The 55,946-nt window shown below is 63.0% G+C and carries 53 protein-coding genes, 2 tRNA genes and 1 pseudogene (2 of these 56 running past the window's edge); 21 read left to right on the top strand and 35 right to left on the bottom strand.

The genetic code is table 11. From position 1 onward, the window contains the following. Nucleotides 1-67, top strand: the final stretch of a protein-coding gene (gene nudE, locus CAG22_RS11720) for an ADP compounds hydrolase NudE (protein ID WP_015268611.1). Its footprint begins 500 nt before the window's first position; the window shows 67 of its 567 coding nt (coding positions 501-567); its start codon lies off the left edge, out of view; it ends in the stop codon at nt 65-67. Then, complete coding sequence (gene cysQ / locus CAG22_RS11725; protein WP_085705510.1) at nt 64-882, top strand: 3'(2'),5'-bisphosphate nucleotidase CysQ; 819 nt, start codon at nt 64-66, stop codon at nt 880-882. The genes nudE and cysQ overlap by 4 nt, the downstream gene beginning before the upstream one ends. A gap of 189 nt (nt 883-1,071) precedes the next feature. Here the strand turns inward: cysQ and CAG22_RS11730 are convergent, their stop codons facing one another. From CAG22_RS11730 to rfbC, 4 genes are read right to left on the bottom strand one after another with little or no spacing between them, the layout of a single operon-like run. Then, a complete protein-coding gene (locus CAG22_RS11730) occupies nt 1,072-1,527 on the bottom strand; it encodes a YiiD C-terminal domain-containing protein (RefSeq protein WP_025337339.1) in 456 nt (151 codons plus the stop codon). Next, on the bottom strand, nt 1,527-2,933 hold the full coding sequence (locus tag CAG22_RS11735; protein WP_085591848.1) for a sigma-54 dependent transcriptional regulator: 1,407 nt from the start codon (nt 2,931-2,933) through the stop codon (nt 1,527-1,529). The genes CAG22_RS11730 and CAG22_RS11735 overlap by 1 nt, the downstream gene beginning before the upstream one ends. Further along, nucleotides 2,930-4,744 carry an ATP-binding protein gene (locus tag CAG22_RS11740; RefSeq protein WP_025337341.1) on the bottom strand — a complete coding sequence of 605 codons (1,815 nt, stop codon included), beginning with the start codon at nt 4,742-4,744 and terminating at the stop codon, nt 2,930-2,932. Before CAG22_RS11740 ends, CAG22_RS11735 begins: the two co-directional genes overlap by 4 nt. Nucleotides 4,745-4,786: 42 nt before the next feature. Further along, the gene (gene rfbC, locus CAG22_RS11745; RefSeq protein WP_085705511.1) at nt 4,787-5,332 is read right to left on the bottom strand and encodes a dTDP-4-dehydrorhamnose 3,5-epimerase; all 546 of its coding nucleotides are present in this window, start codon (nt 5,330-5,332) and stop codon (nt 4,787-4,789) included. A 278-nt stretch (nt 5,333-5,610) separates the two neighbouring features. Here rfbC and aguA point away from each other — a divergent pair, with 278 nt between their 5' ends. Next, nucleotides 5,611-6,717 (top strand): agmatine deiminase, encoded by a 1,107-nt coding sequence (aguA, locus tag CAG22_RS11750; RefSeq protein WP_025337343.1) that lies wholly within the window; start codon nt 5,611-5,613, stop codon nt 6,715-6,717. A 186-nt stretch (nt 6,718-6,903) separates the two neighbouring features. Next, on the top strand, nt 6,904-7,101 hold the full coding sequence (locus tag CAG22_RS28735) for a hypothetical protein (RefSeq protein WP_075044327.1): 198 nt from the start codon (nt 6,904-6,906) through the stop codon (nt 7,099-7,101). 133 nt (nt 7,102-7,234) lie between these two features. On the opposite strand, the gene CAG22_RS11760 is transcribed toward CAG22_RS28735, so the two are convergent. Further along, on the bottom strand, nt 7,235-9,313 hold the full coding sequence (locus CAG22_RS11760) for a TonB-dependent siderophore receptor (RefSeq protein WP_085705512.1): 2,079 nt from the start codon (nt 9,311-9,313) through the stop codon (nt 7,235-7,237). Nucleotides 9,314-9,817: 504 nt separating this feature from the next. Between CAG22_RS11760 and CAG22_RS11765 the strand changes: the two genes are divergently transcribed. Then, nucleotides 9,818-11,137 (top strand): OprD family porin, encoded by a 1,320-nt coding sequence (locus tag CAG22_RS11765; RefSeq protein ID WP_015268619.1) that lies wholly within the window; start codon nt 9,818-9,820, stop codon nt 11,135-11,137. A gap of 127 nt (nt 11,138-11,264) precedes the next feature. Here the strand turns inward: CAG22_RS11765 and CAG22_RS11770 are convergent, their stop codons facing one another. The 3 genes from CAG22_RS11770 to CAG22_RS11780 form a co-directional block, all read right to left on the bottom strand. Further along, entirely contained in the window at nt 11,265-12,929 is a 1,665-nt protein-coding gene (locus CAG22_RS11770) for an FMN-binding glutamate synthase family protein (RefSeq protein WP_085705513.1), read from the bottom strand. Between the two features lie 240 nt (nt 12,930-13,169). Next, on the bottom strand, nt 13,170-14,537 hold the full coding sequence (locus tag CAG22_RS11775; RefSeq protein ID WP_085705565.1) for an ATP-binding protein: 1,368 nt from the start codon (nt 14,535-14,537) through the stop codon (nt 13,170-13,172). Nucleotide 14,538: 1 nt separating this feature from the next. After that, nucleotides 14,539-15,258 carry a response regulator gene (locus CAG22_RS11780; protein ID WP_054573664.1) on the bottom strand — a complete coding sequence of 240 codons (720 nt, stop codon included), beginning with the start codon at nt 15,256-15,258 and terminating at the stop codon, nt 14,539-14,541. Between the two features lie 140 nt (nt 15,259-15,398). Between CAG22_RS11780 and CAG22_RS11785 the strand changes: the two genes are divergently transcribed. Beyond that, nucleotides 15,399-17,696: a TonB-dependent siderophore receptor gene (locus CAG22_RS11785; RefSeq protein WP_085705514.1), complete on the top strand. Its 2,298-nt coding sequence runs from the start codon at nt 15,399-15,401 to the stop codon at nt 17,694-17,696. A 447-nt stretch (nt 17,697-18,143) separates the two neighbouring features. On the opposite strand, the gene CAG22_RS11790 is transcribed toward CAG22_RS11785, so the two are convergent. From CAG22_RS11790 to CAG22_RS11810, 5 genes and pseudogenes are all read right to left on the bottom strand, one after another. Then, on the bottom strand, nt 18,144-18,350 hold the full coding sequence (locus CAG22_RS11790; RefSeq protein ID WP_085705515.1) for a DUF3079 domain-containing protein: 207 nt from the start codon (nt 18,348-18,350) through the stop codon (nt 18,144-18,146). Between the two features lie 122 nt (nt 18,351-18,472). Continuing rightward, a complete protein-coding gene (locus CAG22_RS11795) occupies nt 18,473-19,105 on the bottom strand; it encodes a hypothetical protein (protein ID WP_256582424.1) in 633 nt (210 codons plus the stop codon). 9 nt (nt 19,106-19,114) lie between these two features. Further along, nucleotides 19,115-19,303, bottom strand: a pseudogene (locus tag CAG22_RS11800) (XRE family transcriptional regulator); the annotation flags it as partial. Nucleotides 19,304-19,567: 264 nt separating this feature from the next. Continuing rightward, a tRNA-Thr gene (locus CAG22_RS11805) sits at nt 19,568-19,643 on the bottom strand. A 98-nt stretch (nt 19,644-19,741) separates the two neighbouring features. Further along, the gene (locus tag CAG22_RS11810) at nt 19,742-19,996 is read right to left on the bottom strand and encodes a hypothetical protein (RefSeq protein WP_085691985.1); all 255 of its coding nucleotides are present in this window, start codon (nt 19,994-19,996) and stop codon (nt 19,742-19,744) included. A 567-nt stretch (nt 19,997-20,563) separates the two neighbouring features. Between CAG22_RS11810 and CAG22_RS11820 the strand changes: the two genes are divergently transcribed. Continuing rightward, the gene (locus CAG22_RS11820) at nt 20,564-20,854 is read left to right on the top strand and encodes a DUF3077 domain-containing protein (protein ID WP_085705516.1); all 291 of its coding nucleotides are present in this window, start codon (nt 20,564-20,566) and stop codon (nt 20,852-20,854) included. Between the two features lie 388 nt (nt 20,855-21,242). On the opposite strand, the gene CAG22_RS11825 is transcribed toward CAG22_RS11820, so the two are convergent. The 5 genes from CAG22_RS11825 to CAG22_RS11845 form a co-directional block, all read right to left on the bottom strand. After that, on the bottom strand, nt 21,243-22,448 hold the full coding sequence (locus CAG22_RS11825; RefSeq protein ID WP_085705517.1) for a methyltransferase: 1,206 nt from the start codon (nt 22,446-22,448) through the stop codon (nt 21,243-21,245). Nucleotides 22,449-22,576: 128 nt separating this feature from the next. Next, nucleotides 22,577-23,266, bottom strand: coding sequence for an ABC transporter permease (locus CAG22_RS11830; protein ID WP_015268628.1), 690 nt, complete (start codon nt 23,264-23,266; stop codon nt 22,577-22,579). Beyond that, nucleotides 23,266-23,958 carry an ABC transporter permease gene (locus CAG22_RS11835; RefSeq protein WP_025337363.1) on the bottom strand — a complete coding sequence of 231 codons (693 nt, stop codon included), beginning with the start codon at nt 23,956-23,958 and terminating at the stop codon, nt 23,266-23,268. Before CAG22_RS11835 ends, CAG22_RS11830 begins: the two co-directional genes overlap by 1 nt. Before the next feature lie 54 nt (nt 23,959-24,012). After that, complete coding sequence (locus CAG22_RS11840) at nt 24,013-24,765, bottom strand: ABC transporter substrate-binding protein (RefSeq protein ID WP_013970486.1); 753 nt, start codon at nt 24,763-24,765, stop codon at nt 24,013-24,015. An 11-nt stretch (nt 24,766-24,776) separates the two neighbouring features. Beyond that, entirely contained in the window at nt 24,777-25,550 is a 774-nt protein-coding gene (locus tag CAG22_RS11845; RefSeq protein ID WP_003257472.1) for an ABC transporter ATP-binding protein, read from the bottom strand. 664 nt (nt 25,551-26,214) lie between these two features. Between CAG22_RS11845 and gabP the strand changes: the two genes are divergently transcribed. Then, nucleotides 26,215-27,600, top strand: a complete 1,386-nt coding sequence (gene gabP, locus CAG22_RS11850; protein ID WP_025337364.1) for a GABA permease — start codon at nt 26,215-26,217, stop codon at nt 27,598-27,600. 181 nt (nt 27,601-27,781) lie between these two features. On the opposite strand, the gene CAG22_RS11855 is transcribed toward gabP, so the two are convergent. Continuing rightward, nucleotides 27,782-28,225: a hypothetical protein gene (locus CAG22_RS11855; RefSeq protein WP_085705518.1), complete on the bottom strand. Its 444-nt coding sequence runs from the start codon at nt 28,223-28,225 to the stop codon at nt 27,782-27,784. Between the two features lie 59 nt (nt 28,226-28,284). Beyond that, entirely contained in the window at nt 28,285-29,157 is an 873-nt protein-coding gene (gene ppk2 / locus CAG22_RS11860) for a polyphosphate kinase 2 (protein WP_170929295.1), read from the bottom strand. A 299-nt stretch (nt 29,158-29,456) separates the two neighbouring features. On the opposite strand from ppk2, the gene CAG22_RS11865 reads away from it, so the two are divergent. Continuing rightward, entirely contained in the window at nt 29,457-29,663 is a 207-nt protein-coding gene (locus tag CAG22_RS11865) for a hypothetical protein (RefSeq protein ID WP_085591894.1), read from the top strand. A gap of 139 nt (nt 29,664-29,802) precedes the next feature. Here CAG22_RS11865 and CAG22_RS11870 read toward each other — a convergent pair. From CAG22_RS11870 to CAG22_RS11885, 4 genes are all read right to left on the bottom strand, one after another. Further along, a tRNA-Phe gene (locus CAG22_RS11870) sits at nt 29,803-29,878 on the bottom strand. Nucleotides 29,879-29,968: 90 nt separating this feature from the next. After that, on the bottom strand, nt 29,969-30,241 hold the full coding sequence (locus tag CAG22_RS11875) for an oxidative damage protection protein (RefSeq protein WP_003257478.1): 273 nt from the start codon (nt 30,239-30,241) through the stop codon (nt 29,969-29,971). Beyond that, nucleotides 30,238-31,305 (bottom strand): A/G-specific adenine glycosylase, encoded by a 1,068-nt coding sequence (mutY, locus tag CAG22_RS11880; protein WP_013970490.1) that lies wholly within the window; start codon nt 31,303-31,305, stop codon nt 30,238-30,240. The genes CAG22_RS11875 and mutY overlap by 4 nt, the downstream gene beginning before the upstream one ends. Continuing rightward, on the bottom strand, nt 31,302-33,548 hold the full coding sequence (locus CAG22_RS11885; RefSeq protein ID WP_085691990.1) for an AsmA family protein: 2,247 nt from the start codon (nt 33,546-33,548) through the stop codon (nt 31,302-31,304). Before CAG22_RS11885 ends, mutY begins: the two co-directional genes overlap by 4 nt. Before the next feature lie 387 nt (nt 33,549-33,935). Here CAG22_RS11885 and CAG22_RS11890 point away from each other — a divergent pair, with 387 nt between their 5' ends. From CAG22_RS11890 to hisF, 6 genes are all read left to right on the top strand, one after another. Further along, nucleotides 33,936-35,597 carry an OFA family MFS transporter gene (locus tag CAG22_RS11890; protein ID WP_015268635.1) on the top strand — a complete coding sequence of 554 codons (1,662 nt, stop codon included), beginning with the start codon at nt 33,936-33,938 and terminating at the stop codon, nt 35,595-35,597. Nucleotides 35,598-35,882: 285 nt separating this feature from the next. After that, the gene (gene hisB / locus CAG22_RS11895) at nt 35,883-36,476 is read left to right on the top strand and encodes an imidazoleglycerol-phosphate dehydratase HisB (RefSeq protein ID WP_003255736.1); all 594 of its coding nucleotides are present in this window, start codon (nt 35,883-35,885) and stop codon (nt 36,474-36,476) included. Then, a complete protein-coding gene (gene hisH, locus CAG22_RS11900; RefSeq protein WP_025337371.1) occupies nt 36,477-37,115 on the top strand; it encodes an imidazole glycerol phosphate synthase subunit HisH in 639 nt (212 codons plus the stop codon). Further along, nucleotides 37,116-37,376, top strand: a complete 261-nt coding sequence (locus tag CAG22_RS11905) for a DUF2164 domain-containing protein (RefSeq protein ID WP_046614499.1) — start codon at nt 37,116-37,118, stop codon at nt 37,374-37,376. It abuts the gene before it with no gap. Nucleotides 37,377-37,403: 27 nt separating this feature from the next. Next, nucleotides 37,404-38,141, top strand: a complete 738-nt coding sequence (gene hisA / locus CAG22_RS11910; protein ID WP_003257484.1) for a 1-(5-phosphoribosyl)-5-[(5-phosphoribosylamino)methylideneamino]imidazole-4-carboxamide isomerase — start codon at nt 37,404-37,406, stop codon at nt 38,139-38,141. 10 nt (nt 38,142-38,151) lie between these two features. Beyond that, entirely contained in the window at nt 38,152-38,922 is a 771-nt protein-coding gene (hisF, locus tag CAG22_RS11915; RefSeq protein WP_025337372.1) for an imidazole glycerol phosphate synthase subunit HisF, read from the top strand. Nucleotides 38,923-39,057: 135 nt separating this feature from the next. Here the strand turns inward: hisF and choV are convergent, their stop codons facing one another. The 3 genes from choV to choX (CAG22_RS11930) form a co-directional block, all read right to left on the bottom strand. Next, entirely contained in the window at nt 39,058-40,236 is a 1,179-nt protein-coding gene (gene choV / locus CAG22_RS11920) for a choline ABC transporter ATP-binding protein (protein WP_075044350.1), read from the bottom strand. Next, entirely contained in the window at nt 40,233-41,081 is an 849-nt protein-coding gene (choW, locus tag CAG22_RS11925) for a choline ABC transporter permease subunit (RefSeq protein WP_169774667.1), read from the bottom strand. Before choW ends, choV begins: the two co-directional genes overlap by 4 nt. Before the next feature lie 81 nt (nt 41,082-41,162). After that, nucleotides 41,163-42,110 carry a choline ABC transporter substrate-binding protein gene (gene choX, locus CAG22_RS11930; RefSeq protein ID WP_025337374.1) on the bottom strand — a complete coding sequence of 316 codons (948 nt, stop codon included), beginning with the start codon at nt 42,108-42,110 and terminating at the stop codon, nt 41,163-41,165. A gap of 452 nt (nt 42,111-42,562) precedes the next feature. Between choX (CAG22_RS11930) and CAG22_RS11935 the strand changes: the two genes are divergently transcribed. Both CAG22_RS11935 and CAG22_RS11940 read left to right on the top strand, forming a co-directional pair. Continuing rightward, entirely contained in the window at nt 42,563-43,939 is a 1,377-nt protein-coding gene (locus tag CAG22_RS11935; protein WP_025337375.1) for an L-serine ammonia-lyase, read from the top strand. Nucleotides 43,940-44,437: 498 nt separating this feature from the next. Beyond that, a complete protein-coding gene (locus tag CAG22_RS11940) occupies nt 44,438-45,544 on the top strand; it encodes a GlxA family transcriptional regulator (protein ID WP_025337376.1) in 1,107 nt (368 codons plus the stop codon). Nucleotides 45,545-45,665: 121 nt separating this feature from the next. Here CAG22_RS11940 and CAG22_RS11945 read toward each other — a convergent pair whose 3' ends face one another. The 5 genes from CAG22_RS11945 to choX (CAG22_RS11965) form a co-directional block, all read right to left on the bottom strand. Next, nucleotides 45,666-45,923 carry a hypothetical protein gene (locus CAG22_RS11945; protein ID WP_003257487.1) on the bottom strand — a complete coding sequence of 86 codons (258 nt, stop codon included), beginning with the start codon at nt 45,921-45,923 and terminating at the stop codon, nt 45,666-45,668. 367 nt (nt 45,924-46,290) lie between these two features. Beyond that, nucleotides 46,291-46,767 carry a thioesterase family protein gene (locus CAG22_RS11950; protein ID WP_085705519.1) on the bottom strand — a complete coding sequence of 159 codons (477 nt, stop codon included), beginning with the start codon at nt 46,765-46,767 and terminating at the stop codon, nt 46,291-46,293. Nucleotides 46,768-46,777: 10 nt separating this feature from the next. Next, on the bottom strand, nt 46,778-47,743 hold the full coding sequence (locus tag CAG22_RS11955; protein WP_085705520.1) for an L-carnitine dehydrogenase: 966 nt from the start codon (nt 47,741-47,743) through the stop codon (nt 46,778-46,780). Nucleotides 47,744-47,761: 18 nt separating this feature from the next. Further along, on the bottom strand, nt 47,762-48,646 hold the full coding sequence (locus CAG22_RS11960; protein ID WP_085705521.1) for a 3-keto-5-aminohexanoate cleavage protein: 885 nt from the start codon (nt 48,644-48,646) through the stop codon (nt 47,762-47,764). A gap of 125 nt (nt 48,647-48,771) precedes the next feature. Beyond that, the gene (choX, locus tag CAG22_RS11965; RefSeq protein ID WP_085705522.1) at nt 48,772-49,716 is read right to left on the bottom strand and encodes a choline ABC transporter substrate-binding protein; all 945 of its coding nucleotides are present in this window, start codon (nt 49,714-49,716) and stop codon (nt 48,772-48,774) included. 147 nt (nt 49,717-49,863) lie between these two features. Between choX (CAG22_RS11965) and CAG22_RS11970 the strand changes: the two genes are divergently transcribed. Further along, on the top strand, nt 49,864-50,826 hold the full coding sequence (locus CAG22_RS11970) for a GlxA family transcriptional regulator (RefSeq protein ID WP_085705523.1): 963 nt from the start codon (nt 49,864-49,866) through the stop codon (nt 50,824-50,826). Here the strand turns inward: CAG22_RS11970 and CAG22_RS11975 are convergent. The 3 genes from CAG22_RS11975 to CAG22_RS11985 all read right to left on the bottom strand — a co-directional run bounded on the left by CAG22_RS11975 (nt 50,817) and on the right by CAG22_RS11985 (nt 52,668). Then, nucleotides 50,817-51,368 carry a hypothetical protein gene (locus CAG22_RS11975; protein WP_085691995.1) on the bottom strand — a complete coding sequence of 184 codons (552 nt, stop codon included), beginning with the start codon at nt 51,366-51,368 and terminating at the stop codon, nt 50,817-50,819. The two genes, CAG22_RS11970 and CAG22_RS11975, sit on opposite strands and share 10 nt — an antisense overlap. Nucleotides 51,369-51,434: 66 nt before the next feature. Next, the gene (locus CAG22_RS11980; protein ID WP_230397048.1) at nt 51,435-52,151 is read right to left on the bottom strand and encodes a hypothetical protein; all 717 of its coding nucleotides are present in this window, start codon (nt 52,149-52,151) and stop codon (nt 51,435-51,437) included. Between the two features lie 115 nt (nt 52,152-52,266). After that, a complete protein-coding gene (locus CAG22_RS11985) occupies nt 52,267-52,668 on the bottom strand; it encodes a lysozyme inhibitor LprI family protein (RefSeq protein ID WP_085705524.1) in 402 nt (133 codons plus the stop codon). 287 nt (nt 52,669-52,955) lie between these two features. Between CAG22_RS11985 and CAG22_RS11990 the strand changes: the two genes are divergently transcribed. From CAG22_RS11990 to dgcA, 3 genes are all read left to right on the top strand, one after another. Then, complete coding sequence (locus CAG22_RS11990; protein WP_003257506.1) at nt 52,956-53,933, top strand: dipeptidase; 978 nt, start codon at nt 52,956-52,958, stop codon at nt 53,931-53,933. A 77-nt stretch (nt 53,934-54,010) separates the two neighbouring features. Then, nucleotides 54,011-54,541, top strand: coding sequence for a DUF5943 domain-containing protein (locus tag CAG22_RS11995; protein ID WP_013970507.1), 531 nt, complete (start codon nt 54,011-54,013; stop codon nt 54,539-54,541). A 15-nt stretch (nt 54,542-54,556) separates the two neighbouring features. Then, nucleotides 54,557-55,946: the 5' portion of a dimethylglycine demethylation protein DgcA gene (gene dgcA, locus CAG22_RS12000; RefSeq protein ID WP_025337383.1), read on the top strand. Its footprint extends 671 nt past the window's final position; only the first 1,390 of its 2,061 coding nucleotides appear in the window; it begins with the start codon at nt 54,557-54,559; its stop codon lies beyond the right edge, outside the window.

Consider the following 55,946-nt stretch of genomic DNA (forward strand, 5'->3'; position numbering starts at 1 on the left):
GCGTGCCCTGGCGGCGCTGTACCTGGCGCGTGACCTGCTGATTCAGCGGGGGCTGCTGGAAGCATGAACGACCTGCAATTGATGCACGAAGTGATCAAGCTGGCCCTGTTGGCGGGCGAAGCGATCTTGCCGTTCTGGCGCGCCGATGTGGCCGTGACCAACAAGGCCGACGATTCGCCGGTCACCGCCGCCGACCTGGCGGCGCACCGGGTGATTGCCGATGGCCTGCTGGCGCTGGCGCCGCAGATCCCGGTGCTGTCCGAAGAGGACTGCAACATTCCGCTGGCCGAGCGTCAGGGTTGGAGCCGCTGGTGGCTGGTCGACCCGCTGGACGGCACCAAGGAATTCATTGCCGGCAGCGAAGAGTTCACGGTCAACATCGCCCTGGTCGAGAACGGCGAGGTGGTGTTTGGCGTGGTTTCCATGCCGACCAACGGGCGCTGCTACTTCGGTGGTCGCGGGTTGGGCGCCTGGCGTGCGGAAGCGGGTGAGGCCGCCCAGGCGATCCAGGTACGTAATGCGCCGCCGGCGGGTGGGCGTTTCACCGTGGTTGCCAGCCGTCGCCATTCCAGCCCGGAACAGGAAGCCTTGTTGGCCGGGTTGGGGGCTGCGGTGGGTGAGCTGGAGCTGGCCAATATCGGCAGTTCGCTGAAGTTCTGCCTGTTGGCCGAGGGTAGCGCCGATTGCTATCCGCGCCTGGCACCGACCTCGCAGTGGGATACCGCAGCGGCGCAGGGCGTGGTGGAAGGGGCTGGTGGGGAGGTAATCGGGCTGGATGGCTTGCCGTTCCGGTACCCGGCGCGGGAGTCGTTGCTCAACCCGCATTTCCTGGCGTTGCCGGCAAATGCTGCGTGGCGCCAAGCCTTCCTGAGCCTGATCTGACGTCAGGACTTGAGCTTCGCCGCCTATATCGCCGGGGCCGCTTTGCGGCCCATCGCCGGCAAGCCAGCTCCCACAAGTACTGCGCGGACCTTCAGCATGGCGCTGCACCTGTGGGAGCTGGCTTGCCGGCGATGGGCTGCGCAGCAGACCCAACAGCACTAACTGACTGGCATCAGTACTTGCCCGCGGTCAGCGGTGCAGCACGTACTGGCCGCTGAAGGTTACAGCAGGCTCGTCACCACCGGCATTGCTCACCGTGGTCTCCAGCGTCAACCGTGCCCTCCCGCGGCGCTGGTACATGGTCAAGAACCGCTCCCAGGTCTTTTCATCCGGCGCCGCACAGCGCGCCACCGCCGCCCCGGTAACCGGCAGCGGATAACTGATCTGCCCTTCCTGGATGACGATATGCCCGTCATCGATCCCCAGCTCGCGCAGGCGCAGGTGCAGCCAGCCCCAACCCACCAGCACCGCGGCGCAGTACAGGCTGCCGCCGAACATGGTGCTCTTGTGGTTGACGTTGGCCGCCAGCGGCAATTGCAGGCGCAGGGTGTGCTGCTGCCAATCGAGCACTTCCAGGCCCATTTCGCGGGTCAGGGGGATGTCGCCGTGCAGGACGGACTGCAAGTACTGGCTATCGGTGTTCATTAACGGTTGTCCTCTTGATCGTCATGCCCGCCGCTACCGCCGTCGAAGCTCAAGCCATGCTTGCGCAGCTTGTCGTGCAGGGTCTTGCGGGGGATACCCAGCGCCTCGGCCAGGCTGCGCATGGAGCTGTGTGGCTGGGCCAGTTCGGCAGCGATCAGCGAGCGTTCGAACTGCTCGACCTGTTCGCTGAGGTTGCCGCTCGGCATCGGTACCGCAGGCATTGCCGCAGGTGGCGCCTGGCCGTCCAGGGCCAGTTCCAGGCCAAGGGCGAAACGCTCGGCGGCGTTCTGCAGCTCGCGTACGTTACCGGGCCAGTCGTGACGCAGCAGCATGGCGCGCTGGGCCGGCTGCAGAGCGTGTGGCGGCAGGCCATGGCGCTGGCTGGCGGCGTCGGCGAAGTGCTGGAACAGCACCAGGATGTCATCGCCGCGTTCGCGCAGCGGTGGAATACGCAGCGGCGCCACGTTCAGGCGGTAATACAGGTCGGCACGGAAGCGCCCCTGGTCGGCTGACTGGCGCAGGTCCTCCTTGGTCGCGGCGATGATGCGGATGTCCAGCGGGATCAGCTGGTTGCCACCCAGGCGCTCGACCACCCGTTCCTGCAGCATGCGCAGCAGTTTCACCTGCACATCCAGGCTCATGCTCTCGATTTCATCGAGGAACAGCGTGCCACCGTTGGCGAACTCGAACTTGCCGATGCGGCGTTTCTGCGCGCCGGTGAACGCCCCGGGTTCATGGCCGAACAGCTCGCTTTCGACCACCGACTCGGCCAGTGCGCCGGCGTTGATCGCCACGAATGGCCCGTCGCGGCGGCTGGACAGGTCGTGCAGGGCGCGGGCCACCACCTCTTTGCCGGCACCGGTCTCACCCAGGATCAGCACATCGGCGCGGGTGCCGGCCAGGGCGCCGATCTGCTCGCGCAGGCGCTGCATGGACGGCGACTGGCCCAACAGGCGGGTAGCCAGTTGCTGGCGGTCGCTCAGGGCCAGGCGCAAGCTGCGGTTGTCCAGCACCAGGCGGCGCAGGGCCAGGGCGCGGCGCACGCTGTCCAGCAGGGCATCGCTGGCAAAGGGCTTTTCCAGAAAGTCGTAGGCGCCGGCGCGCATCGCCTGCACCGCCAGCGGCACATCGCCGTGGCCGGTGATCAGCAGCACCGGCAGCTCGTTGTCACGGCCGTGCAGTTGTTCCAGCAGTTGCAGGCCATCGATGCCCGGCATGCGGATGTCGCTGACCACCACCCCGGGCCAGTCGGCCTCGATGCGTTCGGCCAGGCCCTGGGCATCGGCCAGGGCGACCACCTTGAGCCCGGCCAGGTCCAGGGTCTGGCTCAGGGCCTGGCGCAGGTGCGGGTCATCATCGACCAGGATGACCTGGGCTCGGCTGTCGATCAGTGTCTCGGTGGTCATGCCGAGGGGTCCTCCGAATTGGGCAAAGTAGCGCCAGGCGCGGCCACACGCAGCTGCAGGGTCAGCAGTGCGCCACCCTCCGGGTGGTTGGCCAGCAGCAGTTCACCGCCCAGGGCGCGCATCAGGCTTTCGCAGATGGCCAGGCCCAGGCCCAGGCCCTGGGTGCGGGTCTTGGTGGTGAAGAACGGCTCCTTGGCGTGCTCCAGGGCCTGGCGGCTGAAGCCGGGGCCGTTGTCGCGAATGTACAGGTAGACGCAGTCATCGCGCTGCTCGGCACTTAGCCACAGGCGGCGCGGGTTGGCCTTTTCGGTCAGGGCATCGAGGGCATTGGCCAGCAGGTTGCCGAGCACCTGGCGCAGGCGGGTCTCGCCGGCCTGTACCCACAAGGTGGCTTCCGGCAGGTCGCGGATCAGCTCCACGGCCATCGCCCGGCGGCGCTTGGCCAGCAGCGCCAGGGCATCGTCCAGGGCTGGCTGCAGGGCCACGCTCTCCGGGGCATGGCGGTCACGGCGGGCGAAGGCGCGCAGGTGGGCGATGATCGAGGCCATGCGCCCGGTCAGCTCGCCGATCAGCTTGAGGTTGCCGCGGGCGTCTTCGGTACGCTGGTGGTCGAGCAGGATCTCGGCGTTTTCCGCGTAGCTGCGGATGGCGGCCAGCGGCTGGTTGAGTTCGTGGCTGATGCTGGCCGACATGGTGCCGAGCACCGACAGCTTGCCGGCCTGCACCAGTTCATCCTGGGCGCGCACGGCCTCCTGTTGGGCGTTCTCGCGCTCCAGCACGGCGCTCTTGAGCCGGGTGTTCAGGCCTTCGAGGTCGGCGGTGCGCTCGGCCACGCGTTTTTCCAGTTCCTGGCGGCCACGTGCCTCGAAGTCGATGCGGTCGATGTAGTGACGGCGCCGCTGCATCACCAGGCCGGCCAGCAGCATCAGCACCAGCAGGGTGCCGGCGCCGATGGCCATCACGGTTTGCACCGAACGGTCGACCAGCATGCGCGGGGCGAGGATGCTGACCTGCCAGCCGGTTTCCTTGATGTCGCGGGTCTGGCTGATCCAGGCGTCCTGGTTGAGCACCAGCGGTTGCGGGGCTTGGGTCGGGTAGGGCTGGATGGCGATGATGGCCTGGCGCTCGGCCTCGGTCAGCGCGCGGGTCGCGCGGAAGCGCCAGTCGGGCCGCGAGGTCAGGATGACCACGCCATTGTGGTCGGTCAGCAACAGCTGCTCGGGGGTGCGGCCCCATAGGGTTTCGGTGTGGTCGAGGTCGACCTTGACCACCAGTACGCCAACGATGCGTTCACGGTCTCGCACGGCGGCGGCGAAGAAGTAACCGCGCTTGGCCGACGTGGTGCCCTGGCCGAAGAAGCGCCCCAGGCGGCCGGCCATGGCTTCGTTGAAGTAGGGGCGGAAGGCGAAGTTGCGGCCGACGAAGCTGTCGCGCTTGTCCCAGTTGGAGGCGGCCAGGGTGTTGCCGCTGACGTCCATCAGGTACATCACCTCGGCGCCAGTCTGCTGGACGATGTCCTTGAGCAGGCGGTTGGCATTGGTCACCGCTTCCAGGCGGAACGGGTCGGCCAGCACCCCGCGCAGCGCCGGCAGGTCGCCGAGAATCTGCGGCAAGGTTTCGTAGCGGTGCAGGGTACCGAGCAGGTTGGCGACGTACAGGTCGAGAGTCTGGCGGTTCTGCGAGGCCAGTTCTTCCTGGTAGTAACGTTCGGCCAGGTGATGCAGGGGCCACAGTAACGGGGCCAGGCACAGGGCCAACAGGGCCAGGCTGCGCCAGCGGGGACGGCGTGGGGGCGTGGGTTTTGCAATCATCACGTAAAGGCGCCAGAAAAGTCTGCCGCAATTATGCGCTAGTTAAGGCAGCAGTTCCGCCTCTGCCAGTGGCAGGCCGAGCTTGTCCTTGTCCGACAGCACCGGTGGCTGCTGCAGCCCCCAGTCGATGGCCAGCGTCGGGTCATCCCAGCGGATGCAGCGGTCGGCGCCCGGGTTGTAGTAGTCGGTGGTCTTGTAGAGAAACTCGGCCGACTCGCTTATCACCGCAAAGCCATGGGCGAAGCCGGGCGGAATCCACAACTGGCGATGGTTGTCGGCCGACAGCTGCACCGCGACCCATTGGCCGAAGGTTGGCGAGCTCTTGCGCACGTCCACGGCAATATCACGGATTTCCCCCTGCACCACGCGCACCAGCTTGCCTTGGGTGTTTTCCACCTGGTAGTGCAGGCCACGCAGCACACCCTTGATGGAGCGCGAGTGGTTGTCCTGAACGAACTCGACATTCACGCCGGTTTGCCGGGCGAACTCACGGGCGTTGAACGCCTCGAAGAAAAAACCACGGCTGTCACTAAAAATCTTTGGCTCGATGATCAGTACTTCAGGGATCGCGGTAGGGATGATGTTCATGGCGGTTCGCTGGCCCGTTCTGCTCATGTATTGACCCTAGCCGGTCTGGCCGTTTTTTCCGCCTTGGGCTTCAACGGCATTCACAAGGGCTGTCTATGGTAGAGGTCGTGCCGCTTTGGTTCTCGGCCAAGGTTGGGGATGTATCGATTGTTATCGATTTAATGTCTTGAGCGCTCATGATTTTCCCGATTATCGGGCTTCAAATATCGATATATATCGGTTATAAATTGACAAACGCCCCAGCACAGTCCGGCTCAGGGCCATCACAGAGGTCAACCATGAAAACCCTCAACTCCACTCCCCGTGCCGATGGTTTCCACATGCCCGCCGAGTGGGCCCCGCAAACCCAGGTGTGGATGGTCTGGCCGGAGCGGCCGGACAACTGGCGCCTGGGCGGCAAGCCGGCGCAGGCTGCCCATGTGACCCTGGCCAAGGCCATTGCCCGCTTCGAGCCGGTAACCGTCGCGGTTTCCGCTGGCCAGTACGAAAATGCCCGTCGCCAGCTCGACCAGCCGAACATCCGCGTGGTCGAGATCAGCAACGACGACGCCTGGGTGCGTGACACCGGCCCGACCTTCGTCATCAACGACCAGGGTGAAGTGCGTGGCGTGGACTGGGGCTTCAATGCCTGGGGCGGCTTCGACGGCGGCCTGTACGCACCGTGGAACCGCGACGAGGAGCTGGCAGCCAAGGTCCTGGAAATGGAGCGCTGCCAGCGCTACCACACCGAAGGTTTCGTACTCGAGGGCGGCTCGATCCACGTGGACGGCGAAGGCACCGTGATCACCACCGAAGAGTGCCTGCTCAATCGCAACCGCAACCCGCACCTGAACCGCGAGCAGATCGAAGCGGTGCTGCGCGACCAGCTGGCGGTGGACACCGTGGTCTGGCTGCCAGATGGCCTGTACAACGACGAGACCGACGGCCATGTCGACAACTTCTGCTGTTACGTGCGCCCGGGTGAAGTGTTACTGGCCTGGACCGATGATTCCAACGACCCCAACTATGCACGCTGCCATGCCGCCATGGAGGTGCTGAAGAACACCCGCGATGCCAAGGGCCGTGAATTCATCGTGCACAAGATGCCGATCCCGGGCCCGCTGTTCGCCACCGCCGAAGAGTGTGCCGGTGTCGATCAGGTGGCCGGCAGCCAGGAGCGTGACCCGTCGGTGCGCCTGGCCGGCTCGTACGTGAACTTCCTGATCGTCAACGGCGGCATCATCGCGCCAAGCTTCGACGACCCGGCAGATGCCGAGGCCAGAGCGATTCTGGCGAAGATCTTCCCCGACCACGAGGTGGTGATGATCCCAGGTCGCGAGTTGTTGTTGGGCGGTGGCAACATCCACTGCCTGACCCAGCAGCAGCCGGCACCGGTCAAGCGTTGAGCGCACGGTGAATGAAGGGGCCCGTCAGATGACGGGCCTTTTTTGTTTCCGGGGGCCGTCCGCAGGCCTGTGCTGGCATATGTTTTGTATTGTTTTCAGTCAGATAGCTCGGCCATGCCGCGCTCTCGGATCTGTAACAATCCTTACGTAGATTAGCCGCTCACGGGCCAGGGAGTACGTGTAGAGATGAACGCAGCAAGTGAGTCGGCTTTGCGCCCATCGGCAGTGAATCACCAATCGCTCAGGCTTGTGGCGAAGTGGTTGAAACACCATGGATGCATCAGGGTCAGGACGACCGACCCACAACGTCTGCTTGCCGGACGATATCCCCAGGGGCTGATCAGCGAAGCAGAAATGCAGGCGCTGATGGCGGTTTGGCACTGATCGAATCGGTATTACCTGTACCGGCCTCTTCGCGGGCATGCCCGCTCCCACAGGTACTTCACAGGCTTCGAGGCATGTGGTGCCCCTGTGGGAGCGGGCGAGCCCGCGAAGAGGCCGGCACAGGCGCTAGAGATCAGAAGCTGTAGCTGCCAGTCACCACCAGGCTACGCGGGTCACCCACCTGGATCTGCGCCGCACTGGTCGCCGAGCTGTAGTAGGTCTTGTCGGCAATGTTGCTCAGTGCCGCCCGCACATCCCAGTCCTGCGTGCGGTACCCCGCCAATGCATCCCAGCGGCCATACCCCGGCAGCACCGTGGTGTTCTGGTTGTCCGCATATCGCTCGCCCACCAGCGTCAGGCCGGTTTCGGCGTACCAGCCCAGTTCCGGCTTCCAGGTCACGAACAGGCTGCCGTTGCGCTTGGCCACATCATTGATGCGGTTGCCTTCCTGGCCGTTGTTGTCCTTGACGATGGTCGCGTCCTGCAGGCCGATGCCACCGCGCACGTACCAGTTGCCAACGATGTTGCCGGTGGCGGTCAACTCGATACCGCGCGAACGCTGCATGCCGCTGAGCAAGATGTTTTCCGGGACAAGCGGGTCGCGGGTGCGGCGGTTGTACAGTTCCAGCTCGTAGATGGCCAGGGTGGTGGTCAGGCGCTGGTCGAGCCAGTCGCTTTTCACGCCGATTTCCTTCTGGCGGGTTTCTTCCGGCTTGGCATCGTTACCGTTGCCCTTTGCGCCTGGGGTGATGCCGATCAGACCGCCGCCAACCGGCGAGAAGGTCTTGCTCCACGAGGCGTAGAACGAATGGTCGCGCCACGGTGTGTAGACCACACCCAGGCGTGGGCTGGTGCTGTTGCTGTCCTGTGTTTCGCGCACGCCATCCTTGTTGGTGGTTCCCACTTCAAACTGGTCGAAGCGCACGCCAGCCAGGATTTGCCACTGATCGTTCAAGCGGATCTGGTCTTGCAGATAAAGGCCGCGGCTATCGACCACGGTATGGTTGTCACTAAACACCGTCATCGGGCCATTGAGCTGCTGGTCGCGGCCGGGCTTGCCCAGGCCCTGCAGCTTCTGGTCGACCGCTTTGTACAGCACCGGGTCGCGCTTCTGGTTGCCGAACTCCAGGCCCAGCAACAGCTTGTGCTCCAGGCCCAGAGTGTCGAAGTCGCCTTCGGCCTCCAGGTTGTTGAACAGGTTGCGGGTGTTCAGGTCCTGCTGCCAGCGCTGGCGGGTCAAGGTGTCGGTGCTGGCGTCGTAGCCCGTGACGTAGGTGTTGTCGAACTCACTGTCGAGCTTGAACAGGCCCAAGGTATGGCGCAACTGCCAGGTTTCGTTCAGCTGGTAGTTCAGGCGCGAGCGCAGCGACTGGGCGCGGTCATCGATGTAGTCGCGCTGGGTGTCGCCATAGGTGGTGCTGCGGCTGACATCTGCCGGGCGGCCGTTGATCCCAGGGATGCCACGGTCCGGGGTGCGGTTGTAGCGGCTGTATTCGTATTGCACCAGCCAGTTCAGGTCGGGGGTGACCTGCCAGCTGATCGACGGGGCGAACAGCTGGCGGCTGCCGTCGATGCCGTCGCGGAAGCTGTTGTTGTCCTGGTTGCCCATGTTCAGGCGCAAGCTGACGGTGTCGCTGGGGTCGGCACTGAGGTCGGCATACAGGCTGCGCAGGTCTTCGCTGCCAGCCTGTGCCTCGATGCTCGAACGGCGGCCGTGCTCCGGCGCCTTGCTCACCCGGTTGACGATACCACCCTGGCTGCCACGGCCATACAGCACCGCTGCCGGCCCTTTGAGCACTTCGACCCGCTCGATGTTATGCAGGTCGCGGATGTACTGGCTGTCGTCGCGAATGCCGTCCAGGTAGAAGTCGTTGCTGGCCTCGAAGCCGCGGATGCGCACGCTGTCGAAGCGGGTGTCGGCACCGCTGCTGACGTTGGGGATGCCTTCCAGCGCCTTGCCCAAGGTGTTGCTGCCGTAATCCAGTACGTTGACGGTCTTCACCGTGTCGATGGCCTGCGGCACATAACGTACCGGCGTCGAGGTGCGGGTCGCGGTGCTTACCTCCTTGACCCGCGGGTTGTCCTCTTCGCGCTCACTGTCGGCGGTTACCGACAGTTCCGGCAGGGTGGTGGTGGCGGCACTGGCCAGGCCGGCGCCGAACAGCAGCGACAGGCCAAGCGTCAGGGGTGAAAGACGGCAGGGTACAAGCATGGGCACATCCGGATCGAGCAGGTGAAAAAGAGGTGCGGATGGTAATGCTTGTTATTTGCTCTTGCTTGAGTATTTGTAAAGGGTTGTCATTACATCTGTGTCAGTTTGTTACGGTCGCTGCTGCGCCGCGTTTCCGTGCAGGAGCAACCTTGTGCTGCGAAAGCGCCCTCACCGGAAATTGTCCGTTCGATCAAAAGGCTATTTCCTACACAAGATAAATTGTCCGCTGATCGCGCAAACCTGCATGGAAATGCACCAGACCCACAGGCAATTTTGGTTATATCAACCTGCATTTCACGACTTTTTGACATTTGTAATCGCACACGGCTAGGATTCGGCCAACGCCTGCTGGCCATGATCTTGGCCATGCTGCTGCCAGAGGCCGCCGTGTGATTACCGGCAGGCCTTCCAGTCTGGATCCGCATAGCGTCGAACCTACGAAGGGGCGTTGGTTCCTGGCGTCATATTGCAGAGCGTTTTTGATTAAGAAATAAGGAAAACAACATGTTGAAAACCAGGATCAGCCTGGTCGCCCTGGCGATGATCGCCGCGACCCAGGCACAGGCCAATGATCAGGCCGACAGCAAAGGCTTCATCGAGGACAGCCACGCCAACGTCCTGCTGCGTAACGCCTACATCAATCGTGACAAGAAGCACGGCACCGACGACCAGATCGAATGGGGCCAGGGCGTCATCGCCAACTTCTCCTCCGGCTTCACCCAGGGCACCGTCGGTGTCGGCGTCGATGCATTCGGCCTGTACGCCGTGCGTCTGGACGGCGGCAAGGGCCACAACGGTGGCGCCGGTGTCGACTTCTTCAAGCCTTCGGACTTCAAGGACGAGAACGGCAACGCCAACTCGCCGCACAACCTGGCCCGTGGTGGCGCTGCAGTGAAGTTCCGCATCTCCAACACCGTGCTCAAGTACGGTGACCAGATGCCGGCACTGCCAGTGCTGCAGTACGACGACGCCCGTCTGCTGCCAGAAAGCTTCACCGGTACCCTGATCACCTCCAAAGAGATCCAGGGCCTGGAACTGAACGCCGGCCGCTTCACCCAGGAAGCGCGCAAGAGCGCCGAGCGCCGTGACGGTGGTGGCCTGAAGTCGATCAACGTCCTTGGTGGTAGCTACAAGTTCACCGACAACTTCACCGCTTCGCTGTACACCGCCGACAACGAAGACGTGATGAAGAAGCACTACCTGGGCCTGAACTACGTCTTCCCGATCGCCAATGACCAGTCCCTGACCCTGGACTTCAACGGCTACAAGTCGGACATCGACAACAAGTTCGTCAAGAGCGCCAAACTCAACGGCGACTCCAACACCATCTGGAGCCTGGCAGCTACCTACGCGTTCGGTGCGCACTCGTTCACCATCGCCCACCAGCGCAGCACCGGCAGCACCGGCTACAACTACGGCTGGTACCAGAACGAGGGTGGCGTGGGTGACGGTGGTTCGACCATCTACCTGGCCAACTCGTACTGGTCCGACTTCAACGCCGAAGACGAGCGCTCCTGGCAGCTGGGCTACGGCCTGGACTTCGGTGCCTACGGCATCCCGGGCCTGACCTACAAGCTGGCCTACGTGGTGGGTGACAACATCAACACCCGCAACGTCGACAACCCGCAGGGCTTCGGTGAAGGTAAAGAGCGCGAGATCTTCAACCAGATCCGTTACGTGGTGCAGGATGGCCCGGCCAAGGACCTGTCGATCAAGCTGCGTAGCTCGTTCGTGCGTACCAACAACGCCGTGCAGCAGAACGGTTACAACGACGACGGCAACGAAGTCCGCGTATTCGTCGAGTACCCGATCAGCATCTTCTGATCCTGATCTGATGGCCTAGGGGCTGCTTTGCAGCCCATCGCGACACAAGGCCGCTCCTACATGAGATTGCGTACTCCTGTAGGAGCGGCCTTGTGTCGCGAAAGGGCCGCAAAGCGGCCCCCGGCTTTCACGCAGGCTCCACTTCCCTGCGCCGCACCCCAGCAACCTTCACCTCTCCCTCCCCAGTCTCCGGCGCAAAGCTGTCACTACGCGCCATCCGCCACATCCGCGCATAAAACTCGCTTTCAATCGAGCCACTGAGCAATTCGCCCGGCTTGAGGAATGTGTGCAGGTCCGAGAACAGCCCGATTTCGCTAGGGCTGATACGTCGCGCCAGATGCTTGGGCTTGAGCTCCGAAGGGTGTTCCAGGCCCGCGGCAGCCAACATTTCGGCCAACGTATGCAGCGTGTTGCGGTGGAAGCTTGCCACCCGCTCGGCCTTGTCCGGCACCACCAGGGCGCGCTGGCGCAGCGGGTCTTGCGTGGCCACGCCGGTCGGGCATTTGTTGGTATGGCAGCTCTGCGACTGGATGCAGCCGATGGCGAACATGAAGCCGCGCGCGGAGTTGACCCAGTCCGCCCCGATGGCGAGCACGCTGGCGATGTCGAAGGCGCTGACGATCTTGCCTGCCGCGCCAATGCGGATACTGGCGCGCAGGTTCAGGCCGACCAGGGTGTTGTGCACGAACATCAGGCCCTCGCGCATCGGCACGCCCATGTTGTCGCTGAACTCGCGTGGCGCCGCCCCGGTGCCGCCTTCCTTGCCATCGACGACGATGAAGTCCGGAGTGATGCCAGTGGCCAGCATGGCCTTGGCAATGCCCATGAACTCCCAAGGGTGGCCCAGGCAGAATTTGAACCCCACCGGCTTGCCGCCCGACAGCTCGCGCAGTCTGGCAACGAACTGCAGCAACTCGACCGGGGTACGGAAGGCACTGTGCGCCGCCGGCGAGATGCAATCCTCGCCCTCGCGCACGCCACGGGTTGCGGCAATTTCGGGGCTGACCTTGTGCCCCGGCAGGATGCCGCCGTGGCCCGGCTTGGCGCCCTGGCTGAGCTTGATCTCGATCATCTTCACCTGCGGCGAGCGCGCCTGCTCGGCGAAGCGCTGTGGGTCGAAGCGGCCGTCCTCGGTGCGGCAGCCGAAGTAGCCACTGCCGATTTCCCAGATCAGGTCACCGCCATGTTCGCGGTGGTACGGGCTGATGCTGCCTTCGCCGGTGTCATGGGCAAAACGGCCCATGCGTGCGCCGCGGTTCAGGGCAGCGATGGCGTTGGCACTGAGGGCGCCGAAGCTCATGGCCGAGATATTGAAGATCGATGCCGAGTAGGGCAGGCGGCATTGCGGCCCGCCAATGGCGATGCGGAACGATGCCGGGTCTGGCGTGGCCACTGGCAGCATGGAATGGCTGATGAACTCGAAGCCGGGCTTGTAGGCATCGTTGAGGGTGCCGAAGGCCTTCTCGGCGCTTTCGTTCTTGGCCCTGGCGTAGACCAGCGAACGCTGCGAGCGGGAGAACGGCAGCTTGTCGTCGTCGCCCTCGATCAGGTACTGGCGGATTTCCGGGCGGATGGTTTCGATAAGGTAGCGGATGTTGCCCAGGATCGGGTAGTTGCGGCGCACGGCGTGGTGGCTTTGCCGCAGGTCGTTCAGGCCGACCAGGCTGAGCAGCGCGGTGATCAGTGTCAACGGCCACAGCCAGGCATGCTGGGGTAGCAGCGGCAGGCTGGCGAAGGTGAACAGCAGGCAGAGGGCGAGGCAGGCGTAGCGGCTGGGTAGAGAGTGTTTCATGGGTCCATCGCAGGCAGGATGACCGGGCATAGGATAGGCAAAGGCGGGGAGGGGAAAACCTGGGTAATCGGTAAAAGACTGTTACCTGAATGTGGTTGTGTTGCCTGTGCTGGCCTCATCGCCGGCAAGCCAGCTCCCACCTCGACCGCACCGATTTCAAGCCATGCGCAGTACCTGTGGGAGCTGGCTTGCCGGCGATGAGGCCCGCACAGGCGGTACAGTTCCTCCCCCGCAAAAGTGTTAGCGAGGCAACAACACGCTGACCCGCAACCCACCCCCCTCGCGGTTCGCCAGCAGCAACTCGCCCCCATGGCTGGCAGCAATCCGCTGGGCAATGCTCAACCCCAGCCCATACCCCCCGGACGCCTGGTTGCGCGACCCTTCACCACGCACGAACGGGTCGATGATGGTCGCCAGCAGGGTCGGAGCAATCCCCGGGCCGCGGTCATCGATATGGATGAACACCCCCGTGGTCGCCTGCTCCAGCGTGACCGAAACCTCCTTGGCATAACGCAATGCATTGACCAGCAGGTTCTGCAGGCAGCGCTGCAGCAGCAGGGCATCGGCCCGCAGGCTGCCTGCCTGGCCATGCACTGGCAGTGGCTCTTCGGCAGTGGCCAGCTCCGCGCACTGGCGCACCACCAGCCGGTCCAGGTCCATCTGCTGCAAGTTCTGTTGCTCCCCCGCGCGCAGGTAATCGAGCACCTGGCCGATCATGTTGTCCATCTGTGCAATGTTCTGCCGCAGGCGCTGCCGGTTTTCGTCGTCCGGCAGGCGCTCCAGGCGCAGGCGCATGCGCGTCAACGGGGTGCGCAGGTCGTGGGACACGGCGGCCAGGAAGTAGGCCTTGTCGTTGACCATCGCGATCAGCCGCTGCTGCATGGCGTTGAAGGCCTGGGCCGCCTGGCGCACTTCCTCCGGGCCATCCAGCGCCAAGGGCGGCTGCTCGAGGTTGCTGCCCAGGCCGCGCGCGGCATCGGCCAGGCGCCGCAACGGGCGCAGGCACAGGCGCACGGCTATCAGGCATACCAGCAATACCGCGACGATGCGCAGCGCGTACACCCGCAACAGGTAATCGCTGATCAACACCCAGGCCGACTCGCCGCTCCAGCCTTGCAGTTCCTGGCCCTCGATGGTCAGCCAGTGCCCATTGGCCAACGGCACCGCGAACTGCAGATGCGCCTGGGCCGTGCGCAGGCCGAACAGGCTGCGCCAGACGATCGGCTGGCCCTGTTCGTCGGTCAACTGCACCTTCATCAGGCGCACGTCCTGGGCATGCCCCAACTCGTACTCGAGGGCCTGGTGCAGCAACAGCTCGACACGCCTGCGCCCGCGGCGCTCGTCCTGCACCGGCGTGGGCAGGGCTTCACTGCAACGCAGTTGGTAATGCGCTGGCGCCTGCAGTGCACCGGCACGGCAGTCGGCCTGGGCGATCAACGGCGCGCTGCGTGCGGCAATCAGCCGGACAGGGGCCTCGAGAACCTGGGCAAAACGCACATCGAACCAGATGCTGCTGGACATCAACTGGATCAGCACGGTGCCGCTGACCATGATCAGCAGCAACTGGCCGAACAACGTGCGTGGCCACAGCCGGCGCAGCCAGCGCATGTCAGGCATCGGCCCCGTTGGCGGCGATGCTCAGCAAATAGCCTTCGTTGCGGATAGTGAGAATTTGCGCGGCACCCGCCGGCGCGTGGCGCAGGTGCTGGCGCAGGCGGCTGACGCACATGTCCACCGAACGGTCGTCGGGCAGGTGGTCGCGGCCGAACGCACTGCGCGTCAGCTGGTCGCGGGACACCACGCGGTTGTTGGCTTCCAGCAGCTCGCGCAGTACGCGGTAGTCGGAGCGGGGCAGGGTCAGGGTCTCGCCATCGGGGCGGGTGAGCAGGCGTTTCACGTGTTCCAGGCGGAAGCCGGCGAACAGCTGCGCATCTTCTACCGGCTCTTCGGCGGGGGCATCCAGGCGTTGCGGACGACGCAGCACGGCCTTGATCCGGGCGATCAGCTCGCGTGGCTCGAAGGGCTTGGCCAGGTAGTCATCGGCACCCACCTCCAGGCCGATGATGCGGTCCAGAGTGCTGCCCTTGGCCGACAGCATGATCACCGCCAGCCCCGGCGTGGCTTGCAGCTGGCGGCACAGGCTCAGGCCGTCTTCGCCCGGCAGCATCAGGTCCAGCACCACCAGCTCCACCTTGTGCCGGGCCAGTTGTTCGCGCATCTGCTCGCCGTCAGCCGCTGCCAGCACGTTATAGCCGGCATCTGTCAGGTAATCACAAAGAAGTTCGCGGATCTCGTCGTCATCGTCGACAACAAGCAAAGTTGTGCTCATGCAGATAAACACCTGTTCGGTGAGGGCCGGTGGCGCTCGTTACGTTCGATTACATCCCCGTACAAGCCGGGTCTGGAGCCCGGGGGGCCGATCCCTAGAATCCTAACAAAAAATCATCTGCAAATACGAAGCCTTCCCAAATGAACTCCGAGAGCACACCGAACGCCTTCCCCTCCATCAGCCGAGGCGGCACGCGCCTCAAACCGCTGGCCCTGTTCATTGCCGTGGCCGTCAGCGGTGGCGCGATGGCTGCCGACAGCAAGCCCCTGGAACTGGAGGCCACGCAGATCGAAGACAGCGCCCTGCTGCCTGCCGACGAAGCCGGCCAGCTGGGTTACACCGTCGAAAGCACCCGCAGCTCCACCGGCCTGGCCCTGACGCCGCGCCAGACGCCGCAGTCGGTCACCACCATTACCCGCCAGCAGATGGATGACCGCGACATCCACACCATCGAGCAAGCGCTGGAAACCACCCCAGGCGTGACCGCGAGCAAGTCCGAAGTGGGCGGGCGTACCGACTACCGTGCCCGTGGTTACTCGATCAGCAACTGGAAGGTCGATGGCCTGCAGTTTCAGGGCGGCTCGGACTTCAGTGGTGGCGGCAACGCACTGAACATGGACCTGTACGAGCGCATCGACATCGTGCGCGGCGCCAACGGCCTGCTGGGCGGTACCGGCGACCCGTCGGCCACCGTCAACCTGATCCGCAAGGCACCGACCAGGACGTTCGGCGGTAGCGCCTATGCCACCTACGGCAGCTGGGACAAGCGCCGCCTGGGCGCCGACCTCAACCTGCCGCTGTCCGAAGACGGCCGCCTGCGTTCGCGCTTCGTGATGACCCAGCAGGACGCCAACTCATTCCGCGACAACCAGTCCGAGCGCTCCCGCGCCGCGCTGGCCAACTTCGAGTTCGACCTGGACGACGCCACCACCCTGGGTGCCGGCTACCAGTACGAGTACAACAAGATTGTTGGCGGTGGCTGGGGTGCGAACATCCCGATCTGGTACAGCGATGGCAGCAAGACCGACCTGCCGCGCAGCACCAACGTGGTACCCAGCTGGAGCTTTGGCGAGTACACCACCCGTACCGCGTTCGGCTCGCTGGAGCACCGCTTCGACAACGACTGGACGCTGGACCTGAAAGCCGCCCAGAGCACCGCCGAAACCCTCAACCACCGTGGCCTGGCCAAGGTCAACTCGGCGGGCCGTGGCAGCTACGGCGGCTACTGGGACCAGGATGGCAGCGGCGCCGTGCTCAACGGCCTGCACAGCTCCACCGACACCACCCAGCAGTCGGCGCAGATTGACCTGTCCGGCCCGTTCCAACTGTTTGGCCGTACCCACCAGGCGATGGTTGGCTACAACGACAGCCGCACCGTGGCCTGGTCGCCGGAATACACCTGCACCATGGTTGGCGACGGCATGGCCAGTGCGCCTGCGCTGGGTTGCCAGTTCCGCGCCAACAACGGCTTCCCGCTGACCGACTGGCGCAATGGCGTGGATGACGACTACAACATCATCGCCTCGCGCACTGGCCGCCACAGCAAGACCACCACCCGCCTGCAGGGCATGTACGCGGCAACCCGGCTGAGCATCACCGACCCACTGTCGGTCATCCTCGGCGTGCGAACCAGCAACTACTCGGCCACCACCCGCAGCGTGACTGGCGCACGTACCAGCCAGGAAGAGAACGGCATCGTCACCCCGTACCTGGGCGCGGTGTACGACCTCAACGACAACTACTCGCTGTATGCCAGCTACACCGACATCTTCACCCCGCAAACCGCTGAAACCAGCAGCGGCAGCAAGGTCGAGCCGATTCGCGGGCAAAGCTACGAGACGGGTATCAAGGGAGAGTGGTTCGATGGCCGCCTGAACGCCTCGGCGGCGTACTTCCGCACCAAGCAGGAAAACAAGGCAGTGCTCGACGGCGACCTGACCACCCCCACCGGTGGTGACGCCTACAAGGCCGGTTCCGGCCAGGAAACCGACGGTATCGACCTGGAAATCGCCGGCGCCCTGACCCCTAGCTGGAACGTGTACGCCGGCTACACCTACCTGCACTTCCGCCGCGTCGACAGCGACGGCCGCAGCGACCCATCGCACCTGTTCAAGGCCTCGACCACCTACCGCCTTTCCGGCCCGCTCGACCGCCTGACCCTGGGCGCCGGGGTGACTGCGCAGAGCAACATCCGCGCAATCTCCAGCCCGGCGGGCCAGCCGAGCAATGGTGTGAGCAACGGTGCCACTGACGTGAACTGGTCCGGTTATGCCATCTGGAATGCCATGGCCAAGTACCAGCTTACCGACGACACCAGCGTCAGTCTCAACGCCAACAACCTCTTCGACAAGCACTACTACACCCGCTACGGGTTTTATGCCGGGGCAATTTATGGTGACCCACGCAACCTGTCGCTGACGGTCAGCACAGCGTTCTGATCAACCGCACTTGGGGCTGCTGCGCAGCCCATCGCCGGCAAGCCGGGCTCCCACAGGTATTTTGGTAGCAACTGCCTTGCTCAATTTCTAACAGGTGGCGCAATCCCTGTGGGAGCGGGCGCGCCCGCGAACACGGGCGAAGCCCGTGCCATCCACCGCAGCACCTGATTCGCTGGGTCGGCGCCAGGCTCAAACCATGCGCTGTATCTGTGGTAGATGGCCCAGCCCTTTGGGCTGCGCTGTCGCGTAGATAACTGAAATTGCAAGCAATCCGCGTACCCTGTGGGAGCGGCTTTAGCCGCGAAGAATCCAACGCGGTGCATGGCACCGGCTGCGCCGGTGTTCGCGGCTAAAGCCGCTCCCACATTGCCCCTGCTAATTCAATGAGTTATGTGCAGTTCTATGAGAGCCTGGCTTGCCGGCTATGGGCCGCAAAGCTGCCCTATTTCACCTAGGGCCAGTCTCCTGCTGGCGATCAACCGGCTTCTCCAGCCGGTCCTCGAAACTGTCCCAGTCCTCGCCAAACAGTTCCACCGGGTGCATGGTCCGACTCGCCCCATTGCCACAGGCCAATGACTTGGCCGGGCAGTACAGGTCGCAGCCCCAGCAGATGCGCTCCGGGTGGCTGGGGTTTGTGGGGAATTTCTTGGCCATGGTTTCCTTCCCTCAAGGGCTGACTGATCTCAGGCTACGCTGCGTGCTGGCGTCAGGCTTGATTGAGATCAATCTTGGGGAGGAGTACAGCCACTACAAACAACTGACCCAACATTATCGGATCAGTGTTGAGGTGGACGCGTTGCCAACTGGGCATAGCCATTCGGCAGATCATGGGCATCTACGAAGTGCCGGGTTTGCAGGTCTAGTACCAGGCTCATCAGGCTGGATACGGGCTCAGCCACGCCCCACGTAGCAGCAACCTTGTCGTAACGGTTTACCGCTTGCGCCTTTTCTACCTGTTTTCCATTCAGATCTTGAGCCAGGTCCTTCCAGCGGATGACCAGCTTCTTCATCTGCTCGGCTTGTTCCGGCTTCATGCATGGAAAACGGCGAAGCCGGTCAACCAGATACATCAGGCGCCGCTTCCTTACGGGGGCGAGCCTTGGCATGTTCAAGCGATTTTCCAATGCTTCGCGCATATCCTCGTTTCTGTACCAGAAGAGGAGAGCAAAAGTCTCGGCAACGGCCTTGTCGAGCTTGTCCAGCGAGGTTTTTGTAGCTTGAACGACCAGGTGCTCAAGTGCCTGACGGGCATGTTGATCAGAGGGGGGCATGTCAGAGGACACAAGCGCCCAGAGTTTTTCTAGCGAGTAATCGAGCGGGGAGGTGTCGCAATGCCGGGCCCCATGCGCCGTATTCGAGGGCACAGTCATCGCCTCACTGGTATTACTGGCCCCACTCTCGCGCTTCATCGAGAATCAACCATTTGCAAGCTCGGATTTTCGGGATTGGGTTACGTTCAGCCTGACCGCAGCATCATGCTGCTTGAGGCCCATTTTTTTGATGCAGTCCGTGATGAAAATGGACAGGTCCATTTTCAAGGCCATTTTGCTGGCCGTGTCTGCATCGTGGGTGGCGTGGAAAGGGCTTTCGTGAAATTGAAGCGCCATCGGCTTGCCTCAGCAGGAATATCTAAAATTTGCGATAAATCGTGGCGGGGCCAGGTGGGCGAGTCAAAGCGTTTATATTGGAAGATGTGTCTGGTCTCTGGCTGCTCTCTTCTTTGGGATCGCTGGGGGCCGCTGCGCAGCCCATCGCAGGCAAGCCAGCTCCTACACCGACCGCATCGACCTCAAGGCCAAGGCTGATGTGGTTGGGCGACCCTGAAAACAAAAAAGGCCCACCTTTCGGTGAGCCTTTTTTGATACTGCGTATGGTGCCGGCACCAGGAATCGAACCCGGGACCTACTGATTACAAGTCAGTTGCTCTACCATCTGAGCTATACCGGCAATGGGGCGTCATTATAACGATCGGTTGGCGCCTGTAAACCACTTCGTTGCGAATGTTCGCAAATGACCTAAGTCACCGACTTGAAAGAAGAATTTTCCTACCAGCCGCGATGGATGGTGGTGACGCTTGGCTCGGTTTTGCCCGGGTTGAAGAACAGCTTGTCGTTGTCGCAGCCGCGCTTGCGGCAGGGGCTTTCGGTGCGCAGGGGCAGGCCGTTGTCGCCGCCCAGCTGCATGCCGGGGTGGTTCCAGCCCAGGCTGCTGGTGGGGTGGGGAGCGGTGCCGCTGGCGCAGCCGGTCAGGGCCAGGGCCAGGGCGAGGGTCAGCAGGGCGAGGGGCTTGGCTTGAGTCACGATGGTCGGGTCCGTTAGTCCATTGTCGGTTCTGGCGCAACGCCAGAAGGTCGCGGGGCTGGCGGGCAGCGCGCGACGTCACTTTTTAATCATTTGGGGGGCGGATGATACACCGTTGCGGTGGTCAGGCATTAGCTTTGTGTTGCTTGTGATGGCCTATTCGCGGGCTTGCCCGCTCCCACAGGATCTCCACAAGCCTTGAAACTGTGTAGTACCTGTGGGAGCGGGCGCGCCCGCGAAAGGGCCATCAGCTGTACGAAGATTCTGAACTTTAGGGCTAACAACTTCAGGGTTTGGTGGCTTCGGAACTATCCTACGCGCGCCGCCGAAGTATCGCTGTTGTCGGGGAAATGGCTCACGGATACCGTTTTCGGGTCGCTCTGGCGACCGGGTGTGAGAACCCGATTTTGAACGTATCGGCTGCGTAATGGCGACCGTGCGCGGGCAGACTTTGGTCTGGCCGAGCTTCCTATGTTCACTCGGTTTCTCACCTCGTGCACGGTTGCCGCCTTTGTTCCGTGAGAAAGAATGAACACGGCAACTCCTTTGAACTAGGGAGTTTGAAAATTGAAAACGATCGATACTGATCCCCGCAGCCCCAAGCCACTCACCACCGCAGGCGTGGAAACCTTCCTCGCAGCCGGTAACCCATCCCTCAATCTGCTACGTGTCGAGCCTGGCGTCCCCGTCGATGCTGCCTATGAGCATGTCTCGATCCTGATGGGCTACATCAAGCATCTGGTGCGCGAGGGGGATATGGAGGATGACCATAAATTCCTGGGCGCCGCCGATTATCTGTGCGACATGGCCAAGGCGCTGATGAACGATATCGAGATTGCCAAGAACAAGGCGCATTGAGCCCTGATGCGGTCAGTGTGGGAGCGGCCTTGTGTCGCGATGGGCCGCAAGGCGGCCCCCGTTTTTGGCGTATTTGCAGAGATCGCTGGGGCTGCGTTGCAGCCCTTTCGCGACACAAGGCCGCTCCCACAAGGGACCGCGTAAATCAGGCCATTCTGGGTAAGGCTTTAGACGCAGTCGCCAACCACAAGAAATGTTTATGCACAAGTGGCATCGGCGACTTGCGCGAAAGGCATGCCGGCTCGATACACCGCCGGTCTTTGCGCAAACGCCTGTTTTTACTGGCCTTGACGCGCAAGCTGGAATAAGCCAAACGCTTGAAATAGCGCTTGGATCCAACAGGTAATCACAAGCTTGTTCACAGAGTTATCCACAGGTTGTGCTGCGGCTAACGGTCGCGTTCGGCAAGGATTAGCAGGTTGCGCGGGGTGAGTGGGTAGTCGCAGAACAGGCCAAGGCGCACGTTGTAGCCTTGTTCTTCGAGGAACAGGGCGCGATCGAGTACCAGCCACAGCTCCAGCGGCCGGCGGAACAGGTTGCGCACGCGCTCCAGGTTGCGGACCTCGGCCAGGCGCTGCCAGCCAGCGGCTTCCAGGGCTGCCCAGTCCGGGTTGCCAGTCAGCTGCAATTGCTTGAGTTCGGCCAGGTCGCGGCAGTACTGCTCGAAGGGCTTCTCCAGCCAGGCTACGGGTAGCGACGGTGTCGGCAGGTACTCATCGGTCTGGCGCTGCTGGCGTTGCAGCAGATCGAAGCCCAGGCGCCGGGCCATCGAGGTGTCGCGCTGGCGTCGCACACGGGCGCCGGCGGTAACGGTTTCGCTCAAGGGCAGGCCCAGGTCGTCCAGTGACAGCCGCAGGCAGGAGGCTTGGGCGGCTGTGGATAACGCCTGGTATTGCTGCGCCGCGATGCGGTTGTAGCAGCAGGGGGCGACGGCCAGTTGCCGGCAACCTTGCTGGCTGGCCAGTTGCATCAGGCGCACATGCAGGTCGCCACAGGCGTGCAGGGCGACCACGCTTTTGTCGCCAGCCAGGTGGCGGGCGCTGTCGTTGGCCATCACATCCTGGTGCACATGCTGCGCCGGCAAGTGGTGGTGCGCGCTCAGGGCCTGGCCGGCGGCGACCAGTTCGGCATCGTATTCCAGGCAGGTCAGGTGTTGGCCGGGTTGCAGCAGGCGGCGGCCCAGGTGGCCTTTGCCGGAGCACCAGTCCAGCCAGTGACTGGGCTGTTCGCGGAAGGCCAGGTGGCTGGCGAAGGCTTCGATCTGCTGCCATTTGCGGCCGGGGACGGCTACGTCGAGGCGATGCGCGGCGGGAGGCAGGTCGGTTTCCGGGAGGTTGCCGAGTGCCGAAAGCTGTCGGGCTTGCTGGGCCAGTTGCGGGAACGGGGCGGGCAACAGGGCAGCGGTGGTGTCGGTTTCGGCGTCTGCCAGGGAGCATTGGCGCAGGTGGGCGGCAAGCTCGGGGTGGGCGGTTTCCCAGGCCAGCTGCAGGCTGGTGAAGGGGCGGGGTTTCCACAGCTGCTGGTGCTCGATCAGGAACTGGTCGAGGGCCTGGAAGCGGGTGCTTAGGTGGGGGCTGTGGAGGTGGTTGGGCATGGCAAGGATGTGTGGTGGTTTTGAGGGCCTCTTCGCGGGCACGCCCGCTCCCACAGGTATAGCGCTACATTCAAGGTTGGCGCTACACCTGTGGGAGCGGGCGTGCCCGCGAAGCTGTCAGTGAGGTCTCAGCGGCCCTGGCAGGCATCCACGCGCAACCAGCGCTCCAGCAGCTTGAAACCCTGCACCAGCACGAACGAGATCACCAGGTAGAACACCCCGGCGGCAAAGAAGATCTCTACCGGCAGGTAGGTGCGGGCGATGATGGTACGGGCCATGCCGGTCAGTTCCAGCAGGGTCACGGTACTGGCCAGGGCGCTGGCCTTGAGCATCAGGATCACTTCGTTGCTGTACGCCGGCAGGCCGATGCGCGCGGCGCGTGGCAGCATGATGTAGAACAGCGTCTTGCCCCGCGACATGCCCAGCGCCCGCGCCGCCTCGATCTCACCCTTGGGGATCGACTGCAGCGCGCCGCGCAGGATCTCGGCGATGTAGGCAGCAGTGTGCAGGGTCATGGTCAGCACGGTGCACCAGAACGGGTCGCGCAGGTACGGCCACAGCGAACTCGAACGCACCGCGTCGAACTGCGCCAGGCCGTAGTAGACCAGGAACAGCTGCACCAGCAGCGGCGTGCCACGGAAGAAGAAGATGTAGCTGAACGGCACCGCGCGCACATACCAGTGGCGCGAGGAGCGGGCGATGCCCAGCGGGATGGCCAGGATCAACCCGGCAACCACCGCGATGGCCACCAGCTCCAGGGTCAGGGTCGCACCCTGGGCAAGGCGTGGCAGCCATTTGATGATGACTTCCCAATTCATTATTCGGCCCTCGCAAAGCCGCGAGCGGCGCGTTTTTCCATGAAGTGCATGCCGGTCATGGCAATGATGGTCAGGCTCAGGTAGATGCAGGCCGCAACCATGTAGAAGGTGAACGGCTCTTTGGTCACGGTCACGCCGATTTGTGCGTGGCGCATGATTTCTTCCAGGCCGATTACCGACACCAGGGCGGTGTCCTTCATCAGGATCATGAACAGGTTGCCAAGGCCGGGCAGGGCGATGCGCCACATCTGCGGCAGGATGATCCGCGACAGGATGCGGCCTTTGGACAGGCCAAGCGCCAGGCCGGCTTCACGGTGGCCCTTGGGGATCGCCAGGATGGCGCCACGGAACACTTCGGTGGCATAGGCGCCGAAGCACAGGCCCAGGGCGATCACGCCCGCAGCGAAGGCGCTGAGCTCCAGGCCCGGCATGTTCAGGGCTTCACCGAGGGCGTTCATCAAGCCGACGGTGCCGAAATAGATAAGCAGTACCCACAGCAGTTCGGGCACGCCGCGAACCAGGGTCGAATAGAAGCCACCAAGCCATTGCAGTGGCTTGATCGAGGAAGTCTTGGCCAGGGCGCCGAGCAGGCCCAGGACCAGGCCCAGCAGCAAGGCGCAAAGCGCCAGTTTTACGGTCATCAGGGTGCCGGCCATCATGGCCGGACCGAATCCGTGCAGGTCGATATTCATGGGCAGGTCATTCTAGGGACTGGCGCGCCGCAAGGGCGCGCCGGTCGGGGCGGATCATTCGATGCTGAACGGGAAGTACTTGTCGTTGATCTTCTTGTACGTGCCGTCGGCCTTGATTTCTGCCAGGGCCTTGTTCAGGTCGTCGCGCAGCTTGGTGTCACCCTTGCGCACGGCAATGCCGATCTTGTCGCTGTCCATCACTGGCTCGCCCTTGAACTCGAAGTTCGAGCCGTCTTTGCTCTTCAGCCACTCGTACTGCACGTACTTGTCGGCCAGGATGCCATCGATGCGGCCGGAAACCAGGTCGAGGTAGGCGTTTTCCTGGGTGTCGTAGAGTTTGATCTCGACATCCGGGTAGTTGTCTTCAAGGTAAGTGCCAGCCAAGGTTGCGCGCTGGGTGCCAATGACCTTGCCCTTCAGCGAAGGTTTGTCAGTCTTGAAGTCGACGTTTTTCGGCGCGATGAACTGCAGCTTGTTGGAGTAGTACGGCTCGGTGAAGTCCACGGCCTGTTTGCGCTCGTCGGTGATCGACAGCGACGACACCAGGAAGTCGAACTTCTTGGCGTTCAGGGCCGGGATGATGCCGTCCCAGTCGGAGGTGACGACCGAGCACTCGACTTTCATCTTGGCGCACAGGGCGTCGCCGATGTCTTTGTCGAAGCCGACCACGTTACCGCTGGCATCCTTGTTGTTGAAAGGTGGGTAGGCGGCTTCGATACCCATGCGCAGTTTTTCTGCGGCCAGGGCGTTGGCCGACATCACCAGCGTGGCAGCAGCTGCCAGGAGGAACTTCTTGTAAGTGTGCATGTATTGCTCCGTTAGCGGTGGCTGGACATGAATTGCTTGCAACGCGCCGAGGTCGGGTTCTCGAAGACCTGCTGCGGCGATCCCTGCTCTTCGACCAGGCCCTGGTGCAGGAAGACGACTTCACTGGACACATGGCGGGCAAAGCTCATCTCGTGCGTCACCAGCAGCATGGTACGGCCTTCTTCGGCCAATGCGCGGATAACGTTTAGCACTTCCTGGACCATTTCCGGGTCGAGCGCCGAAGTTGGCTCGTCGAACAGGATGACCTTGGGCTTCATGGCCAGGGTACGGGCAATGGCGGCGCGCTGTTGCTGGCCACCGGAAAGCTGGGCGGGGTAGCTGTGGCGCTTGTCGTAGATGCCCACCTTGTTCAGCAGGGCTTCGGCGGCTTCGATGGCCTCGGCCTTGCTCTGGCCGAGCACGCGGCGTGGCGCCTCGATGATGTTGTCGAGGATCGACATGTGCGGCCACAGGTTGAAGTTCTGGAAGACGAAACCGATCTCGCTGCGCAGGCGGTTGATCTGGCGGTTGTCGGCGGCGACCAGGTCGCCGTTCTTGGCGGCCTTGAGCTTGAGGGCTTCACCGGCGACCAGGATTTCGCCCTGGTGCGGGTTCTCGAGCAGGTTGATGCAGCGCAGCAGGGTGGACTTGCCGGAGCCGGACGACCCCAGGATGGAGATCACGTCACCGTCGCGTGCGGTCAGCGAAATGCCCTTGAGAATTTCCTGCTCGCCGTAGCGTTTGTGCAGATTGCGGATTTCCAGCGCGGGCGTGGCCTGAGCCATGTGCGGTCCTCATGTGTACGGGTGCGTTCCCAGCTGTTGGCGGCCTTCCTGGCGTGCGCCAAGCTAGCATAGCGGCATTATCACGGCCAACAGGGTCGCTGGGGACTCGGGGCGCTGGTGGGGCGGTTTGTCGCATCGTTGCAGCGCAACGTCGCGCGGATGTCCGCGAAGGTGTCGCCCAGCACCAGAGCCTTGATGAAAAAAGGCGCGATGGTGCCAGCTTTGGCCCGCTCATGGAAGCGGTTTTAGACCTTTCGCGGGCTCGCCCGCTCCCACAGGTTCTTTAAATAGCTCCAATGGTTGCACCTGACATGTGGGAGCGGGCATGCCCGCGAACGGGTGCGGTCAGGTCTTCAGGTTGTACCTCTAGGTTGCACTTTTTTGCATTGCAGCGGTGCACAGGTGTTACCGGGGAGCACCTTTGGTGCGTTTGTAAGTGGGTATTTCAGTAATCCGATGATTTGGCGGCCTTTCGGTCAGCCGTTGGCCGAAAGCACTCCAAACCGCATGCTAAAAGGCCTGCCGACTTTTCTGACGAATGCATTCAGCACATGGCGCGCTTATTGCCAGTAGGAAACCGCCGATTGCAGCGACGCCCAGGTCAACCCCAGGCGCGCTCCGTAACCGCAGTCGGAGTGGTCCACTCCTTACAAAGGTAGTTTTAATGAGCGGTAACAATTCCAATGACCTCGCTCAGGGGCTCAAACAACGGCATGTGACCATGCTGTCCATCGCTGGCGTCATCGGTGCCGGCCTGTTCGTTGGCTCCGGCCACGCCATCGCTGCTGCCGGCCCAGCCGTGCTGCTGGCTTACGCTGCCGCCGGTACGCTGGTCGTGCTGGTGATGCGCATGTTGGGTGAAATGGCTGTCGCCTCGCCTGACACCGGTTCGTTCTCTACATATGCCGACCGCGCCATCGGGCGCTGGGCCGGTTTCACCATTGGCTGGCTGTACTGGTGGTTCTGGGTACTGGTAATTCCGCTGGAGGCCAACGCCGCCGCGGCCATCCTGCATGCCTGGTTCCCTGCGGTCGACCTGTGGGCGTTCTCCCTGGTCATCACACTGGCGCTGACCCTGACCAACCTGTGCAGCGTGAAGAACTACGGCGAGTTCGAGTTCTGGTTCGCCCTGCTCAAGGTGCTGGCGATCATCGGCTTCATCGCTGTGGGTTGTGCTGCCATGTTCGGCTTTGTGCCGAGCAGCCAGGTAAGCGGTGCCAGCCACCTGTTCGACACCCAGGGCTTCATGCCTAACGGCCTGGGCGCGGTGCTGGCAGCCATGCTGACCACCATGTTCTCGTTCATGGGTACCGAAATCGTTACCATCGCCGCTGCCGAGTCGAAGGACCCGGGCAAGCAGATCAGCCGCGCCACCAACTCGGTGATCTGGCGTATCTGCCTGTTCTACCTGGTGTCGATCTTCCTGGTCGTGGCCCTGGTGCCGTGGAACGACCCGGCCCTGGCCGAGACCGGTTCCTACCAGACCGTGCTGAGCCGCATCGGCGTGCCGAATGCCAAGCTGATCGTCGACATCGTCGTGCTGATTGCCGTGACCAGCTGCCTGAACTCGGCGCTGTACACCTCGTCGCGCATGCTGTTCTCGCTGAGCAAGCGTGGTGACGCCCCGGCCATTGCCCAGCGCACCACCAAGTCGGCTACCCCGCATGTGGCGGTTCTGCTGTCCACTGCAGCGGCGTTCCTCTGTGTGTTCGCCAACTTCGTGGCCCCGGCCCAGGTGTTCGAGTTCCTGCTGGCCAGCTCTGGTGCCATTGCGCTGCTGGTGTACCTGGTGATTGCCGTGTCGCAGCTGCGCATGCGTGCCCAGCGTGAGGCCCGCGGCGAGAAGATCACCTTCAAGATGTGGCTGTTCCCGGGCCTGACCTGGGCGACCATTGCCTTCATCATTGCCATTCTGGTGGTAATGGCGCTGCGTGAGGACCACCGCGCCGAAATCATCGCGACCGCACTGCTGAGCATTGGTGTGGTGGCGGCTGGCTTGCTGGTGCACCGCAAGCGTGAAGCTGCCGGGCGGGTGGCGCTGGACAACTGATCCGCGCTGGCTGAAATGAAAAGGCCGCGTCCTGTGAAGGGCGCGGCCTTTTTTGTTGCCTGTTCCGGCCCTTTCGCGGGCTTGCCCGCTACCACGGGGACGGCATTGCCTTCGGGCCCTGTGGTGTGCTTGTGGGAGCCGGCTTGCCGGCGATAGGGCCCGGGCAGGCTACACAGCCCTGTCAGCCAAACTGCTTCTGCTGCTGTTGCTGCTTGGCAACCAGCTCCGAAGCCGCCACATAGGCTGCCTGGAACTCATCGCTTTCCAGCCAGGCCATGGTGGCCTCTTCGTCGGCCCCGTCCAGCCATTTGCGGTAGGCATTGAACACCAGCACGATGTAGTCGGTGGCGTGTTCTTCCTTGTGCCCCTTGAGCACCAGGGCCAGCAGCGGGTCTACCAGGAACACCGAAATCATCGGCACCAGGCCGCCTTCCTGGGCTTCCTTCATCTTCTTGAACAGCGGGTCGTAGCTGCCCGATTCCATGGCCTTGTTGTACACCTGCTCGATGCTGGTGCTGTCGCCTGCGCTGGCCTTGACTGCCTGGCCGCTGCGTACCATGCGGTTCTGCTTGGCCTTGCTGGCGGCGCGCTTGGCGCGTTTCTGTTGCTTGGTGGGGGTGGCCATGGGGTGAATCCTTGGTGGGGCGGAAATTGCGCGTATTGAAGCGCAGCAGGCACGCCGATTCAACTGGCCTGCGGCTCTGCCTCATCTTCCTCGAAACCTCGCGATGCGCGCCCGACCAGCAGCGCATCCGGTGCATGCGCCACGCTGTGGTCCTTGCCCGGGTAATCCAGCGAATGCAGAAAGTGCCGGATGCAGTTGATCCGCGCACGCTTCTTGTCATCGGACTTGATCACCGTCCACGGTGCATCGGCCGTGTCGGTATGGAAGAACATCGCCTCCTTGGCTGCGGTGTAGTCCTCCCACTTGTCCAGCGACTTGATGTCGATGGGCGACAGCTTCCAGTGCTTGAGCGGGTCGTCCCGGCGCGAGATGAAGCGGCGCAGCTGCTCTTCGCGGTTCACCGAGAACCAGTACTTGAACAGCAGGATGCCGCTGTTGCACAGCATGCGCTCCAGCTCCGGCGCCTGGCGCATGAACTCCAGGTACTGCAGTGGCGAGCAGAAATCCATCACCTTCTCGACCCCGGCGCGGTTGTACCAGGAGCGGTCGAAGAACACCATTTCTCCCGCCGTGGGCAGATGCTGGATATAGCGCTGGAAGTACCACTGACCTTTTTCCTGCTCGGAAGGCTTCTCCAGGGCCACGATGCGGGCGCCGCGTGGGTTGAGGTGCTCCATGAAACGCTTGATGGTACCGCCCTTGCCCGCCGCATCGCGCCCTTCGAACAGAATCACCACGCGCTGGCCGGTTTCCTTTACCCAGCTCTGCACCTTGAGCAACTCGATCTGCAGCGCGTGCTTGGCCTTCTCGTAGTCCTGGCGACGCAGACGGGTGTGGTATGGGTAGCTGGTCGGCAAGCGGGCCGAGGTGCTGTCTTCGTTGCTGCCCTTGGGGGCGGTGGCGACTTCCAGCGCTGCGGGCTGCTGGCTGATGCTGGTAATCGTCGGTTCCGGCTTGCGCTGGCGTGGGCGGCGCGTGCGGGCTTGGGTGGTGGCGGGCGCGCTGGGGCGGGGAGCAGGAGGGGGGATTCTTCGCTCATGGAGGTCCTTGCGGGTCGATTCGGATGTCCATGCTCCATGCTATCGAGAGTGGGCGGCTGCCTCGTTGATGCGGGTCAATGGCTAATGGCCTGGCGCCACCTTGTCATCGGTTCCATCTGCTGTCGGCTGCAAGTGCCAAATAGGCTGCGTAGGCCTCGCACGGTGTGGGGCACTTGAACTGGAGGTTACACATGAAGCACTACTTTTATCTGAACTTCATCAGCTATGACGAAGACGGCGAGGAGGTGGGTTACCGCTCGGGAACTCTGCCCGCTGACAACTATCGGGTGACCGCGGCGGACATCAAGAAAATCGCCGATTCGGTCCCGGGCCAGACGCTGCATTTGTTGAGCGTCTCCTACTTGGGGCAGATGACGCAGAGTGAGTTCGAGGGTTAAGCGTTTTTGTAGTGCGGCCCCCCCTCGATGAGGCGGGGGCTTTCCTGGAGAACAAAAACCACAGACAACAAAAAACCCGCACTAGGCGGGTTTCTTGTTGTCGCTTCGGGTAACTTTGCAACCACCAGAAGCTTGAAGGTGGTGCCCAGAGACGGAGTCGAACCGCCGACACGAGGATTTTCAATCCTCTGCTCTACCGACTGAGCTATCTGGGCGACGAGGTGAATTAAATAGACTTTCAGACCGCTCGTCAACGACTTTTTGAAAAAATTTTAAATTAATTCCGTCGCTTACGTTCCGTGGGGTCATTCCGAGGGTGGAACGTAGCCTTCCGCCTGGGCGTATTCTTCGCCAGCGAAAAACTTGTCCATCTCGCCCTGGAGGAATTTGCGGTCCTCGGCGTTCATCATGTTCAGGCGCTTTTCGTTGATCAGCATGGTCTGGTGCTTCTGCCAGTCGGCCCAGGCTTTCTGCGAGATGTGTTCGAAGATGTCCTGGCCCTTGGCGCCGGGGTAGGGCGGGCGCTCCAGGCCTGGCAGTTCTTCTTTGTACTTGCGGCACATCACGGTGCGGGTCATCGGGCGTCTCCTGCAATCAGTTCGTCGGCCGCGCGTTTGAGCAGCTTTTTCACCGGGGCGGCGAGGCCCAGGCGCGGCGGGGTGGCGAGGTTATACCAGAGCCAGTCGGCCTCGGCCACGTGCTGGCCGACCGGGTCGACGCGCACCAGCCAGGGCTCGATCGCCAGCTGGAAGTGGCTGAAGGTATGGGTCAGGCCGTCCATGGCGCGGCTGTCAGCCAGGCGCAGGCCGTGCTGGTAGGCCAGATCGTCGAGCTGGGCGATGTCGTCCAGCTCCGGCAGGCTCCACAAACCACCCCACAGGCCGCTGGACGGGCGGCGGTAAAGCAGGATGGCGCCTTCGTGGTTGGCCAGCAGTGGCATCAGTGTGCGGCGTTGCGGCAGTGCCTTGCGCGGCTTGGGCTCGGGGTAGCGGGTTTCTTCACCGTGCAGGTGCGCTTCGCACCCGCGCTGCAGCGGGCAGATCAGGCAGCTGGGCTTGCTGCGGGTGCACAGCGTGGCGCCCATGTCCATCATCGCCTGGGTGTAGTGGTTGGCTCGCTGCTGCGGGGTAAAGCGTTCGGCCGTGGCCCACAGCTGGTTGGCCACCTTGGGTTCGCCGGGGTAGCCGGCCTGGGCGGTGTAGCGGGCCAGCACGCGCTTGACGTTGCCGTCGAGGATCGGTGCGCGGATGCCCATGCTGATGCTGGCGATCGCGCCGGCGGTGGAGCGGCCGATGCCGGGCAGCTCGGTGAGCTGCTCGACACTGCGCGGGAATTCGCCGCCATGCTGTTCGACCACGATCTTCGCGGCCTTTTGCAGGTTGCGTGCCCGGGTGTAGTAGCCCAGGCCCGTCCACAGGTGCAGCACCTCGTCCTCCGGCGCTTCGGCCAGGGCCTGCACGGTCGGCAGGGCCTGCATGAAGCGGTCGAAGTAGTTGAGCACGGTGCTGACCTGGGTCTGCTGCAACATGATTTCCGACACCCACACCCGGTACGGGTTGATGCCCTGTTGCCAGGGCAGGTCGTGCCGGCCGTGTTCGTCATACCAATCCAGCACTGCGCTGGAGAACTGCTCGGGGCTCATCGCTTGAACAGCCCCTTGAGCGCGTCTTTCAATTCCGGGCTCACTTTGTCTCCGAGTTTTTCATCGATCTTGTCTTGCAGGCGGTTGCCGGCCACCTTGGCGGCAACCTTGCCCAGGCCGTCCTGGTCCAGGCGGCAGGCTTTGGCGCCCAGCTCCAGAGGGCCACGGCAGCGCAGCGGTATTTCGACACCCACATAGCGTTCGTTGACCTGGCAGGCCGGGTCCGGCATGGCGCGCTGGTCGCCTTCGACGACCACGCCAACGTTGTAGTCCATGCCCAGTACACGCAGGTCGAGGTCACCATGGCCATTGACGGTCAGGCCCGGAATGCGTGCCTTGAGGTCCGGGTTGTTGGCGACGCCATTGCGTACTACCAGGCTGCCACGCAGTTCCTGGAACGGGGTGTCCTTGCCGCGTGGCTCGCCGGTGAGCGATTTGCGGTTCAGCGTGGCGATGGCCTTGCACAGCTGCTGTTCCAGGTTGGCATTGACCAGCACGCCGTCGTTGATGACGAAGTTGGCGTTGCCGTTGAGGGTGTCGACCAGGGCCTTCTGGCTGTTGCCGGTGGCGGTCAGGTCGCTGGTCAGGGTCAGCAGGCCTTTGACCGGTGGCGTCTGTTCCTTGCCCTCGGTCTTGATGAAGTGTTCCACCGGCACCCGCTGGATGCTGGTGTTGACGCCCAGTTGCGGCACGGCAGGGCGCACGTCGACGGTGCCCTTGGCCTCGAAGGTGCCGTTGTACAGTTCACCGCGCAGGGTTTGCAGGGTCAGCAGGCCGCCCTGGCCGATGGCCTTGAGCTGGGCGTCTTCGATCGGCAGTTTGTCCAGGGTCAGCGAGCCGAAGGCCAGGTCGGCCTGCAAGTCGAGGGCGCGCAGGCGGTCGACCGGCAGCAGCTTGTCGTCGCTCCAGGCGACCTGGGTCGGGGCGTTGGGAAGCGGCGTGGTGCCAGGGCCGGCGACCGCGGTGGCTTCCTGTTGCTTGACCTCGGCCTGGCGCGCGGCGGTGGCGCCCTTGGCCTCTTCACTCTTGGCCGGCAGGTAGCGGTCGGCGTTGAAGGTGTCGCCCTTGAGCTGCAGGCGCAGGGCCTGTTTGGCGAAGTCTTCGACGGCCACGCGGCCACTGAAGGTGCTGTCGTCCAGTTTCACCGCCAGGTCTTCCAGGGCCAGGCTGTTCGGCGTTCCCTGCAGGCGGGTGACCAGCTCCAGCTTGGCGAAGGCCGCCGGGTCGTTGGTGGCCGGCAGCGGGCGGCCGATGCTGTCGAGGAAGGTGCGCAGGTCGAACTGGGCGATGGACAGGCCGCCGCTCAGCTGTGGCGCCTTGTCCAGGTCGCGCAGGTTCAGCTCGCCCAGGGCGCGCAGCTGGTTGGCCGAGACTTTCAGGCCGTTCCACGAGGCGACATTGGCGGCCAGGTCGACCAGCAGTTGGCCTTGGGCGGCGAAGGTCACGGTCTTGCCGCCGGTGGGTTCACCCGAGGTTTCGCCCGACAGGCGCATGTCTTCGAAGTTGTAGCGCTTGAGCTTGCGGTCGAAGCGCAGCTCGCCGGCCAGTTCGGTGCGGGCCTTGATGTTCGGCTGGCTGGCACTGAGGAAGGCGCTGGCCTTGAGCGGAATGTTCGCCCCTTCGTGGACCGGGCCGGTGCTCAGCTGGATGCTTTCGGCGCTGTAGCTCTGGCCGGTCTTGGCATCGGTGTATTGCACGCGGGCGTTGTTCACGGTCAGGCTGTCGATGTCCAGCTTGACGGCGCGTTCGTTGCTGGCGACCGGTGCCGACGCCTGTTCGGCCGGTGCCTGGGCCGGAGCACTGGCCTGCGCATCGGCGCTGGCGCCGTTCTGCGCGGGCAGCGGCTTGCCGATGTCTTCCCAGTTGCCATGGCCCTGTTCGTCACGGGCCAGGGTCAGGTTCAGGCCCTCGACGCGTACGTCGCTCATCTGCACTTCGCGGCGCAGCAGTGGCAGCACACGTACAGAAAGCCCGAGCATCTGCAGGTCGGCGAACGGTTCCTTGGGTTTGTTCAAGGTGGCGATGCTCGCTTCGTGCAACTCCAGGCCCAGCCACGGGAACAGGCTCCAGCCAATGTCACCGTTGAGGGTCAGCTCGACGTGAGCCTTGTCACGTGCCAGCTGGCGAATCTCGTCTTTGTAGTCGTTGGGATCGAAGAGGTGGGTCAGGGCGAAGCCCAGCGCCACGATGATCAGCAGCAACCCGAGAAGCCCAAGTCCCAGGATTTTGCCGAACGCTTTCATGGGCGAGTCCTTGTAGTCCGTTTTTGAAATTCAAGCGCCAGAGTATAGCGCCGCAGTGGTTGCCCCTGCGTATTCGACCAGAGATACAGGGTATTTCCTACGTGTATGGCAGATGGTACGGCTTTCGACAGCCATGATTTTGTCAGTTCCAAATGTGTGGCCTGTACTGGCCCTATCGCCGGCAAGGCAGCTCCCACAGGGATCCCGCTGTCCCCGAGGTCGGTGGGATACTTGTGGGAGCTGGCTTGCCGGCGATAGGGCCGGTATAGGCAACATGACCGTTTCAGCCGAGCAAAAATTAACGATATCAGATTGCTTTCACGCTACTTGATGCTGCTACCCTTGCGCCGCTTTGCCTGCACCCTACCTATAAGAAGGATCTGATCCATGAGCAGTACCGTCGCGGCGGGGACCTTGGCCAGTGCGCCAGGCTTCCTGTCGAAGGAGCGCATCATCGCCCGTCCGGGCTTCAACCGCTGGCTGGTCCCGCCGGCCGCCCTGGCCATCCACCTGTGCATCGGCATGGCCTATGGCTTCTCGGTGTTCTGGCTGCCGCTGTCGCAAGCCCTCGGCATCACCGCCCCGGTTGCCTGCGCAGCGGACATGGGCTTCATGGCCCGTATGTTCAGCGCCGAGTGCGATTGGCCGATTTCCATGCTGAGCTGGATCTACACCCTGTTCTTCGTCTTCCTCGGTTGCTCGGCGGCTGTGCTGGGTGGCTGGCTGGAACACGCCGGCCCGCGCAAGGCCGGCCTGGTGTCGGCGCTGTGCTGGTGCGGCGGCATGCTGATTTCGGCGATTGGCGTTAAGACCCATCAGCTGTGGCTGATGTGGCTGGGTTCCGGCGTAATCGGTGGTATCGGCCTGGGCCTGGGCTACATCTCGCCGGTGTCGACCCTGATCAAGTGGTTCCCGGACAAGCGCGGCATGGCCACCGGCATGGCGATCATGGGCTTCGGTGGCGGGGCCATGGTCGGTGCGCCGCTGGCCACCGCGCTGATGGGCCATTTCGGCAATGCGCAGGAAGTGGGCGTGTGGCAGAGCTTCGTGGTCATGGCGGCGATCTACTTCGTGTTCATGACCGCCGGTGCCCTGGCGTATCGCGTACCGCCGACTGGCTGGAAGCCCGAAGGCTGGAGCGCCCCGGTGAAGAAAGCTGGCAACACCATGGTCACCGACCGCCACGTGCACGTCAGCGTGGCCTGGAAAACCCCGCAGTTCGCGCTGATCTGGCTGGTACTGTGCCTGAACGTGTCGGCGGGTATCGGCATCCTCGGCATGGCTTCGCCGTTGCTGCAGGAAGTGTTCGCCGGCAAGCTGCTGGGCAACGGGCTGAGCTTCAGCGAGCTGAACAGCGCCCAGCTGGCGCAGATTGCCGCGATCGCCGCCGGCTTCACCGGCCTGCTGAGCCTGTTCAACATCGGCGGGCGGTTCTTCTGGGCGTCGTTCTCGGACTACATTGGCCGCAAGAACACCTATTTCGCCTTCTTCGCCCTGGGCGTGGGCTTGTACAGCCTGGTGCCGAACATGGGGCACCTGGGTAACGTGGCGCTGTTCGTGGCGGCGTTCTGCATCATTCTGTCGATGTACGGTGGTGGCTTTGCCACGGTACCGGCCTACCTGGCCGACCTGTTCGGCACGCAGATGGTCGGCGCCATTCATGGCCGCCTGCTGACCGCCTGGGCGGCGGCGGGGGTGCTGGGCCCGGTGCTTATCACCTATCTGCGCGAGTACCAGTTGGCGGCCGGGGTGGAGCGTGCGGCTGCTTATGACATGACCCTGTACATCCTCGCCGGCCTGCTGGTGCTGGGCTTTGTCTGCAACATGCTGGTGCGACCAGTGGCCGACAAGCATTTCATGAGCGATGCCGAACTGGCTGCCGAGCGGGCGTTGAGCCATGACAAGGGCGCCGACGGGGCGCGCTCGCTGGAGTGGAAAGCGGCGCCGGGTAGCCTGCCGCTGGTGCTGCTGGCCTGGGCAGTGGTGGTCGTGCCATTGGCCTGGGGCGTTTGGATTACCCTGCAGAAGACGGCTGTGCTGTTCCATTGATCAGTGGTAAAACCGGCTGACTTCGCTGGCTGTACCGGCCCTATCGCCGGCAAGCCGGCTCCCACAGGTACGCCACAGGCCTGGAAGATTGTGAGGGTCCCTGTGGGAGCTGGCTTGCCGGCGATAGGGCTGCAAAGCAGCCCCAGGCCACCCGCTTGTATAGACCTGTAACGGTATCCGGCCTGCGTAATTCCTCGTTTTGCCATATGTCATCCGCGTTTCAAGCCGGCGCGTTCTAGGCCTATAATGAAACCCTTTTCGCCTAATGATTTTGCGGAGCTGGTGATGGTCGAACGTAAGGCTTCCGTCGAGCGCAATACCCTGGAAACCCAGGTCAAGTGCTCGATCAACCTCGATGGCAGTGGCAAGGCCCGATTCGATATCGGTGTGCCTTTCCTTGAACACATGCTGGACCAGATTGCCCGCCATGGGCTGATCGATCTGGATATCGAGTGCAAGGGTGACACGCATATCGACGATCACCATACCGTCGAAGACGTCGGCATCACCCTGGGCATGGCATTCGCCCAGGCCATCGGTGACAAGAAGGGCATCTTCCGCTACGGCCACGCCTATGTGCCGCTGGACGAAGCGCTGTCGCGCGTGGTCATCGACTTCTCCGGTCGCCCGGGCCTGCAGATGCACGTGCCGTACACCCGCGCCAGCGTCGGTGGCTTCGATGTCGACCTGTTCCAGGAGTTCTTCCAGGGCTTCGTCAACCACGCCTTGGTGACTCTGCACATCGACAACCTGCGTGGCCACAACACCCACCACCAGATCGAGACCGTGTTCAAGGCTTTCGGTCGCGCCCTGCGCATGGCCATTACCCTCGACGAGCGCATGGCCGGGCAGATGCCTTCCACCAAAGGGTGCCTGTAAATGCAGACGGTAGCCGTAATCGACTATGGCATGGGCAACCTGCACTCGGTGGCCAAGGCGCTCGAGCATGTAGGTGCCGGTAAGGTGCTGGTCACCAGTGATGCCACGGTCATCCGCGAAGCCGACCGCGTGGTATTCCCGGGCGTGGGCGCGATTCGCGACTGCATGGCCGAAATCCGCCGCCTGGGCTTCGACAGCCTGGTGCGCGAAGTGAGCCAGGACCGCCCGTTCCTCGGCATTTGCGTGGGTATGCAGGCACTGCTCGACCACAGCGAAGAAAACGACGGTGTCGACTGCATCGGCATGTTCCCCGGCCAGGTGCGCTTCTTCGGCAAAGACCTGCAGGAAGACGGCGAGCACCTGAAGGTGCCGCACATGGGCTGGAACGAAGTCGGCCAGACCAACGACCACCCGCTGTGGCACGACATCCCCGACCGCGCGCGGTTCTACTTCGTGCACAGCTACTACATCAATGCCGGCAAGCCGGCCCAGGTGGTCGGCCGCGGCCATTACGGTGTCGATTTCGCCGCTGCGTTGGCCGATGGCTCGCGCTTTGCCGTGCAGTTCCACCCGGAGAAGAGCCATACCCATGGCCTGCAGCTGCTGCAGAACTTCGTCGCCTGGGACGGGCGCTGGTAAATGAGCAGGTCGAAGACAAAGGCCCCGGTCATCACCCTGGCCCCCGAGCAGGAGCGCGAAGCGCTGCACACGCTCAAGCGCTTTCTCGAAGACCGTTTCGAGCTGGAGCTGGGGTCGTTCGAAGTGGCCGAAGTCCTCGAGCTGTTCAGCAAAGAAATTGCACCCCATTACTACAACAGGGCGATTGCCGATGTTCAGCTGCACCTCAAGGAGCGGTTCGAGAGCATCGAAAGCGATCTGTGGGCGCTCGAGAAGCCCTGAAACCCCAAGAACAGACAGGTTCCCAAGATGCTGATTATCCCCGCTATCGATCTGAAGGACGGTGCCTGCGTGCGCCTGCGCCAGGGCCGCATGGAAGACTCCACGGTATTTTCCGACGACCCGGTGAGCATGGCCGCCAAGTGGGTCGAGGGTGGCTGCCGCCGCCTGCACCTGGTCGACCTCAACGGCGCCTTCGAAGGCCAGCCGGTCAACGGTGAAGTGGTCACCGCCATTGCCAAGCGCTACCCGACCCTGCCGATCCAGATCGGCGGTGGCATCCGCTCGCTGGAAACCATCGAGCACTACGTCAAGGCTGGCGTCAGCTACGTGATCATCGGCACCAAGGCGGTCAAGCAGCCGGAGTTCGTCGCCGAAGCGTGCAAGGCCTTCCCGGGCAAGGTCATCGTTGGCCTGGACGCCAAGGATGGCTTCGTCGCCACCGACGGCTGGGCTGAAGTGAGCTCGGTGCAGGTCATCGACCTGGCCAAGCGTTTCGAGGCCGACGGCGTCTCGGCGATCGTCTACACCGACATCGCCAAGGACGGCATGATGCAGGGCTGCAACGTGCCGTTCACCAAGGCGCTGGCAGAAGCTACCTCGATCCCGGTGATCGCCTCGGGCGGCATCCACAACCTGGGCGACATCAAGGCCCTGCTGGACGCCAAGGCCCCGGGCATCATCGGTGCCATCACCGGCCGTGCCATCTACGAAGGCACCCTCGATGTCGCCGAGGCCCAGGCCTTCTGCGACAACTACCAAGGCTGAGGACTGAACCATGGCACTGGCCAAGCGCATCATCCCTTGCCTGGACGTGGACAACGGCCGGGTGGTCAAGGGCGTCAAGTTCGAGAACATCCGTGATGCCGGCGACCCGGTGGAAATCGCCCGTCGCTACGACGAGCAAGGTGCCGATGAAATCACCTTCCTCGACATCACCGCCAGCGTCGACGGCCGCGACACCACCCTGCATACCGTCGAGCGCATGGCCAGCCAGGTGTTCATCCCGCTGACCGTGGGCGGTGGCGTGCGCACCGTGCAGGACATCCGCAACCTGCTCAATGCCGGTGCCGACAAGGTCTCGATCAACACGGCCGCGGTGTTCAACCCGGAGTTTGTCGGCGAGGCAGCGGACCGTTTCGGTTCGCAGTGCATCGTTGTCGCCATCGACGCCAAGAAGGTGTCCGGGCCGGGTGAACAGCCGCGTTGGGAGATTTTCACCCACGGCGGGCGCAAACCGACCGGGCTGGATGCCGTTGAATGGGCGAAGAAGATGGAAGGCCTGGGGGCTGGCGAGATCCTGCTGACCAGCATGGACCAGGACGGCATGAAGAACGGCTTCGACCTGGGTGTTACCCGTGCGATCAGTGATGCGCTGGGTATTCCGGTGATTGCCTCGGGCGGGGTGGGTAACCTGCAGCACCTGGCTGACGGCATTCTGGAAGGGCATGCCAGTGCGGTGCTGGCGGCCAGTATCTTCCACTTTGGTGAGTACACGGTGCCGGAAGCCAAGGCCTACATGGCTTCGCGCGGGATCGTCGTTCGCTGATCGATTAATTGGGGCTGCTTTGCAGCCCATCGCCGGCAAGCCAGCTCCCACAGGGACCGCACAAGGCTCAGGGCCTGCGCTGCCACTGTGGGAGCTGGCTTGCCGGCGATGGGCCGCAACGCGGCCCCAATGGCATCAACCGTGATTCTTGCCGAGCAATGCGTGATACAGCTCGGTATCCCCAAGAATCCCCACCACCTTGTCGTTATCCTGCAACACCAGCTTGTTGCCGGTCTGATAACGAATCTGCAGCGCCTCGCGCATGCCGATATCGGCATTTACCAACGTTGGGCGGCGGCCCAGCAGCTCCACATCCTGCCCCGGCGCCCAGTTCTGCATCTCCAGCCCGTTCTGCCCCTGGCGTGCGCGCTTGATCGAGTTGCCTTCGCCCAGGTCCAGCCACGAATCGCCACCCGGGTCCAGGCACACCGAACCATTCACCCGCTTGCAGTTGTCCAGGCTGCGCATCAGGCTGCGCCCGCACAGCACGTTCAGCGGGTTGGTGTGGGCGACAAAGGTACGCACATACTCGTCGGCCGGGTTGAGCACGATCTCTTCCGGCTTGCTGTACTGGATGATCCGCCCGTCCTTCATGATGGCGATGCGGCTACCCAGCTTCAGCGCTTCGTCCAGGTCATGGCTGACGAACACGATGGTCTTGCTCAGCTTGGCCTGCAAGCCAAGCAACTCGTCTTGCAGGCCCTGGCGGATCAGCGGGTCCAGTGCCGAGAACGGTTCGTCCATCAGCAGGATGTCGGCATCCATCGCCAGCGCCCGGGCCAGGCCCACGCGCTGCTGCATGCCGCCAGACAGTTCGTCCGGCTTCTTGTTGCGCCACTGGGTCAGGCCCACCAGCTCGAGCTTTTCGTCGACCAGCTTGCGCCGTTCCTTCTCGGGGCGGCCCTGCATTTCCAGGCCAAAGCTGATGTTCTCGCGCACCGTCAGCCAGGGCATCAGGGCGAATTTCTGGAACACCATGGCAATGCGCTTGGTGCGCATCATCTTCAGCTCGGCGGGGGTGCAGTGGGCAATGTCGATGTGCTTGCCTTCGTGTTCGACGAACAGCTTGCCGCGGCTGACGGTGTTCAGGCCGTTGATGCAGCGCAGCAAGCTCGACTTGCCAGAACCGGACAGGCCCATCAGCACGCAGATCTCGCCCTTCTGGATATCCAGGTTGGCTTTTTCGACACCCACCACCAGGCCGGTCTGCTTGAGGATCTGCTCGCGGGTCTGGCCCTGGTCGAGCAGGGCCAGCGCTTCGCGCGGCTTGTTGGAGAAGATGACGTCGACGTCTTCGAAACGAATGATGCTCATGCTTCACCCCTTACCGGCAGGTCCGGTTGCTTGCAGATACGGTCGAGCATGATCGCCAGCAGCACGATCGCCAGGCCCGCTTCGAAGCCCAGGGAAATATCGGCGGTGTTCAGTGCGTTGACCACAGGTTTGCCCAGGCCGTCAGCGCCGACCAGGGCGGCAATCACCACCATCGACAGCGACAGCATGATGCACTGGGTAACGCCGGCGGCGATGCTTGGCATCGCGTGCGGCAGTTCGATGCGGGTGAGCAGCTGGCGCCGCGAGCAGCCAAAGGCCTTGCCGGCGTCCATCAGCTCCTGCGGGACGTCGCAGATGCCCAGGTAGGTGAGACGGATCGGCGCGGCGATGGCGAACACCACCGTCGAGATCAGCCCCGGCACCACACCCAGGCCGAACAGGGTCAGGGTGGGGATCAGGTAGACGAATGTAGGTACCGTCTGCATCAGGTCGAGTACCGGGCGCATGGCGGTATAGAACATCGGTTTGTGCGCGGCGACGATGCCCAGTGGCACGCCGATGGCCACGCAAACTACTGTGGCGAAGGTGACCTGCGCCAGGGTTTCCATGGTTTCCTGCCAGTAACCCAGGTTGAGGATCAGCAGGAACGACAGGGCAACGAATGCGGTCAGCGCCCACTTGCGCTGGATGAAATGCGCCAAGGCGGCGAACAGAGCGATGAGCACGAACGGATTGAAGAAAGTCAGGGCACTGGTGACGCCATGGATCATGAACTCCAGGCCTTGCGCGATGGCGTCGAAGTAGTTCGCGCCGTTCTGGGTCAGCCACTCGACGAACGACGCGATGTACTGGCCCAGGGGTATTTTCTGATCGATAAGCATGATAGCGAGCTTCCACCTGCATAGATTGAAATCAACCCGGGGCAGGCACGGGCCTGCCCCGAGGTAGCGCTATTGCGTATTTCGTTATTGCGTCAGCTTGGCCTTGGCCGCCTCAAGGCCGGGTTTGCCATCCACGGTGGTTACGCCGGCCAGCCAGGCATCCAGTTTGCCAGGGTTGTCCTTGAGCCACTTCTTGGCCGCCGCCTCGGGTTTCATCTTGTCGTCCAGGACATAGCCCATCATGGTGCTTTCATCCTTGAGCTCGAACGACAGGTTCTTCAACAGCTGGCCAACGTTGCTGCATTCCTGCACATAGCCCTTGCGGGTGTTGGTCAATACGGTCGCCTTGCCGAAGTCGGGGCCGAAGAACTCGTCCCCGCCGGTCAGGTACTGCATCTTGAAGCGGGTGTTCATCGGGTGCGGTTCCCAGCCGAGGAACACCAGCGCATCGCCGCGTTTCTGCGCGCGGTCGACCTGCGACAGCATGCCGGCCTCGCTGGACTGGACGATCTTGAAGCCGGCGTCCTTCAGGCCGAAGGCGTTCTTGTCGATCATGCTCTGGATGGTGCGGTTGCCATCGTTGCCGGGCTCGATGCCGTAGATCTTGCCGTCGAGTTCTTTCTTGAACTTGGGAATGTCGCTGAAATCCTTCAGGCCCTTGTCATACAGCGCCTGGGGCACGGCCAGGGTGTACTTGGCGTTTTCCAGGTTGGCGCGCACTGTTTCTACAGTACCGGCGTCGCGGTACTGCTTGATGTCGTTCTCCATGGTCGGCATCCAGTTGCCGAGAAACACGTCCAGGTCCTTGCCGGTGGCCAGCGACTTGTAGGTCACCGGTACCGAGATCATGGTGGTGTGGGTCTTGTAACCCAGTGCTTCGAGCACAACGCTGGTGGTCGCGGTGGTTACCGTGATGTCGGTCCAGCCGACATCCGAGAACCGTACCGTCTGGCATTGCTCGGGTTCGGCGGCCTGGGCCAGCAAAGGCGCGGACAGCAACGCAACCAGCAACAGCGAGGGTGAACCTTTCATGGATGGACTCCTGTGATTTTGTCTTCGGGTTCGCGTGGGTCGCCGGGCTTTCTCAGGGTCCGGTCGACCAGGCCTGCAGAGGGCAGGATGCGTGGCCGTGCTTTACGAGTCGCTTTCGATAATCCTCCAGCGCTGGGCAATCGCCTACTGGTGGGGTCGTAACCAGTACGGAACGGGTCGTATCCAGTATGGGCGATGTCGCTTATGGATTTTTCCACCCCCTCAGCCGCATTTTTACGTCACCAGGCCGCCGGAAAGCGGCGTGGCGAGGGCAGCTCCCCGGTAAAAACAGCGCGGCGCTGCTGGACAAAAGTACGTCGGTTGCAGACGGCGAGGGGGTTGGTAAAAGCCCGATGATGCGTGCATTCAAGGCGGCCCGCTGCTTCAGCCTAGCAGCTGCCCCGCCCTGCGCATGGCGCGCAGAGACAAGCCCAGCAAGAGGTGATTCGACAATGGCCATCAGCGTGTTCGACCTGTTCAAGATCGGTGTCGGGCCCTCCAGCTCCCACACCGTCGGCCCCATGCGTGCTGGCGCCCTGTTCGTCCAGGGCCTGCGCGAACGCGGCGAGCTGGAACGTGTGAAGCGGATCGAAGTGCGCCTGTATGGCTCGCTGTCGGCCACGGGTGTGGGGCATGGCACCGACAATGCCACCATCATGGGCCTGATGGGTGAATGGCCTGACGCCATCGACCCGACCCAGATCGCACCGCGTATCGCCGACCTACGCGAAACCAACACCCTGCAGCTGGACAGCCGCCTGCCCATCGAATTCGTCTGGGCCCGCGACATGCTGCTGCTGGACGAGAACCTGCCGTACCACCCCAACGCGATGACCCTGATTGCCGAAGGCGAGCAGGGCGAGCTGCACCGCGACACCTACTACTCGGTCGGTGGCGGCTTCGTGGTCGATGCCGCCCAGGCCGCCAGCGGCGTGCTGGATGCTGACCAGACGGTGCTGCCGTACGACTTCAACAGCGCCGCCGAACTGCTGCGCCTGTGCAAGCAAAACGACCTCAGCGTGTCGCAATTGATGATGGCCAACGAGAAGGTCTGGCGCAGCGAGGAAGAGATCCGCGCCGGCCTGCACAAGCTCTGGGAAGCCATGCAGGAATGCGTCAACAACGGCCTGAAGTACGAAGGCACGCTGCCCGGCGGGTTGAACGTGCGCCGCCGCGCCGCAAAGCTGCACCGCAGCCTGCAGGAAATCGGCAAGCCCAACGTGATCGGCTCGACCATGAGCGCCATGGAGTGGGTCAACCTGTTCGCCCTGGCGGTCAACGAAGAGAACGCCGCTGGCGGGCGCATGGTTACCGCGCCGACCAACGGTGCGGCGGGCATCATCCCGGCGGTGTTGCACTACTACATGCGCTTCAGCGATGCGGTGGACGAGTCCAGCGTGGTCGATTTCTTCCTCGGTGCTGCCGCGGTGGGCATCCTGTGCAAGAAGAACGCGTCGATCTCCGGTGCCGAAGTGGGTTGCCAGGGTGAAGTCGGTTCGGCTTGCGCCATGGCCGCGGCGGGCCTTGCCGAAGTGCTGGGTGCCACCCCGCCACAGGTGGAGAACGCTGCCGAGATCGCCCTGGAGCACAACCTGGGCCTGACCTGCGACCCGGTCGGCGGGTTGGTGCAGGTGCCGTGCATCGAGCGCAACGCGATTGCCGCGGTAAAGGCCATCAATGCGGTGCAGATGGCCCTGCGTGGTGATGGCGAGCACTTCATTTCCCTCGACCAGGTGATCCGCACCATGCGCGATACCGGGGCCGACATGCACGACAAGTACAAAGAGACCTCGCGCGGTGGTTTGGCAGTCAGCGCGATCGAGTGCTGATAGCTTGATCTGACCTCAAGGGCCTCTTCGCGGGCACGCCCGCTCCCACAGGAACTGTGCAATCCCTGTGGGAGCGGGCGTGCCCGCGAAGGGGCCCTTGAGATTGAAACAGGTGCAGTACGGAAGCCAATGCCCCCTTATGGTGCAGTACGACGCATACCGATCGTCGGGTGTCGTTATCAGTGTGGGCGTTGTCGGTGACACTCAAGAGTGTCGTTTCTGGGCATCCTACACTGCGCATGTCACCAAATTGCTCAGCCGTTACACGCACAGCGCCTAGCTCGCCAGTTCCACGAAGATTGGCCAACTCGATCAAAGCACCTGATTTGCCTGACAAAGGCGTCGTTTTCAGGTTTTTTTGGATAGCCGTTCAATTTCAGGCACGGCGTTTGCGTTGAGATTGGCACCAAGGCCCCTGCACATGAACCGGGGCCATACATAACAAGAAATCAGTGCTCGCCTGAGGCACACCCTGCATTTGTGTGAGGAGAAATCGCGATGACGTCGTACACCTCCGGGAACCCAACCCAGAACCGCACAGCCCCCCAGTCCATCGGGTTTCTCCTACTGGACAATTTCACCCTCATTTCGCTGGCATCGGCCGTCGAGCCGCTGCGCATGGCCAACCAGCTGTCCGGCCGCGAGCTGTACCGCTGGCACACCCTCACCGCCGATGGTGGACAGGTGTGGGCCAGCGATGGCTTGCAGATAACCCCTGACGCCGCCATGCACAGTGCGCCCCCCATCGATACCGTGATTGTCTGTGGCGGCGTGGGCATCCAGCGCAGCGTTACCCGCGAGCATGTCACCTGGTTGCAAACCCAGGCCCGTCAGTCGCGCCGTCTGGGCGCGGTATGTACCGGTAGCTGGGCCTTGGCCTGTGCCGGGCTGCTGGATGGTTTCGATTGCAGCGTGCACTGGGAATGCCTGGCGGCCATGCAGGAGGCCTACCCGCGGGTCAACATGAGCACCCGCCTGTTTACCCTCGACCGTAACCGCTTCACCAGCTCCGGCGGCACTGCGCCGCTGGACATGATGCTGCACCTGATCAGCCGCGACCATGGCCGTGAACTGTCGGCTGCGATTTCCGAAATGTTCGTCTACGAGCGCATCCGCAACGAGCAGGATCACCAGCGCGTGCCGCTCAAGCACATGCTCGGCACCAACCAGCCGAAGCTGCAGGAAATCGTCGCGCTGATGGAGGCCAACCTCGAAGAGCCGATCGACCTGGATGAACTGGCGGTATACGTGTCGGTATCGCGCCGGCAGCTCGAGCGCCTGTTCCAGAAGTATCTGCACTGTTCGCCGTCGCGTTACTACCTGAAGCTGCGCCTGATCCGCGCCCGGCAGCTGCTGAAGCAGACGCCGATGTCGATCATCGAAGTGGCGTCGGTGTGCGGCTTCGTGTCTACCCCGCACTTCTCCAAGTGCTACCGCGAATACTTCGGCATTCCGCCGCGTGACGAGCGCGTGGGCTCCAACACTGCGCAGCAGGTGGCGATGATGCCGATCCCTCAGGCCATGACCCTGTCGCCGCACAGCGGGCCGATGGCGGCCCTGAGCCAGGCGCGCAACGAGTCGACCTTTGCCAGTGTAAGGCTCTGAAACGGAGCCGGCCTCTTCGCGGGCTTGCCCGCTCCCACAGGAGCTGCACAGTGTTTGAAAATCTGTGCAATCCCTGTGGGAGCGGGCAAGCCCGCGAAGAGGCCGGTGCAGGAAAACTCTGTCAGCCGCGCTTGTTGAACTGCGCCAACGCCGGCAACAGCTGTTTGTCGATGGCCTGGCGCACCGCCGGCAGGATCGTCGCACTACCGGTATACATCTGCTCCACCATCCCCTTCAGCGCCCGTGCATTGGGCTCGGTCAGCCCACGCACCACCGCTTCGCACGCCTGCTCGGCAGTAGCGCCGGCCGGAATCTCGAACCCGCGCGCGCGCAGGTGGCCTGCCAGATCGTCCTGGTCAATCAAATCCGCATGCATCATGGCTGTTGTCCCTTTTATCGCTAAGAGAGTGCTGCTGTGATTTACGACCGATTCTGTGACGCCGGCGACATGCCCGCAACAACAGAATGGCGCCATGGCTGCTTTGGCTAAGAACAGGTCGTTCCCGGCTAAATCCACCTGCCGGGAAGTGCGCAAACTCAAGCCATCTACCGCAACGGAGGGTTTGGTCACCCTCGTTCGTGCACAGTGGATGTTGCTCGCTCTTGGCCCCGGATGCTCACGGCTTTCCGGGGTTATTTTTTGCCTGAATACATGACCTGTGGGAGCGGGCGTGCCCGCGAATGCGGCGGTGAACCCACCATCGCATTCGCGGGCACGCCCGCTCCCACAAGTTATGTGTTGCTGCTCAGTTTGGCGTAGGCAGGGCTATCACCCGGCCGACGAACTCAGCCGGGGGCACATCCTGCTGCTCATCCACCAACCCTTGCAGCAACCCGACACTACGCTCACTGAACGGCGCCGACTTCGGCCCTGCCAGGTCCACATGCAGCAGCATCTGCTCACTGGCTGCCAGCGCTTCGTCGAACCCTGCCCGGTGCAGGCTGTGGTAGACATGCAGGCGCTTGCGGTCGAAGCCGATGATCTGCGTCTGCACCCATACCTCGGTGGCCAGCTTCACTTCGTGCAGGTAGTTGATGTGCGCCTCCAGGGTGAACAGCGAGTTACCGCTCTGGCCGCGGCTGTCGGCATCCAGGCCGATGCGCTCCATCAGCGCGTCGGTGGCGTAGCTGAAGATCAGCAGGTAGAAGGCATCGCGCAGGTGCCCGTTGTAGTCGACCCAGTCCTCCTGGACCGGGGTGCGGTAGGTGATCAGTGCGGGCATCGCGGTCTCCTCAGTCGCCGAAAGCCATACCGTGCTTGGCCTTGCTGGTCTTCACCGCTTCCAGCACTGCCAACAGGGTGTCATCACGATAGCGCTCCAGCGCGGCGATGCTGCGGTCGCCCAGTTGCTCGGAGGTCCCTTCGACCACATCGTCGATCAGCTTGTCGGTCAGCTCTGGTGCCGGCAGGTAAGTCCACGGCAGCTGCAGCGCCGGGCCGAACTGAGCCATGAAGTGACGCATGCCTGCGTCACCACCGGCCAGGGTGTAGGTGAGGAACGTGCCCATGAACGACCAGCGCAGGCCGGCGCCGAAGCGGATGGCATCGTCGATTTCGCCGGTGCTGGCCACGCCGTCGTTGACCAGGTGCAGGGCCTCGCGCCACAGGGCTTCGAGCAGGCGGTCGGCGATGAACCCGGGCACTTCCTTGCGTACGTGCAGCGGGCGCATGCCCAGGGCGGTGTAGATGGTCCTGGCAGCTTCAATGGCCTCGGGGGTGGTGCGCTTGCCGCCGACGATTTCCACCAGCGGCAGCAGGTACACCGGGTTGAACGGGTGGCCGACCACGCAGCGCTCGGGGTGGGTGGCCGACTCGTAAAACTCGCTGGGCAGCAGGCCCGAGGTGCTGGAACCGATGATCGCGTCGGGTTTGGCGGCAGCGCTGATCTTTGCGTGCAGGTCGAGCTTCAGGTCCAGGCGTTCAGGGGCGCTTTCCTGGATGAAATCGGCATCGCGGACGCATTCCTCGATGGTGGCGACGAACTTCAGGCGGTCTTGTGAGGCGCCTGGTGCCAGGCCTTGCTTTTCCAGTGCCGGCCAGGCGTTGGCGATGCGCTTGCGCAACGCCTGCTCGGCGCCTGGCGCCGGGTCCCAGGCGACCACGTCCAGCCCGTGGGCCAGGGCGCGCGCGACCCAGCCGCTGCCGATCACGCCACTACCCAGGGCGGCGAAGGTCTTGATCTTGGTGATGAAGGTCATGTTGGGCTCCTGAAAGTGTCAGCGGCGTTTGAGGTTCATCTTTTCCCGGCCTTCGGCCGGGGTCAGTACACGGGCGCCAAGGCGCGAAATGATCTCCACCGCGCGCTCGACCAACTGGCCGTTGCTGGCCAGCACGCCACGGTCCAGGTACAGGTTGTCCTCCAGGCCCACCCGCACGTTGCCGCCCAGCAGCACCGCCTGTGCGGCCATCGGCATCTGCATGCGGCCAATGCCGAACCCGGCCCAGGTGACGTTGGCCGGCAGGTTGTCGACCATCGCCTTCATGGTGGTGGTATCGGCCGGCGCGCCCCACGGGATGCCCAGGCAAAGCTGGAACAGTGGGTCGTCGAGCAGGCCTTCCTTCATCATCTGCTTGGCGAACCACAGGTGGCCGGTGTCGAAGATTTCCAGCTCGGCTTTTACCCCCAGCTCGGTAATGCGCTTGGCGCCGGCGCGCAGTTGTGCCGGGGTGGAGACGTAGATCGAGTTGCCGTCGCCGAAGTTGAGGGTGCCGCAGTCGAGGGTGCAGATTTCCGGCAGCAGCGCTTCGACGTGGGCCAGGCGTTCCAGTGGGCCGATCAGGTCGGTACCCGGGCCGAATTCCAGTGGTGTTTCACCCGGGCCGATTTCCAGGTCGCCACCCATGCCCGCGGTAAGGTTGACGATGATGTCCACGTCGGCTTCGCGGATGCGTTCCATGACCTCGCGATACAGCGCCACGTCACGGCTGAAGCGGCCGGTTTGCGGGTCGCGCACGTGGCAGTGGACCACGGTGGCGCCGGCTTTGGCGGCCTCTACGGCAGAATCGGCGATCTGCTTGGGGGTGATTGGAACAAGGTGGCTTTTCGAGGCGGTGTCGCCGGCGCCGGTGAGGGCGCAGGTGATGATGACGTCGTGGTTCATGGCTTGGTTCCTTGTGGTAACCGTTGTGGCCTTTTCGCGGGCACGCCCGCTCCCACAGGGTCTGCGCAGACCTTGACCTTTGCGCTGTACCTGTAGGAGCAGCCTTGTGCTGCGAAAGGGGCCTGTCAGTTGGCAGTGAGGTTGAGGTTGTCGGCAGCCGGCTTGCCATCGAAGGTGGTCACACCCTCCAGCCAGCGGGCCTTGTCCTCGGGGTGGTCCTTGAGCCACTGGCGGGCCGACTCCAGCGCATCCTTGTGGTCGAGCAGCGGCTGCATCATGCGGCTCTCGTCCTCGGCGCTGAAGTTCAGGTTGGCCAGCAGGCGGTGGGCGTTGGGGCAGCGTTCGGCGTAGTCCGGCGCGGTCACCGTCCACACTGTCGCGCGGCCTTCGTCAGGGCCCAGGGCGTCCTGGCTGTCGCCCAGGTAGACCATGTCGATGTTCACGTTCATCGGGTGCGGTGCCCAGCCAAAGAACACCACGGCCTCGTTGCGCCGCACCGCGCGGTCGACGGCGGCGAGCATGCCGGCCTCGCTGGACTCGACCAGCTGGAACTTGCCCAGGCCGAACTGGTTCTTGGCGATCATTGCCTTGATCTGGGTGTTGGCGCCGGAACCCGGTTCGATGCCGTAGATTTTCCCGCCCAGTTCCTTTTCGAACTTGTGGATGTCGGCGAAGGTCTTCAGGCCCTTGTCGGCCAGGTACTTGGGCACTGCCAGGGTGGCGCGGGCGTCTTCCAGGCTGGGTTTGTCGAGCACCTTGACCTGCTTGGCGTCGACGAACGGGGTGATGGTCTGGGTCATGATCGGGTTCCAGTAACCCAGGAACATGTCCAGGCGTTTGTCGCGGATGCCGGCGAAGATGATCTGCTGTGAGGCGCTGGTCTGCTTGGTCTGGTAGCCAAGGCCATCGAGCAGCACCTGGGCCATGGCGCTGGTGGCGATGACGTCGGTCCAGTTGACCACGCCCAGACGGACGTTCTTGCAGGCCGCAGGCTCGGCGGCGAATAGTGGGGAAGTGGCGGTGCTGCTCAGGGCAAGGGTCAACAGGCTGCGGCGGATCAAGCTGTGCATGGTGGCTCTCCATCGGCAGTGCATATTGTTATTGGGGTTCGACCTCTCTGGGTCGTATGAAGAAGCTACGCTGCTGTCAGGGTGGAAAATCGCACCCTGGCGACCAACATTTGCACGGAGGCGACCACCTTTGCCGTGGAGCATGCAATGCCGCAAATCATTCACTTCCTGTTGTTGCCCGGGTTCTCGGCCATAGGTTTTATCAGCGCCCTGGAGCCACTGCGGGTGGCCAATCGTTTCAAGGGCCCGCTGTATCGCTGGCAGGTATTGAGCCTGGACGGTGGGGCGGTGCAGGCCAGCAATGGCATGTCGGTGAACGCCGATGCAGCGCTGGCGGCGGGCGAGCCTGGTGGCATCCTGCTTATCGTCGCCGGTTTCGAGCCATTGGCCTGTTACGGGCCGGCGCTGCAGCAGGCGCTACGCCGCCTGGACCATGAGGGGGTTGTTCTGGGTGGCATCGATACTGGCGCGGTGGTACTGGCCGAGGCCGGCCTGCTCGACGGCCACCGCGCCACCGTGCACTGGGAGGCGCTGGAGGCGTTCAAGGAGAATTACCCGAGCCTGCAGGCCACCCAGGAACTGTTCGAAATTGACCGACGGCGCATCACCTGTGCGGGCGGCACTGCCTCGATCGACCTGATGCTCGACCTGATTGCGCAATCCCATGGCAGCGAGCTGGCGGTGCAGGTTTCGGAGCAATTCGTGTTGGGCCGTATTCGGCCGCGACAGGATCATCAGCGGATGCAGATCGCCTCTCGCTATGGCATCAGCAACCGCAAGCTGGTGCAGGTGATCGGCGAGATGGAAAAGCATACCGAGCCACCGTTGAGCACATTGGAGCTGGCCGCCCGTGCCATGATCACCAGGCGTCAGCTGGAGCGCTTGTTTCGTTTGTACCTGAATGATACGCCCAGTGGCTTCTATCTTGACCTGCGTCTGGACAAGGCGCGTCAGCTGCTGTGTCAGACGCAGATGAGCATCACGCAGGTCAGCGTGGCATGTGGTTTCGAGCTGCCGTCGTACTTCACCCGCCGGTACAAAAGACGCTTTGGGCGCTGTCCGCGTGAAGAACGTCAGGCGCTCAAGCCGCAGCTGCCGGATCAGAATTGATCTAGGTCTGATAGCTCCTGGAGGCGGCTTTCGACCTGTGCTCGCCGCGCCTCGAAAGCCCGGGCGTCGAGTTTCGCGCCCATGTGGTCCAGTTGCAGGGCAAGGCGCGTACGTGGGGCATCCGGGTCGGTCGAACAGCACAGGTTGAAGACGATCGCCAGCGGGCTGCCGCTGTCATCCAGATCAAATTCGATGCGCAGGTGCGAGCTGGCCGAAGTGCTGCGCAGCAGGGCGAGGTCTGGTTGTTTCAAACCATCCAGTATGTCCTTGGCAACCCGCTCGAGCTTGAGGTTGCGACGCTGGGGCGCTGGAATCCAGCCGTTGAAGACGTCTTGAAACACAGCATCCGTGGGTACGCAGTTGATGCTTTTCGTTGTCCGTTCGATCAGTTCGACACCGCTGTTTTCCAGGCCAAGCAGAAAACGGTTGAACCAACGCTGGCCATCCTGTTGGCGATCGTGAGCCTGGTTGGCCTCTAGTTGCGCCAGGCGCAGGCAGGCATGAAGGTCTTCCCAGGGTTGGTTGGCGGGTTTGGTGGGCATGCTTGTGGTCCTCGTTGCAGGCGTAGGAAGGGGAGCCTGGCGCCGCTGGGCGGCGCCAGGTGCAGGTCAGAGTTCCAGCGCCAGGATGTCGAACGCCTGGCTGGCCAACTTCATCCTGACGGCTTCGCGCATGGCGTCGAAGTGGCGAACACTGAACGAGCCCTGTTGCGAGGCCCGGTATACACGGGTATTCGACTTGTCGATGATGCGGCCAGCGGACCCTGCGGCTTTCTCGGCCTTGTCATAGCTCAGCTGAACGCTGGTCATGTGCATGATCGGCAGGCCTTGCGGTGTCATCTCGCAGGCCGAAATCTGGATGGTGCTGGATTTGCCCGAAACGCTCACGCTGCTTTCTTCGAGCAGTTGCTGCGCCTTGGGTGTTTGCACGATCACTTCGAAGGAACGTTTTACACAGCGGCTCAGGCGATGGCTGGCGCCGATCTGGACGGTGACGATCTGCGGCACCAGGGTGGCCAGCGTGTGGGTGTCCTTGTCGATTGCCTCCTCGACATGGGCGGCGCCGGTCAGCGTCCAGCCGAACTTGCCCAGGCCGTCGTTGTAGAAGTTGTACCACTCGCGCTGCTGGGTTTCCTTGTCGAACTTCTTGTTTGCCGACAGGTTCATCAAGCGCATGCCATCGAGCACGTCTTCGGCAACGCTGGCAGGTACATCCGGGGCAAAGATGCAGACGGTGTTGGCAACCATGACGGCGCGTTCTTCGCCTTCTTTCTTCAGGGCGGCAATGGCGCTGTTCATGTCGGTCTTGCTGATAGTAGAGGTCATGTCTTGGTTTCCGATCGAGTTCATCATCGGCACCTCGGGTGAGGCGCCGGGGACGCACTTTGGTTCGGATCGTCAAGACAGATAAGCCGAAAGCCTTTCCTGCCGAGGAACTCCCTTACTGCTGGCCGATGGACTGCAGGTACTCCGAGCGGTCATCACTGCGTTGTGCCACGCAGGTGTTCCACGCTGCTTCGAACGCCTTGCTGCCCGGTTTCTCGGCATAGGTTTCGACCTTGCAGTCGGCATCGCGCAGTTGCGTCCACAGTTTCTCGGCCGCCTCCATCCGCCCGGCCAAGGCGTCTGCCTTGTCGCCTTCGTCGGCGTACTGGTCGCGAATGCGCTGTATCAGGTCGTCATACGCCGACGTAAGTTCACGCTCGGCCGTCTGCTTGTTGAACGCCGCGCAAGCGAATGTCTGCTGGTCGGTCTCGACGTTGTCGCACGGGGTGCTTTCTTCCTCGCCGGCCTGGGCGCCCGATACGACAGCCAGCAATACCAGCCATGCCATTGATTTCATCCGTTTTCTCCTCAACAAGGCTGACGAATCGGCTGGATTCTCGCTCAGCCGCCGACAAGACGATAGCTCCCTGAAGAAATGTTCATGAAACGGCCGGAAATGTCGTTATCGAGACTGTCTCTCATCGCCAGACGGCGCGCCAGAGGGCGCGATGTCGCGCATTGACGCTTTCGGCAAACCCCCTGTCGTTTTTGCATCGGGGCGCCTTTGGGCACAGGCATATGCTGGCCCCAAAGCGCCGGCAATAAGGTTTGGCGCAAACCCATTCAATAAAAGGGGACAGCCTGATGAGCCCAGCCGAACTTCACGCCGACAGCATCGTCATCGACGGCCTGATCATTGCCAAATGGAACCGCGAGCTGTTCGAGGACATGCGCAAAGGCGGGCTGACTGCGGCCAACTGCACGGTGTCGGTCTGGGAAGGCTTCAAGGCTACCGTCGACAACATCGCCGCCAGCCAGAAGCTGATCCGCGATAACAGCGACCTGGTGATGCCGGTACGCACCACCGCCGACATCCGCAAGGCCAAGGAGCTGGGCAAGACCGGCATCCTCTTCGGCTTCCAGAACGCCCATGCCTTCGAAGACCAGATCGCCTACGTCGACGTGTTCAAGCAGCTGGGCGTGGGCATCGTGCAGATGTGCTACAACACCCAGAACCTGGTCGGCACCGGCTGCTACGAGCGTGATGGCGGCCTGTCGGGCTTCGGCCGCGAGATCGTTGCCGAAATGAACCGCGTCGGCATCATGTGCGACCTGTCCCACGTCGGCTCCAAGACCTCCGAAGAAGTCATCCTCGAGTCGAAAAAGCCGGTCTGCTACTCGCACTGCCTGCCTTCGGGCCTGAAAGAGCACCCGCGCAACAAGTCGGATGAAGAACTGAAGTTCATCGCCGACCACGGCGGTTTCGTCGGCGTGACCATGTTCGCGCCGTTCCTGGCCAAGGGCATCGACTCCACCATCGACGACTACGCCGAAGCCATCGAGTACACCATGAACATCGTCGGTGAAGATGCCATCGGTATCGGTACCGACTTCACCCAGGGCCACGGCCAGGACTTCTTCGAGTACCTGACCCACGACAAGGGTTACGCCCGTCGCCTGACCAACTTCGGCAAGATCATCAACCCGCTGGGCATCCGCACTGTGGGCGAATTCCCCAACCTCACCGAAACCTTGCTCAAGCGCGGCCACTCCGAGCGCGTGGTGCGCAAGATCATGGGTGAGAACTGGGTCAACGTCCTCAAGGACGTGTGGGGCGAGTAAGCCGCTCTCCAAGCCTGAAAGCCCCTGCCAGCAACGCCGGGGCATCCCAATAAAAAATTTTATGGAGTTGAGTTTCCATGGCCAAGATCGCCCCGCAATTGCCAATCGAAGTAGACAGCGAGACCGGTGTCTGGACCAGCGACGCCTTGCCGATGCTGTATGTGCCGCGCCATTTCTTCGTCAACAACCACATGGGCATCGAAGAAGTCCTTGGCGCCGACAAGTACGCCGAGATCCTCTACAAGGCCGGCTACAAGTCCGCCTGGCACTGGTGTGAAAAAGAAGCCGAGTGCCACGGCCTGGAAGGCGTTGCGGTGTTCGAGCACTACATGAAGCGCCTGAGCCAGCGCGGCTGGGGCCTGTTCGAAATCCAGGACATCGACCTCGACAAGGGCACCTGCAGCGTCAAGCTCAAGCACTCCGCGTTCGTGTACGTCTATGGCAAGTGCGGCCGCAAGGTCGACTACATGTTCACCGGCTGGTTCGCCGGCGCCATGGACCAGATTCTCGCCGCCCGCGGCAGCTCGATCCGCACCGTGGCCGAACAGGTCTATGGCGGGTCGGAAGAAGGCCACGAAGATGGCCTGTTCGTTACAAAGCCGTTGTAAGCCGGAGATAGCGTCATGGCATTCGAAGCAATGTTCCAGCCGATCCAGATCGGCAAACTGACCATCCGCAACCGTGTGCTCAGCACCGCGCACGCCGAGGTCTACGCCACTGACGGCGGCATGACGACCGACCGCTACGTGAAGTACTACGAAGAGAAGGCCAAGGGCGGTATCGGCCTGGCGATCTGCGGCGGCTCGTCGGTGGTGGCCATCGACAGCCCGCAGGAGTGGTGGGCGTCGGTCAACCTGTCGACCGACCGCATCATCCCGCACTTCCAGAACCTGGCTGACGCCATGCACAAGCATGGCGCCAAGATCATGATCCAGATTACCCACATGGGCCGTCGCTCGCGCTGGGACGGCTTCAACTGGCCGACCCTGATGTCGCCGTCGGGTATCCGTGAACCCGTGCACCGCGCCACCTGCAAGACCATCGAGGTGGAAGAGATCTGGCGCGTGATCGGCAACTACGCGCAAGCTGCCCGCCGCGCGAAGGAAGGCGGCCTGGACGGCGTGGAACTGTCGGCCGTGCACCAGCACATGATCGACCAGTTCTGGAGCCCGCGGGTCAACAAGCGTACCGACGAATGGGGTGGTACCTTCGAAGGCCGCATGAAGTTCGGCCTGGAAGTACTGAAGGCTGTGCGCGCCGAGGTCGGTGACGACTTCTGCGTGGGCATGCGTATCTGTGGCGACGAGTTCCACCCCGATGGCCTCAGCCACGAGGACATGAAGCAGATCGCTGCCTACTACGACGCCACTGGCATGCTCGACTTCATCGGCGTGGTCGGTTCGGGTTGCGACACCCACAACACCCTGGCCAACGTCATCCCGAACATGAGCTACCCGCCGGAGCCGTTCCTGCACCTGGCGGCCGGTATCAAGGAAGTGGTCAAGGTCCCGGTGCTGCACGCGCAGAACATCAAGGACCCGAACCAGGCCACGCGTATCCTCGAAGGCGGCTACGTGGACATGGTCGGCATGACCCGTGCGCACATGGCCGACCCGCACCTGATCGCCAAGATCAAGATGGGCCAGATCGACCAGATCAAGCAGTGCGTCGGTGCCAACTACTGCATCGACCGCCAGTACCAGGGCCTGGATGTACTGTGCATCCAGAACGCCGCGACCTCCCGTGAATACATGGGCGTGCCGCACATCATCGAGAAGACCACCGGCGCCAAGCGCAAGGTGGTGGTGGTTGGCGCCGGCCCGGCCGGCATGGAAGCGGCCCGCGTGGCTGCCGAACGTGGCCACGATGTGACCCTGTTCGAGAAGAAGGAGCAGATCGGCGGGCAGATCACCATCGCCGCCAAGGCCCCGCAGCGTGACCAGATCGCCGGTATTACCCGTTGGTACCAGCTGGAGCTGGCGCGCCTGAAGGTCGACCTGCGCCTGGGCACCG

The organism is Pseudomonas sp. B8(2017) (assembly GCF_002113575.1).
GTDB classification, from domain to species: domain Bacteria; phylum Pseudomonadota; class Gammaproteobacteria; order Pseudomonadales; family Pseudomonadaceae; genus Aquipseudomonas; species Aquipseudomonas putida_Z.

Coding starts and splice junctions, on each gene's coding strand:
- cysQ (WP_085705510.1), top strand. CDS start 64: ATGAACGACCTGCAATTGATGCACGAAGTGATCAAGCTGGCCCTGTTG.
- CAG22_RS11730 (WP_025337339.1), bottom strand. CDS start 1,527: ATGAACACCGATAGCCAGTACTTGCAGTCCGTCCTGCACGGCGACATC.
- CAG22_RS11735 (WP_085591848.1), bottom strand. CDS start 2,933: ATGACCACCGAGACACTGATCGACAGCCGAGCCCAGGTCATCCTGGTC.
- CAG22_RS11740 (WP_025337341.1), bottom strand. CDS start 4,744: ATGATTGCAAAACCCACGCCCCCACGCCGTCCCCGCTGGCGCAGCCTG.
- rfbC (WP_085705511.1), bottom strand. CDS start 5,332: ATGAACATCATCCCTACCGCGATCCCTGAAGTACTGATCATCGAGCCA.
- aguA (WP_025337343.1), top strand. CDS start 5,611: ATGAAAACCCTCAACTCCACTCCCCGTGCCGATGGTTTCCACATGCCC.
- CAG22_RS28735 (WP_075044327.1), top strand. CDS start 6,904: ATGAACGCAGCAAGTGAGTCGGCTTTGCGCCCATCGGCAGTGAATCAC.
- CAG22_RS11760 (WP_085705512.1), bottom strand. CDS start 9,313: ATGCTTGTACCCTGCCGTCTTTCACCCCTGACGCTTGGCCTGTCGCTG.
- CAG22_RS11765 (WP_015268619.1), top strand. CDS start 9,818: ATGTTGAAAACCAGGATCAGCCTGGTCGCCCTGGCGATGATCGCCGCG.
- CAG22_RS11770 (WP_085705513.1), bottom strand. CDS start 12,929: ATGAAACACTCTCTACCCAGCCGCTACGCCTGCCTCGCCCTCTGCCTG.
- CAG22_RS11775 (WP_085705565.1), bottom strand. CDS start 14,537: ATGCGCTGGCTGCGCCGGCTGTGGCCACGCACGTTGTTCGGCCAGTTG.
- CAG22_RS11780 (WP_054573664.1), bottom strand. CDS start 15,258: ATGAGCACAACTTTGCTTGTTGTCGACGATGACGACGAGATCCGCGAA.
- CAG22_RS11785 (WP_085705514.1), top strand. CDS start 15,399: ATGAACTCCGAGAGCACACCGAACGCCTTCCCCTCCATCAGCCGAGGC.
- CAG22_RS11790 (WP_085705515.1), bottom strand. CDS start 18,350: ATGGCCAAGAAATTCCCCACAAACCCCAGCCACCCGGAGCGCATCTGC.
- CAG22_RS11795 (WP_256582424.1), bottom strand. CDS start 19,105: ATGAAGCGCGAGAGTGGGGCCAGTAATACCAGTGAGGCGATGACTGTG.
- CAG22_RS11825 (WP_085705517.1), bottom strand. CDS start 22,448: ATGCCCAACCACCTCCACAGCCCCCACCTAAGCACCCGCTTCCAGGCC.
- CAG22_RS11830 (WP_015268628.1), bottom strand. CDS start 23,266: ATGAATTGGGAAGTCATCATCAAATGGCTGCCACGCCTTGCCCAGGGT.
- CAG22_RS11835 (WP_025337363.1), bottom strand. CDS start 23,958: ATGAATATCGACCTGCACGGATTCGGTCCGGCCATGATGGCCGGCACC.
- CAG22_RS11840 (WP_013970486.1), bottom strand. CDS start 24,765: ATGCACACTTACAAGAAGTTCCTCCTGGCAGCTGCTGCCACGCTGGTG.
- CAG22_RS11845 (WP_003257472.1), bottom strand. CDS start 25,550: ATGGCTCAGGCCACGCCCGCGCTGGAAATCCGCAATCTGCACAAACGC.
- gabP (WP_025337364.1), top strand. CDS start 26,215: ATGAGCGGTAACAATTCCAATGACCTCGCTCAGGGGCTCAAACAACGG.
- CAG22_RS11855 (WP_085705518.1), bottom strand. CDS start 28,225: ATGGCCACCCCCACCAAGCAACAGAAACGCGCCAAGCGCGCCGCCAGC.
- CAG22_RS11865 (WP_085591894.1), top strand. CDS start 29,457: ATGAAGCACTACTTTTATCTGAACTTCATCAGCTATGACGAAGACGGC.
- CAG22_RS11875 (WP_003257478.1), bottom strand. CDS start 30,241: ATGACCCGCACCGTGATGTGCCGCAAGTACAAAGAAGAACTGCCAGGC.
- mutY (WP_013970490.1), bottom strand. CDS start 31,305: ATGAGCCCCGAGCAGTTCTCCAGCGCAGTGCTGGATTGGTATGACGAA.
- CAG22_RS11885 (WP_085691990.1), bottom strand. CDS start 33,548: ATGAAAGCGTTCGGCAAAATCCTGGGACTTGGGCTTCTCGGGTTGCTG.
- CAG22_RS11890 (WP_015268635.1), top strand. CDS start 33,936: ATGAGCAGTACCGTCGCGGCGGGGACCTTGGCCAGTGCGCCAGGCTTC.
- hisB (WP_003255736.1), top strand. CDS start 35,883: ATGGTCGAACGTAAGGCTTCCGTCGAGCGCAATACCCTGGAAACCCAG.
- hisH (WP_025337371.1), top strand. CDS start 36,477: ATGCAGACGGTAGCCGTAATCGACTATGGCATGGGCAACCTGCACTCG.
- CAG22_RS11905 (WP_046614499.1), top strand. CDS start 37,116: ATGAGCAGGTCGAAGACAAAGGCCCCGGTCATCACCCTGGCCCCCGAG.
- hisA (WP_003257484.1), top strand. CDS start 37,404: ATGCTGATTATCCCCGCTATCGATCTGAAGGACGGTGCCTGCGTGCGC.
- hisF (WP_025337372.1), top strand. CDS start 38,152: ATGGCACTGGCCAAGCGCATCATCCCTTGCCTGGACGTGGACAACGGC.
- choV (WP_075044350.1), bottom strand. CDS start 40,236: ATGAGCATCATTCGTTTCGAAGACGTCGACGTCATCTTCTCCAACAAG.
- choX (WP_025337374.1), bottom strand. CDS start 42,110: ATGAAAGGTTCACCCTCGCTGTTGCTGGTTGCGTTGCTGTCCGCGCCT.
- CAG22_RS11935 (WP_025337375.1), top strand. CDS start 42,563: ATGGCCATCAGCGTGTTCGACCTGTTCAAGATCGGTGTCGGGCCCTCC.
- CAG22_RS11940 (WP_025337376.1), top strand. CDS start 44,438: ATGACGTCGTACACCTCCGGGAACCCAACCCAGAACCGCACAGCCCCC.
- CAG22_RS11945 (WP_003257487.1), bottom strand. CDS start 45,923: ATGATGCATGCGGATTTGATTGACCAGGACGATCTGGCAGGCCACCTG.
- CAG22_RS11950 (WP_085705519.1), bottom strand. CDS start 46,767: ATGCCCGCACTGATCACCTACCGCACCCCGGTCCAGGAGGACTGGGTC.
- CAG22_RS11955 (WP_085705520.1), bottom strand. CDS start 47,743: ATGACCTTCATCACCAAGATCAAGACCTTCGCCGCCCTGGGTAGTGGC.
- CAG22_RS11960 (WP_085705521.1), bottom strand. CDS start 48,646: ATGAACCACGACGTCATCATCACCTGCGCCCTCACCGGCGCCGGCGAC.
- choX (WP_085705522.1), bottom strand. CDS start 49,716: ATGCACAGCTTGATCCGCCGCAGCCTGTTGACCCTTGCCCTGAGCAGC.
- CAG22_RS11970 (WP_085705523.1), top strand. CDS start 49,864: ATGCCGCAAATCATTCACTTCCTGTTGTTGCCCGGGTTCTCGGCCATA.
- CAG22_RS11975 (WP_085691995.1), bottom strand. CDS start 51,368: ATGCCCACCAAACCCGCCAACCAACCCTGGGAAGACCTTCATGCCTGC.
- CAG22_RS11980 (WP_230397048.1), bottom strand. CDS start 52,151: ATGACCTCTACTATCAGCAAGACCGACATGAACAGCGCCATTGCCGCC.
- CAG22_RS11985 (WP_085705524.1), bottom strand. CDS start 52,668: ATGAAATCAATGGCATGGCTGGTATTGCTGGCTGTCGTATCGGGCGCC.
- CAG22_RS11990 (WP_003257506.1), top strand. CDS start 52,956: ATGAGCCCAGCCGAACTTCACGCCGACAGCATCGTCATCGACGGCCTG.
- CAG22_RS11995 (WP_013970507.1), top strand. CDS start 54,011: ATGGCCAAGATCGCCCCGCAATTGCCAATCGAAGTAGACAGCGAGACC.